This is a genomic window from Halomonas llamarensis (assembly GCF_023555005.1).
Lineage (GTDB): Bacteria > Pseudomonadota > Gammaproteobacteria > Pseudomonadales > Halomonadaceae > Vreelandella > Vreelandella llamarensis.
The window spans coordinates 1-56676 of sequence record NZ_JAMJPJ010000019.1; the positions used below are offsets into that span (position 1 = coordinate 1).

57 protein-coding genes (1 of these 57 only partly in view) are annotated in these 56676 nt (G+C 55.3%); 22 read left to right on the top strand and 35 right to left on the bottom strand.

All coding sequences use genetic code 11. From position 1 onward, the window contains the following. Window positions 1–28: 28 nt before the first annotated feature. The 3 genes from M8006_RS11630 to M8006_RS11640 are packed head-to-tail and all read right to left on the bottom strand — an operon-like array spanning window position 29 to window position 1988. Complete coding sequence (locus M8006_RS11630) at window positions 29–859, bottom strand: FUSC family protein (protein ID WP_250082356.1); 831 nt, start codon at window positions 857–859, stop codon at window positions 29–31. 3 nt (window positions 860–862) lie between these two features. Then, window positions 863–1735: an efflux RND transporter periplasmic adaptor subunit gene (locus tag M8006_RS11635; RefSeq protein WP_250082358.1), complete on the bottom strand. Its 873-nt coding sequence runs from the start codon at window positions 1733–1735 to the stop codon at window positions 863–865. 34 nt (window positions 1736–1769) lie between these two features. Then, window positions 1770–1988 carry a DUF1656 domain-containing protein gene (locus tag M8006_RS11640; protein WP_250082360.1) on the bottom strand — a complete coding sequence of 73 codons (219 nt, stop codon included), beginning with the start codon at window positions 1986–1988 and terminating at the stop codon, window positions 1770–1772. 482 nt (window positions 1989–2470) lie between these two features. Here M8006_RS11640 and M8006_RS11645 point away from each other — a divergent pair, with 482 nt between their 5' ends. From M8006_RS11645 to M8006_RS11665, 5 genes are all read left to right on the top strand, one after another. After that, window positions 2471–4813: a TonB-dependent receptor gene (locus M8006_RS11645; RefSeq protein WP_250082361.1), complete on the top strand. Its 2343-nt coding sequence runs from the start codon at window positions 2471–2473 to the stop codon at window positions 4811–4813. Window positions 4814–4839: 26 nt separating this feature from the next. Next, window positions 4840–5520 (top strand): Fe2+-dependent dioxygenase, encoded by a 681-nt coding sequence (locus M8006_RS11650; RefSeq protein ID WP_250082363.1) that lies wholly within the window; start codon window positions 4840–4842, stop codon window positions 5518–5520. Between the two features lie 319 nt (window positions 5521–5839). Continuing rightward, a complete protein-coding gene (locus tag M8006_RS11655; protein ID WP_250082365.1) occupies window positions 5840–6208 on the top strand; it encodes a hypothetical protein in 369 nt (122 codons plus the stop codon). 122 nt (window positions 6209–6330) lie between these two features. Then, window positions 6331–7797, top strand: a complete 1467-nt coding sequence (locus tag M8006_RS11660) for a dihydrolipoyl dehydrogenase (RefSeq protein WP_250082367.1) — start codon at window positions 6331–6333, stop codon at window positions 7795–7797. 147 nt (window positions 7798–7944) lie between these two features. Beyond that, window positions 7945–8319, top strand: a complete 375-nt coding sequence (locus tag M8006_RS11665; RefSeq protein ID WP_250082370.1) for a DUF6746 family protein — start codon at window positions 7945–7947, stop codon at window positions 8317–8319. A 130-nt stretch (window positions 8320–8449) separates the two neighbouring features. Here the strand turns inward: M8006_RS11665 and M8006_RS11670 are convergent, their stop codons facing one another. The 7 genes from M8006_RS11670 to M8006_RS11700 form a co-directional block, all read right to left on the bottom strand. Beyond that, window positions 8450–9106, bottom strand: coding sequence for a DUF3047 domain-containing protein (locus M8006_RS11670; protein ID WP_250082371.1), 657 nt, complete (start codon window positions 9104–9106; stop codon window positions 8450–8452). Window positions 9107–9116: 10 nt separating this feature from the next. Next, window positions 9117–9317: a zf-HC2 domain-containing protein gene (locus M8006_RS11675; RefSeq protein WP_250082373.1), complete on the bottom strand. Its 201-nt coding sequence runs from the start codon at window positions 9315–9317 to the stop codon at window positions 9117–9119. Between the two features lie 64 nt (window positions 9318–9381). Next, on the bottom strand, window positions 9382–9600 hold the full coding sequence (locus tag M8006_RS11680) for a hypothetical protein (protein ID WP_250082376.1): 219 nt from the start codon (window positions 9598–9600) through the stop codon (window positions 9382–9384). A 42-nt stretch (window positions 9601–9642) separates the two neighbouring features. Then, window positions 9643–10074: a DoxX family protein gene (locus tag M8006_RS11685; protein ID WP_250082378.1), complete on the bottom strand. Its 432-nt coding sequence runs from the start codon at window positions 10072–10074 to the stop codon at window positions 9643–9645. A 421-nt stretch (window positions 10075–10495) separates the two neighbouring features. Continuing rightward, window positions 10496–11065 (bottom strand): sigma-70 family RNA polymerase sigma factor, encoded by a 570-nt coding sequence (locus M8006_RS11690; RefSeq protein WP_250082380.1) that lies wholly within the window; start codon window positions 11063–11065, stop codon window positions 10496–10498. 57 nt (window positions 11066–11122) lie between these two features. Next, window positions 11123–11431, bottom strand: coding sequence for an EthD family reductase (locus M8006_RS11695; RefSeq protein WP_250082381.1), 309 nt, complete (start codon window positions 11429–11431; stop codon window positions 11123–11125). 57 nt (window positions 11432–11488) lie between these two features. Then, window positions 11489–12046 carry a carboxymuconolactone decarboxylase family protein gene (locus M8006_RS11700; protein ID WP_250082383.1) on the bottom strand — a complete coding sequence of 186 codons (558 nt, stop codon included), beginning with the start codon at window positions 12044–12046 and terminating at the stop codon, window positions 11489–11491. Between the two features lie 365 nt (window positions 12047–12411). On the opposite strand from M8006_RS11700, the gene M8006_RS11705 reads away from it, so the two are divergent. Next, window positions 12412–13392: a L,D-transpeptidase family protein gene (locus tag M8006_RS11705; protein ID WP_347709762.1), complete on the top strand. Its 981-nt coding sequence runs from the start codon at window positions 12412–12414 to the stop codon at window positions 13390–13392. A gap of 228 nt (window positions 13393–13620) precedes the next feature. Here the strand turns inward: M8006_RS11705 and M8006_RS11710 are convergent, their stop codons facing one another. From M8006_RS11710 to M8006_RS11765, 13 genes are all read right to left on the bottom strand, one after another. Continuing rightward, complete coding sequence (locus M8006_RS11710) at window positions 13621–13827, bottom strand: hypothetical protein (protein ID WP_250082386.1); 207 nt, start codon at window positions 13825–13827, stop codon at window positions 13621–13623. 164 nt (window positions 13828–13991) lie between these two features. Then, a complete protein-coding gene (gene merA, locus M8006_RS11715) occupies window positions 13992–15395 on the bottom strand; it encodes a mercury(II) reductase (RefSeq protein WP_250082387.1) in 1404 nt (467 codons plus the stop codon). Window positions 15396–15400: 5 nt separating this feature from the next. After that, the gene (gene merF / locus M8006_RS11720) at window positions 15401–15640 is read right to left on the bottom strand and encodes a mercury resistance system transport protein MerF (RefSeq protein WP_250082389.1); all 240 of its coding nucleotides are present in this window, start codon (window positions 15638–15640) and stop codon (window positions 15401–15403) included. 199 nt (window positions 15641–15839) lie between these two features. Beyond that, entirely contained in the window at window positions 15840–16598 is a 759-nt protein-coding gene (locus M8006_RS11725; RefSeq protein WP_250082391.1) for an alpha/beta hydrolase family protein, read from the bottom strand. Between the two features lie 87 nt (window positions 16599–16685). Beyond that, complete coding sequence (locus M8006_RS11730) at window positions 16686–17357, bottom strand: TVP38/TMEM64 family protein (RefSeq protein ID WP_250082393.1); 672 nt, start codon at window positions 17355–17357, stop codon at window positions 16686–16688. A 195-nt stretch (window positions 17358–17552) separates the two neighbouring features. Continuing rightward, complete coding sequence (locus tag M8006_RS18395) at window positions 17553–17741, bottom strand: rhodanese-like domain-containing protein (RefSeq protein WP_430886823.1); 189 nt, start codon at window positions 17739–17741, stop codon at window positions 17553–17555. After that, window positions 17710–17871 carry a rhodanese-like domain-containing protein gene (locus M8006_RS11735; protein WP_250082396.1) on the bottom strand — a complete coding sequence of 54 codons (162 nt, stop codon included), beginning with the start codon at window positions 17869–17871 and terminating at the stop codon, window positions 17710–17712. The genes M8006_RS18395 and M8006_RS11735 overlap by 32 nt, the downstream gene beginning before the upstream one ends. Window positions 17872–17885: 14 nt before the next feature. Then, the gene (locus M8006_RS11740) at window positions 17886–18335 is read right to left on the bottom strand and encodes a hypothetical protein (protein WP_250082397.1); all 450 of its coding nucleotides are present in this window, start codon (window positions 18333–18335) and stop codon (window positions 17886–17888) included. A 76-nt stretch (window positions 18336–18411) separates the two neighbouring features. Continuing rightward, entirely contained in the window at window positions 18412–18663 is a 252-nt protein-coding gene (locus tag M8006_RS11745) for a hypothetical protein (protein ID WP_284047030.1), read from the bottom strand. Between the two features lie 85 nt (window positions 18664–18748). Beyond that, on the bottom strand, window positions 18749–20461 hold the full coding sequence (locus M8006_RS11750) for an acetolactate synthase large subunit (protein ID WP_250082400.1): 1713 nt from the start codon (window positions 20459–20461) through the stop codon (window positions 18749–18751). Next, the gene (locus M8006_RS11755; protein ID WP_250082402.1) at window positions 20458–22131 is read right to left on the bottom strand and encodes an FMN-binding glutamate synthase family protein; all 1674 of its coding nucleotides are present in this window, start codon (window positions 22129–22131) and stop codon (window positions 20458–20460) included. Before M8006_RS11755 ends, M8006_RS11750 begins: the two co-directional genes overlap by 4 nt. A 295-nt stretch (window positions 22132–22426) precedes the next feature. Further along, window positions 22427–22642 (bottom strand): hypothetical protein, encoded by a 216-nt coding sequence (locus tag M8006_RS11760; protein ID WP_250082404.1) that lies wholly within the window; start codon window positions 22640–22642, stop codon window positions 22427–22429. Between the two features lie 253 nt (window positions 22643–22895). Then, window positions 22896–23657, bottom strand: coding sequence for a cupin domain-containing protein (locus M8006_RS11765; RefSeq protein WP_250082406.1), 762 nt, complete (start codon window positions 23655–23657; stop codon window positions 22896–22898). 68 nt (window positions 23658–23725) lie between these two features. On the opposite strand from M8006_RS11765, the gene M8006_RS11770 reads away from it, so the two are divergent. After that, window positions 23726–24028 carry an isochorismatase family protein gene (locus M8006_RS11770; protein ID WP_250082408.1) on the top strand — a complete coding sequence of 101 codons (303 nt, stop codon included), beginning with the start codon at window positions 23726–23728 and terminating at the stop codon, window positions 24026–24028. Window positions 24029–24302: 274 nt separating this feature from the next. On the opposite strand, the gene M8006_RS11775 is transcribed toward M8006_RS11770, so the two are convergent. The 3 genes from M8006_RS11775 to M8006_RS11785 form a co-directional block, all read right to left on the bottom strand. After that, a complete protein-coding gene (locus tag M8006_RS11775) occupies window positions 24303–24866 on the bottom strand; it encodes a DinB family protein (RefSeq protein ID WP_250082410.1) in 564 nt (187 codons plus the stop codon). An 81-nt stretch (window positions 24867–24947) separates the two neighbouring features. After that, on the bottom strand, window positions 24948–25199 hold the full coding sequence (locus tag M8006_RS11780; RefSeq protein WP_250082412.1) for a hypothetical protein: 252 nt from the start codon (window positions 25197–25199) through the stop codon (window positions 24948–24950). 57 nt (window positions 25200–25256) lie between these two features. Then, window positions 25257–27548, bottom strand: coding sequence for a PqqD family peptide modification chaperone (locus M8006_RS11785; protein WP_250082414.1), 2292 nt, complete (start codon window positions 27546–27548; stop codon window positions 25257–25259). 264 nt (window positions 27549–27812) lie between these two features. Here M8006_RS11785 and M8006_RS11790 point away from each other — a divergent pair, with 264 nt between their 5' ends. Together M8006_RS11790 and M8006_RS11795 are read left to right on the top strand one after the other, a co-directional pair. After that, entirely contained in the window at window positions 27813–28769 is a 957-nt protein-coding gene (locus M8006_RS11790; RefSeq protein WP_250082416.1) for a sulfurtransferase, read from the top strand. A 408-nt stretch (window positions 28770–29177) separates the two neighbouring features. After that, window positions 29178–29957: a ZIP family metal transporter gene (locus M8006_RS11795; protein WP_250082418.1), complete on the top strand. Its 780-nt coding sequence runs from the start codon at window positions 29178–29180 to the stop codon at window positions 29955–29957. 70 nt (window positions 29958–30027) lie between these two features. Here the strand turns inward: M8006_RS11795 and M8006_RS11800 are convergent, their stop codons facing one another. Continuing rightward, the gene (locus tag M8006_RS11800; RefSeq protein WP_250082420.1) at window positions 30028–31041 is read right to left on the bottom strand and encodes an isocitrate dehydrogenase; all 1014 of its coding nucleotides are present in this window, start codon (window positions 31039–31041) and stop codon (window positions 30028–30030) included. A 284-nt stretch (window positions 31042–31325) separates the two neighbouring features. On the opposite strand from M8006_RS11800, the gene M8006_RS11805 reads away from it, so the two are divergent. From M8006_RS11805 to M8006_RS11835, 7 genes are all read left to right on the top strand, one after another. Further along, window positions 31326–32750, top strand: a complete 1425-nt coding sequence (locus tag M8006_RS11805) for an NfeD family protein (RefSeq protein WP_250082421.1) — start codon at window positions 31326–31328, stop codon at window positions 32748–32750. Between the two features lie 74 nt (window positions 32751–32824). Beyond that, a complete protein-coding gene (locus M8006_RS11810; RefSeq protein WP_250082422.1) occupies window positions 32825–33625 on the top strand; it encodes a slipin family protein in 801 nt (266 codons plus the stop codon). Window positions 33626–33684: 59 nt separating this feature from the next. After that, window positions 33685–34551, top strand: a complete 867-nt coding sequence (locus M8006_RS11815) for a DMT family transporter (RefSeq protein WP_250082463.1) — start codon at window positions 33685–33687, stop codon at window positions 34549–34551. Between the two features lie 362 nt (window positions 34552–34913). Further along, window positions 34914–36404: a SulP family inorganic anion transporter gene (locus tag M8006_RS11820; protein WP_250082424.1), complete on the top strand. Its 1491-nt coding sequence runs from the start codon at window positions 34914–34916 to the stop codon at window positions 36402–36404. A 50-nt stretch (window positions 36405–36454) separates the two neighbouring features. Beyond that, window positions 36455–37315: a universal stress protein gene (locus M8006_RS11825; protein ID WP_250082426.1), complete on the top strand. Its 861-nt coding sequence runs from the start codon at window positions 36455–36457 to the stop codon at window positions 37313–37315. Between the two features lie 118 nt (window positions 37316–37433). Continuing rightward, a complete protein-coding gene (gene cfa, locus M8006_RS11830) occupies window positions 37434–38588 on the top strand; it encodes a cyclopropane fatty acyl phospholipid synthase (protein WP_250082465.1) in 1155 nt (384 codons plus the stop codon). A 43-nt stretch (window positions 38589–38631) separates the two neighbouring features. Then, on the top strand, window positions 38632–39588 hold the full coding sequence (locus M8006_RS11835; protein ID WP_347709761.1) for an arsenic resistance protein: 957 nt from the start codon (window positions 38632–38634) through the stop codon (window positions 39586–39588). 28 nt (window positions 39589–39616) lie between these two features. Here the strand turns inward: M8006_RS11835 and M8006_RS11840 are convergent, their stop codons facing one another. Continuing rightward, window positions 39617–41683, bottom strand: a complete 2067-nt coding sequence (locus tag M8006_RS11840; protein ID WP_250082428.1) for a HelD family protein — start codon at window positions 41681–41683, stop codon at window positions 39617–39619. Window positions 41684–41900: 217 nt separating this feature from the next. Here M8006_RS11840 and M8006_RS11845 point away from each other — a divergent pair, with 217 nt between their 5' ends. Then, a complete protein-coding gene (locus M8006_RS11845; protein ID WP_250082431.1) occupies window positions 41901–42581 on the top strand; it encodes a TVP38/TMEM64 family protein in 681 nt (226 codons plus the stop codon). A 66-nt stretch (window positions 42582–42647) separates the two neighbouring features. Here M8006_RS11845 and metK read toward each other — a convergent pair whose 3' ends face one another. After that, window positions 42648–43871, bottom strand: a complete 1224-nt coding sequence (gene metK, locus M8006_RS11850; protein ID WP_250082434.1) for a methionine adenosyltransferase — start codon at window positions 43869–43871, stop codon at window positions 42648–42650. Between the two features lie 47 nt (window positions 43872–43918). Further along, window positions 43919–45076: a cyclopropane fatty acyl phospholipid synthase gene (gene cfa / locus M8006_RS11855; RefSeq protein WP_250082435.1), complete on the bottom strand. Its 1158-nt coding sequence runs from the start codon at window positions 45074–45076 to the stop codon at window positions 43919–43921. 399 nt (window positions 45077–45475) lie between these two features. Here cfa (M8006_RS11855) and M8006_RS11860 point away from each other — a divergent pair, with 399 nt between their 5' ends. Further along, entirely contained in the window at window positions 45476–46333 is an 858-nt protein-coding gene (locus M8006_RS11860) for a universal stress protein (protein ID WP_250082436.1), read from the top strand. 22 nt (window positions 46334–46355) lie between these two features. On the opposite strand, the gene M8006_RS11865 is transcribed toward M8006_RS11860, so the two are convergent. Next, complete coding sequence (locus M8006_RS11865; protein WP_250082438.1) at window positions 46356–47543, bottom strand: MFS transporter; 1188 nt, start codon at window positions 47541–47543, stop codon at window positions 46356–46358. A gap of 106 nt (window positions 47544–47649) precedes the next feature. Between M8006_RS11865 and M8006_RS11870 the strand changes: the two genes are divergently transcribed. After that, on the top strand, window positions 47650–47991 hold the full coding sequence (locus tag M8006_RS11870; protein ID WP_250082441.1) for a TraR/DksA family transcriptional regulator: 342 nt from the start codon (window positions 47650–47652) through the stop codon (window positions 47989–47991). An 84-nt stretch (window positions 47992–48075) separates the two neighbouring features. Here M8006_RS11870 and M8006_RS11875 read toward each other — a convergent pair whose 3' ends face one another. Then, entirely contained in the window at window positions 48076–49248 is a 1173-nt protein-coding gene (locus tag M8006_RS11875; RefSeq protein ID WP_250082443.1) for a UbiH/UbiF/VisC/COQ6 family ubiquinone biosynthesis hydroxylase, read from the bottom strand. 171 nt (window positions 49249–49419) lie between these two features. Between M8006_RS11875 and M8006_RS11880 the strand changes: the two genes are divergently transcribed. Beyond that, window positions 49420–50289 (top strand): NAD-dependent protein deacetylase, encoded by an 870-nt coding sequence (locus tag M8006_RS11880; protein ID WP_250082445.1) that lies wholly within the window; start codon window positions 49420–49422, stop codon window positions 50287–50289. Here the strand turns inward: M8006_RS11880 and M8006_RS11885 are convergent. Beyond that, on the bottom strand, window positions 50286–50882 hold the full coding sequence (locus tag M8006_RS11885) for a DNA-3-methyladenine glycosylase (RefSeq protein ID WP_250082447.1): 597 nt from the start codon (window positions 50880–50882) through the stop codon (window positions 50286–50288). The genes M8006_RS11880 and M8006_RS11885 overlap by 4 nt on opposite strands. 84 nt (window positions 50883–50966) lie before the next feature. Here M8006_RS11885 and M8006_RS11890 point away from each other — a divergent pair, with 84 nt between their 5' ends. Further along, complete coding sequence (locus M8006_RS11890) at window positions 50967–52430, top strand: protein adenylyltransferase SelO (RefSeq protein ID WP_430886824.1); 1464 nt, start codon at window positions 50967–50969, stop codon at window positions 52428–52430. A 57-nt stretch (window positions 52431–52487) separates the two neighbouring features. Then, window positions 52488–53534 (top strand): DNA polymerase IV, encoded by a 1047-nt coding sequence (gene dinB / locus M8006_RS11895; RefSeq protein ID WP_250082450.1) that lies wholly within the window; start codon window positions 52488–52490, stop codon window positions 53532–53534. A gap of 80 nt (window positions 53535–53614) precedes the next feature. On the opposite strand, the gene M8006_RS11900 is transcribed toward dinB, so the two are convergent. Both M8006_RS11900 and M8006_RS11905 read right to left on the bottom strand, forming a co-directional pair. Continuing rightward, entirely contained in the window at window positions 53615–54142 is a 528-nt protein-coding gene (locus tag M8006_RS11900) for a hypothetical protein (protein ID WP_250082452.1), read from the bottom strand. 20 nt (window positions 54143–54162) lie between these two features. Then, on the bottom strand, window positions 54163–56676 hold the 3' portion of the coding sequence (locus M8006_RS11905) for an RHS repeat-associated core domain-containing protein (RefSeq protein WP_250082454.1). It continues 414 nt past the right edge of the window; only the last 2514 of its 2928 coding nucleotides appear in the window; the start codon falls outside the window, past its right edge; it ends in the stop codon at window positions 54163–54165.

Here is a 56676-nt window from a genome sequence, read left to right on the forward strand (position 1 = left end):
CGCTATGTGATGATTGATAGGCATCCACCTAGTAATGCCAAATCCATCGCGAAAACGGAAACTTAAGTACGTCATAAACGGTGCCAAATACGGCACAAGGAAGTGCCAAATCCATCGCGCGTTTACACGTGCGGCGGGTTAGTACGTGGGCTGCCCGTACTCGGCCGGGGCCAACCGGGCCTTCAAAGCGAGCCGCCTGGCTGTCGGTTTCCAGCAGGGTTAACGGCCCGAGACTACTGCGCAGGGCTTTTTGCATGGCTGGAATATCGTCGCTGGCTTCTAAGCGCAGGGCGGCATGCTCGAAGGCTTCGTTGATGACACTGTCGGCCTGAGTGGCAAGGTGGGCGCCTACATGGGATGGCCAGAGCAGCGAACTGACCAGCATGGCACAGACGGCGCCCAGCCCCAGTTCAGTAAGGCGTGCCACGGCGATATCAAAGATCCCGGCGGGCGCGCTGCCGCTGGAAATGACCACAATCAGCATAGCGGTGACGGATGCCATCAGGCAGCCGTAGGTATAGTTGTTACGCCACAGCGACCCCACGTAAGTGCATAGCATAATCCAGGCGGTCAGTATGCTAAGCGCGGGTACGCGGGCTTGTGCGAACAGCACCATAATGGCAATACCCGCCACGGCACCCATTAAGGTGCCGACAAGCTGGCAGATACCTTTCTCGACCACCATGCCGCTCATCGGGCGGATCTGCAGAAATGCCGCCGAGATCAGCGCCCAATAGGGGCGCTCCAAGTCGAACAAAAGCGCGATATAGAGGGCAAGCATCATCGCGAGGGTGGTCTTGATCGCAAACTTGACCGCCGTGGTATTGGGCGTCAGGTAGGTGCTAACAAACGGCGACATGGGTTACTCGGACTGTTCGGCAGGTTGGATGCGCACCGTTGCTGTCATACCGACGCTCAACAGGGTGTCATCAGGAACGTTTTCTAGTGCAATGCGTACGGGAATACGTTGCGCCAGGCGCACCCAGCTAAAGGTGGGTTTCACTTGAGGTAGTAACTGCTGGTTAAGGGTGGTGTTGCTATCGGCAATGCCTCGACCAATACCCGCCACCCGGCCCTCCAGGTGGGTGTCGCCGCTCATCAGAATCACATCCACCGGATCGCCCACGTTGATGGAGGTCATTTTGGTCTCTTCGAAGTAGCCCACCACGTAGAAGGAGTTGTCAGCGATCAGCGCCATCACCGGCGTACCGCGATTAGCGTAAGTGCCAGCGGTGAGATGTACGTTGAGGATATGCCCGCTGACCGGTGCGGTTATTTGGGTGCGCGCTAAATCAAGCTGGGCGCTGGCCAGCTCCGCCTGGGCCTGCTGTAAATCGGCTTCGGCAATGCGCGAGTTAATCTGGGCGATTTGCTGGTTTTCTGCGCTGATAGCATGGTTGTTGCTCAATTGATTTCGTCGGCCCTCTTCTGCACGGTTCAGCTCCAGGGTAGCTCTGCGGTGCTCGACCGTAGCCTTGGCGCTTTCGACCACAGCTTGGTAACGCGTGTCGTCGATTTCAAATAGCGTATCGCCTTGGGCAACATCGTCGGTGTCCGCCACTTCAAGCGTGCGCACCCAGCCAGAGACATCTGGGGCAACGGTGACGACTTCGGCATGGATGCGGGCGTCGCGCGTCCAGGGAGTATAAAGGTAGTACCGCCATAGCCATGCACCGGCGGCAATGGCAATCGCGACAATAACGAGGGTGAGTAAAATACGAAGCGAAGGGCGCATCAATGACTCTCTTAGAGGGTTCTCAAGGGCTTTCTCAAGGGCTTTCAAGTAAGACGGTAAAGATAAAGGTGGTGGCAGCCGTGAGGATCACAAACAGGGAGATGTCGAACCAGGCCTCGTACCAGAGGGCGTACTCGCCTACCACCCAGTGCAGCAGCGAGCGAAAGGCGAGTGTAGCAACAAAGCCCATTAGCGCGTAGATCAGTAAAGGGCTTAAATAGATGCCACCAACGGCGATTTCTTGAAGACCCATAACATCCTCAAATGACCTGGAAGTAACGAAAAGGGGAAGGTGGGGCGGAATATCTAACGACGAGTCAGATATTGAATTGCCACCTGCTAATAAGCTAACCACCAGTATAGAGAGAAAGTACTTCTTGTCCCATATCGCCAAGCGGCGTACATGGCCCACTCTTGCATGTCGGCACTACCCAGAAAAAGTGCAGTAGTACCAAGCCCAATAAGCGGGCTTAGAGAGTGGCATGGCAACCTGTACATGCGGCGTCCCGATGTTTTAAACGAGCTTGGTTAGGCAATTCTGCCGACATTTTAGTTAGCGTGTAAACAGTATGATTTTTATGCGAATGTTAATTCTTATGATTTACATCAATTGACTATCTATATAGAATCGCAAACAAAAGAACACCTCATTCGCATTTGTGAAACGCTAAGAGGTGCATTTGTTTTCGGGCGGCTCATAACGCTTTGATAAACCTTCCTCAAGGGAAAAACACAATGGCACTCTCCAAGAAAAAAGCGTTGGCAACCGCGCTTGAACCCCACGCCCCGACAACTAATACGCCATCGCTGGGTCGCACCGTCATGGCGGCGAGCGCCTGTATGCTAGCGGCTGCTAGCTTTAATGCCCAGGCGCAGTCTAACGATGCCCCCGCTGCAGAGTTAGATACCGTTACGGTAACGGGCTATCGCGGTACCTTTATGAATAGCGTGAAGTATCAGCGCAGCGTGCAAGAGACGCCGCGTATCGTGACGGTGTTAACCAATGATTTGTTGGAAGATCAGAACGTCACCGAGCTACGCGATGCGTTGCGTAACGTGTCAGGTATCAGCCTGCAAGCAGGTGAAGGTAATCCGCCCGGCGGCGATCAGCTGAAAATCCGTGGCTTTAACGCCCGTGATGACATCAACGTCAACGGCTCGCGTGATCTGGGTAACTACTTCCGTGATCCCTTCTATGTTGATCAAATCGAAGTGATTAAAGGTCCAAACTCGGCCTTCTCAGGGCGTGGCTCTGCCGGTGGTACGATTAACTTCGTGACCAAAAAACCGCTGTTGGAAGACCGCAATCGCGTTGAAACCTCAGTCGGTACGGATGCACTGTTCCGTGTTACCGGCGACTTCAATCGCCGTATTGATGACAACAGTGCGCTACGTCTCAATGTGATGAATCATACGCAAGACGTTCCTGGCCGTGATGAGACCAACCAGGAACGCCATGGTTTTTATGCGGCCTATGTATGGGGCCTGGAAAGCGACACTCAAGTAGAAGTCGACTTCCTGCACACGCGCCAGAATAACCTGGAAGATAAAGGCCTGCCGTTTGACCGGGCAGGTTTCAGTGGCGATACCGCTGAGCTGACCGAGAAAGGAGGAGAGCGGACGCCGGGTGGTCAGCGCGCGCCTGATGGCTATTACACCGGCAAGCTGCCGCCAGGGATCGACTTCAGCAACTTCTACGGCCATAAAGACGACTATCAGGACATCGACGTTGACCAGCTGGGCGTGGCGGTCGAGCACCGCTTTAGCGATCAGGTCGCGGTGCGCAACCAGTTCCGCGCTAGCCGGGTACACAACGATTCGATCACCTCATCGCCGCGGTTGATCATTCCAGAAGCGGCATGGGGCAGCGGTGATTTTTCTCAGGCGCAGGTACGTGGTGACTTGAAACCCCGTGACCAGGAAGACCTTTCGTTCTTCAACCAAACGGACGTGATTACGTCGTTTGAAACCGGCGGGCTGTCGCACGATCTGGTTGTGGGCGCTGAGCTTGGCTATGTGGATATCGAAAACGAGCGTCGTCCGGATGTAAAAGGCCCGGCGACGGACCTCTATAACCCGGCATCGCGGACGCGGCCCAGCGCGCCTTATGACGGCTCGCGCCACCGCTTGGAGTCCGAACAAGTCGGCTTGTATGCGTTGGATACCATCGCGCTGAATCCGAAGTGGGATCTGCACAGCGGGGTACGCTGGGATCACGTTAAATCGACGGCAACCGACTCTGGCTATGACGACCCCATCGGGGCAACATCGCGTACCGACAGCGAGTGGAGCGGTAACCTGGGGCTGGTCTTCAAGCCAACGCAAAATGGTTCTATTTACGCGTCAGTCGGCACCGCGTTTGACGTTACCGGCACCTTTGATCGTGGCTTAGTGCAGTTGGCCGGGGGCGGCAGTGCTGAGGGAGGCGGACGCGAAGACATTATCGATGAAGCCGCTTTCGATACCGACCCTGAAAAGACAATCGCCTACGAAGTGGGTACAAAATGGAACCTGGCCGATAATCTGCTTGTCAGTGCTGCGTTGTTCCGTACCGACAAAACCAACGCACGTACACCGGCTCAAGGCGGTGGCGATATGCTCGACGTGCTGGATGGCGAGCAGCGCGTGGAAGGCTTCGAGGTTGGGGCAATGGGTAGCTTGACGCCCGCTTGGAACCTTTATACCAGTTATACCTTTATGGACTCTGAAGTGCGCAGTTCCAACAACTCATGGGAAGAAGGCTCGCGTTTAGGCGGCACGCCAGAGCATACCTTTAACCTTTGGACCACCTACGATGTGCTGCCCGAGTGGACCGTTGGTGGTGGGATGGAATATGTCGATGACCAGGTCAATAATGTGGCTTCAAAGCCAGGTGGACGCCGTCGCCAGGTTGAGATTGATAGCTATACGGTCTTCCATGCGTCTACCACGTATCGCTTCACGCAAGATCTGCAGCTGCGCGTTAATGCCTTCAATCTGGCCGATGAAGAGTACATTTCACAAGTGGCCGAAGGCGGTGCTCAGGGCATTCCCGGTCCAGGGCGTCATGTGATTGCCAGCTTGCGCTACGACTTTTAAGCCTTAGCTTTGAAGCGAGTTACATTATGATTGTTAGTTTCGATAACGTTCTGACACCTGAAGAACTGGCGGCCATGCGCCGCCAGCTTCATGGCGCTGAGTGGGCCCGCGGCATTAGCGCTGGCCCTCAGGCCAAACAGGTGAAAAAGAACTTACAAATTCCCGAAAGCTCAGATGTGCTGCGTGATTTACGCATGCAGGTGATGCGCGCGCTAAATCGTACCCCCGAGATCATGAGTGCGGTAATGCCGTTTAAAATCATTCCGCCGAACTTCAACCGTTACACTATCGAAGATAGCCATTACGGTAAGCACATTGATAGCACCTTGCGCGCGCTGCCGGACGGTAGCTACCTGCGCACGGATGTGTCAGCGACGCTGTTTTTATCTGACCCCGAAGAGTACGAAGGCGGCGAACTGAAAATCATCGATACGTTTGGTGAGCAATCGGTAAAACTGTCCGCCGGTAGCTTGGTCGCGTATCCATCAGGGTCGCTGCATGAAGTGACGCCAGTGACGAAAGGTGAGCGGTTGGGCTGCTATATGTTCATGCAAAGTCTGATTCGCGACACAGAAAAGCGCCGCCTGCTTTATGAAATGGATAATTCGTTACGTCGTCTGAGGGCGGAGCAAGGCGAGGCGCATGAGGAATTGGTCGCTTTAACAGGCACCTACAATAACTTGGTGCGAATGTGGTCTGAGTGTTGATAGGTAAGAGTGTTGATAGATTGAGTTGATAGATTGAGTCGACTAGCTCGCTGCAAGGTCGTTTTCTGCCGGTGCCGATGTGCACCGGCCTTTTTGTGAGTAGGTGTCGGGTTTAGGTTTGCTGGGATAGTGGTCGAGCTGAACGAATCCTACGAGGCCCAGTTCGAACGTTGCTGGTTTAGCTTTCTGATGAGGGGCTCCGCGAAGGAGTAACAGTATAGGAGGTTGGATCTGTTTTTATTGCGCCTGTTGATTTATGGCGTCGGTAGAGGTAACTTAAATATGTGAATGAGAATCAGTTTTATCTATAGGTGAACCCATGACCGCTGAACAGCGACAACTGCGTCAAACGCTTATTTTTCTGCGTACCTCGTTTGAAGCCGTGCAGCACTCTATTGCCGGCCGCCTTGATGACCCACTGCCGTGTTGGCTCGATGCGAGCCTGCTTGCCATGTTGAGCCGCGAACTCAAACGCTGTTACCAAGAAGCCGCATTGGTAAACCCGCCTGTTGCCAAGCAAGTGCTCAGTGCTTCCCACCACAGTGATTTGCTACTTAAACAGTGCCCCGGCGTGCTAAGTAGTGCTGTGTGCCACCGCCAACTCGGGGCAGTATTGCTGCCGCTAGATGCGGCGATTTCTCTTCTTACCTACCCAGAAAAACGCCGCTGGCCGTGGCAAAGGCGCTGATCTAGCCGTGTGTAGGCGTTGGTTTCACGCGTGCATCACGCGGCATTTTGTCTATCTTGATGGAAGGTGATGCATCGATATGCCATCGTGAGATATCGATATTACTATCAAGGAGACACATCATGCAGCAGCGTCATACCGATGTCGCCGTGATTGGCGCTGGCAGCGCGGGGCTTAGCGCTTGGCACGCGGCAAAAAAACACACTGATGACGTGGTCTTGGTCGAAGCTGGCGAGTACGGCACTACCTGCGCACGCGTCGGGTGTATGCCCTCGAAGTTACTGATTGCCGCCGCAGAGGCCGCGCAGCGTGCGCGGAGCGCCAACACCTTCGGAGTGAATGTCAGCGGTATTGAGGTGGATGGAAAAGCGGTAATGGCGCGGGTTAAAGGCGAGCGTGACCGCTTTGTGGGTAACGTGCTCAAATCCATGAAGCGCATTCCTGAATCTCATCGTATTCGCGGGCATGCGCGTTTTATCCAGCCGCATACGTTGCAAATTGACGACCATACCCAGCTCACCGCCAACGCGATTATCATCGCCACCGGATCACGCCCGATTTGGCCAGGGATGCTTGAGCCCGCTGGCGATCGTTTGATTGTTAATGATGACGTGTTCGAGTGGGACACGCTGCCTGAGTCGATGGCAGTATTCGGTCCTGGCGCGATCGGCCTGGAGCTAGGTCAAGCACTTAGCCGACTGGGCGTGCGTACCCGCATGTTCGGTGTGGGCGGCGCGATTGGTCCACTGCAATCGGAAAAGGTGCGTCAAACGGCTGACGAGGTGTTCAGCCGGGAGTTCTACCTTGATGCTGACGCTGAGGTAAAGCACATTGAGCGCCAAGACGACGGCGTAGCGATTACCTTTATCGAGCGGGATAGTGGTCGCGAGCTGACCGAAACCTTTGATTACCTACTCGCCGCCACCGGGCGCCGCCCCAATATCGATAAGCTCGATATTGAAAACGCCGAGCTTGCCCTGAACGAGCGCGGCGTGCCCAATTTCAACCGTTTTACCCTTCAGTGCGCGAATGCCGACGACAGCGACAGCCATATTTTTATCACCGGTGATGCGAATCAGGCGGTACCGTTTTTGCATGAGGCGATTACCGAGGGGCAGATTGCCGCGCGCAACGCCGCTAATCTCGAGAACGTACAAATCGGACGGCGCCATGTGCCGCTATCGGTGGTGTTTACCGAACCGCAAATAGCCACAGTAGGGAATAGCCGACCGGCATTAGAAGCGCGTTACGGCGGCTGCGACTGCATCGCGGAGGGCGGCGCTTCGTTTGATGATCAAGGGCGTGCCACTGTGATGGGTGAAAACCACGGGTATATGGCACTTTTTTCTGAGCACGGCAGCGGGCAGTTTTTGGGCGCGGAGCTTTTAGGGCCGCAAGTCGAGCACATGGCACATTTATTGGCCTGGGCGTTGGAGCAGAAACTCACCGTCAGTGAAATGCTGACGATGCCGTTTTATCATCCTGTGTTGGAAGAGGGATTACGTACCGGGTTGCGTGACCTGAATGCTAACTTGAAACAAGGCCTTGTGATTACCGAACGCTGTATGGAGTGTGGGCCAGGGGATTAACGCGGGAATGATATAAGTCAGGTTTTGATACGGTTGCAAAAAATAATACTTCTTATTATGCTTTTAGGGTGATAGGTTTGAATAAGAATCGTTAGCAGTAAGTGCGGTTTATCGTCCAAATCTTCAACCATCAGCAAGGAGTCATTTATGAAACGTATTGCCCTGGTAATGTTAGCCGGTCTTTTAGGCAGCGGTATGGCCGTGGCGGATCAGCACGAGCGCGCTGACCACTTTGAAGGTAAAGAAGCTAAAACGCTGGAAGAAGCGGTGACGAATTTCTCTGAAGGTAATGCGCGTCTTGCCGAGCTGATTTCAGCTGATTCGATTTCCAATGAGCAAATGGGCGAAATTCACATGGTCACTTACACCATTGAGAATGCGCTGCAAAAAATTGACGCGGAAGTCGAAGCGATGGCGGTCTCGCTGGAGGAAGTTCACTTAGGATCTGAAACGCTGGATCAAGAGCGCGTTGCCACTAACGGCGCGGACTTCCTGGAGGCTGCGCAGACACTGGTTGAATAACTCACTCGTTATTTCTTGCAACTCAAGCGGCCCGGTCATTTGATCGGGCCGCTTGGGTTGGAGCAGCGATTGGGTTGGTGCCGCGTTAGCGTCACGCTGCAATTTTGTCGTCAACGTCAGTATTGAACGCCTAGGGACAGGCAGGGGGCTTTTCGCTTGCCGAAAAACCTAGCTGGCTGAACCAGGCCGTGGCATTATTGCCTGAGTTGTCGCCGTCGCTCATCAAGGCAACGCCGTCGATGGTCGTGACCGATTCATCAAACAAGGTGGTAAAATCGGCGCGGACATCGCGCACTTCGGCGACCCATTCGCCCACGCTGGATGAGCCTCCTTGCAGTGCCATCAATTCGGCGCGGTCGGTAAACGCGTTGGTCCAGGTGTTACCAGCGTCTTGCGTCGACGACCAGACATAGTTGACGGATTGTACTTGCCAGGGCAGCAGCCCCGTTTTGCGTGCCACATAGACACGAGCAGGGTAATCGTCGCCTGCCTTGGTGGTTTCGTCGAGTCCTGGATAAGTAGCATTAACCTGCCAGCACCAGTGCAAGTAGGGTGTTTCATCGAGATTGATTTCGCGTTCCAGGTAGCGTGCCGACGCCTGGCCTCGCGACTGGGCCTGGAGTACGTTGGCGCCGTCTTTTGCGACAATCTCGTAGTGGGTCTCACCGTCAAAACTGCGAGTTGGCCAAGTCATGATCTGGTTGGGGGTCAGCAAGATATCTGCCATTGCCGCGCTGCTTATCACCAGCGAACCGACGATAACCGCAACGCCTTGCAGTGGGCGCATAGCGTTTCTCCTAGTCATCGGATGTCGATGGCGTCTTTAATGCGGCAGGGTGGTGTTCACCAATAGCGTGGAGCAGATCAAACTGACGTGCGCAGGCACGGCAGGCTCCACACATGGAAAGGTGAAAACGTAGCGCTGTTCTTTCCCGGAAGGTAAGCGCTCTGTCTTGGTTGAGTGACATCAAGCGCGTGGCTTCGCGGCACATCAGCATAGGGAACTCCTCAGCTAGCAAAGCTAGTATGATATAAATGCGCAGGTTAAGGTGAGTTTGCCATCTATGAAGCGGCTTCAGCTTCAGCTTCGGCTTCTCCTTCGCCCTCGGCTTCTCCTTCGCCCTCGGCTTCAGCCATCATGTAATAGCCTGTTTCAGTGGTGACGTCAGAGTAGATGGCATGCAGTGCTGAACCACCGGCGACCAGGGCTATAACGGGGACGGCATAGGCGACCCCTTTAGTTAGGCTATCCAGTAATGTTTTTCGTTTGTCGTCTGACATAAAGCCTCCTACACAAAGGTATCGGTTTATTAAGTTAAGTGGTTAAGCTTTATTGCCTTTGGCTAGCAAATAGATTGCCATCATCGCCAGCATCATCTGGAACATCATGCCGCCCATAGGGTGTGACGCGGTGGACATAAAGTGCCACTGCCCCCAGTGCACCATGAAAATAGCACCAAGCAATATAGGAACCATGCCAAGAGCCCCCAGGCGAGTAATGGCATCGCCAAAACGACTGGCCATCAGCCCACCAAGAATGATGAGCAAACCGGTGCCAATCTCGCCCAAGGCGACAAGAGCACCAAGAGCGACGGGTAAATTCATCATGGCAGAAAACTCGGCGACACCTGAGCCCATGAATTTGTCGATTCCCATGTAAATAAAGACACTGGCAAGGCCCAGCCGCAATAACCAATGGGCATGACGTTCTACAGGAAACGCATTGGCAGGCGGTGTAGTCGTGTCGTTTTGCATAAGGGTGTCTCCCTGGATGAATGTTCTATTGGGTTTAGCAGTCGCTTAAAAGATACCTTTATTGATCTCAGTTATGCGCTGGCCAATCGCTATTCTTATAGGGTTCGTGGTCGTAACACGAAAAACTTTACAGTTGAATTTGGATTTATAAGGGAGGAATGCAGTCTCTCTGAGGATTACCGCTCTTGTATGCGTCAAACATTTGGTGGGTAGGTTTCTAGGTGATTAGCTTGGGTAACAAACAGCAATATCGTCACGTGGCCAACGGTGTGCTGAGCGGCAAAGTCGGCGCCTTCACAGTTATCGGGACGACCAGAAATGCCGGCGCAATAAGCGTATTTTGACGAGTTGTATTAGCGTTTTAGCAGGGTAGAGCAGCGGATTGTTGTTCCGTGCAGGTGTTTTGCTGCTATTTTTCACATTACATTAACCAACCTTTTTCAACACAGTCGCGTAACTTTAACCGCGCGCGGTGAAGGATGACCCAACAGTTGGTCTCTGTTATGTCCAGCGTCTGGCATATTTCCTGTGTTGAAAGCTCCATGAATTCACGCATCGTGAAGATGCGGGCCGTGTTTTCCGGTAATGCGATGAGGCAGGCATCCAGCACTTTCCAAAATGCAGCGTTTTCGAGCACCTGATCGGGGTCTCCCCAGGGCTTTGGTCGATTCGCCGCCTGCCAGCGTCCGTTGTCTTGAAATAAGCTTTCTAGCGAGTCTTCGTCGCTCTGGTCATCACTTTGCCATGCGACATAGCGACGTTGCTGGCGGAATCTTTCCAGAAGCTTATTTTTTAATATGCCAAATACCCACGTTTCAAAGGCGGAACGTCCGGCAAAGGAGTCGTGTTTTTCCAACGCGGTAACCAGCGTGTCCTGAACGGTATCTTCGGCAGCCGTGTTATCCCGCAGCTGTAGGCGGGCGAAAGCGATAAGCTTTGGTCGCAGCAACGCAATATGTTCATCGGAAGAGCGCGTGGTGGTGGTGGTCACGATAGTCCTCAATAGCAACGTCTGATGATAAGGAGCGGCTTATATTTACATTGTAGACTAGGCTGGCGTATCAACGACTTCGTTTACCTGCAAAACAGGGTCTACGTTGGTGAAGTTGGCGATATCGGCAAGTAACTGATCGCCCACTTCAGCAAAGGCAGACTCAAAGCGCTGTGCAGATTCAAATCCCAAGTGAGCCACAAGGTGATAGGGTGCCTGAGGGTCTATGCGACGGTGTACTCGAAGATAACGCAGCCCGTGTTCGCCAAGTAGCGAATTCACTAGCGGCGAGTGTTTTTCAATGTAATACGCATCATCAAAAGAGAGTGTGTCGGTATTCGGGTAAGCAACCATAACGTCGATCATATATGTCTCCAGGTAAAATGAAAAGTGGCCGCTTGAGCGGCCACATGTGCAAAAGGATTATGACGCCGGGGCTTCCCAAGCGAGCGGCTTCAGTTCTTCGTTAAGTGGTGTACCAGCAACGTGGTTGGTGTAGTTGGAAAGTGTTTTAAGAGCGCAGGCAATGACTAGCTCAAGTACCTGCTGTTGCGTGAAGCCTGCTTCAAGGAAGGCATCCAGCTCGGTTTGCTCAGCCCAGCCGCGCTGTTCGTTCAAGTGGCGAGCAAAACGCGTGACGGCCGCTAGTTTGGCATCGTTAGGCGTCTTGCGATCACGCAGGTCCTTAACGGTCTCGTCGTCGGCACCGGCTTGTTTAATGCCGCCGGTATGCGCTGCCACGCAAAAGGCGCAGTGATTGTCGGCACTAATCGCAAGCAAGGCAGCTTGTTGCTCTACGGGGCTCAGGCTGGTTTTGGCATAAATGCCATCCAGTGTCATGTAGGCTTCTAGCAGGGTGGGTGCTTCCGCCATTTTGGCAAAAATATTAGGCAGAAAGCCCATCTTCTTTTCAGCAGCCTGAAGGTTCGCTTGTGCAGCTTCCGGTGCGCTTTCAGCGGTGTGTAGCGGAAAATCAGCCATTTTAACCTCTTTCTTATTTAGAAAAGTAAAATGCAATAATTTGCACTGTAGCTCCATGATTATGGAATAAACGGTTCAGAAATGACAACAGTGAAAAACAAAAATCCTGCTGTTAACCGGGGTGCTATGCGTTCAAGAATTTGTCGGTGAAATAAACTGTAAAGATTTTGGCTGAATAACCACTAACGTACAGCGGCACACATGACCAATTAGCGGGACGTTGCGCGATTGATTGCACGTGATGCCCCAAGGTTACCTCCATCTAGAAATGACGAGTGAAGAAGCCCATGAGTCGAGATCTAATGTCAGTAGATCGTCAACATGCTCGCAAGCGAACGTATGCCGCGTTGATGATGGGGGCGTTGATGCTTCCCGGAATGGCAAGTGCACAGCCGGACCCAAAGGCGAACGGTTATTATGCATTGCCAGTGCAGGGCGATTTTGTCGGCCAAGACTACGACGTCATCGCCAATAAAGACGATACGCTGCTTGATATTGCCCGAGTACATAATGTTGGTTATGAAGAGATTCAGGCAGCCAATCCTGATGTTAGCCTTTGGGTGCCTGGTGAAGGAACGTCAGTCACGATTCCACGACGCCATATCTTGCCGGATGTCGAGCGCAAGGGGATTGTGATTAACATCGCCGAGTTGAGGCTCTATTATTATCCAGAGGCGGAAGAAGGGCAGCCGCCGCAAGTTGCGACCTACCCCATCGGCATTGGGCGTGAGGGGTACGATACGCCGCTGGGCATTACCCGAACTACCATGCGCCTTGAGCAACCGGCCTGGTATCCGCCCAGTTCCATGCGCAAGGAGGCAGCTGAACGAGGCGATCCACCGCCCGAGGTGGTTCCGCCTGGCCCTGATAACCCGCTGGGCGAATATGCCATTTTACTTGATATACCTGGCTACCTGATTCACGGCACAAACCAGCCTGACGGTATCGGTATGCGGGCCAGCCGTGGCTGTATACGCATGTATCCTGAGGATATTGAATCCGTCTTTGATGAAGTGCCCACCAATACGCAAGTCAATATCATTGATCACCCTATCAAAGTGGGGGAAGACGAACAGGGAAACACCTACCTTCAGGTATTCAAGAGTGTTGAGGGTGTTGAGTCGGGCATTGAGCAGTTGGAAGATATGTTGATAACCAAAGGGGTCATCGAAGAGGAGGGATCAGACATTCTGGACAGGGTGCGGCTGCTGCAGCTTCTTGCCGAACCTGACGACCAGATAACCTCTTTATCGTTATTCTATCAAGATGCGGTAGAGGAGCCTGATGAAACAGAAGCCATGACGGTTTATAGCATGTTGGATGAACCGTTATCTGAAAGTTGCTAGGCGGGTTCTAGCGTCGGGATTTGATCGTCCCATTGAGTAAAGACTCAATGGGACGTAATTCAGCAGGCGAATTACGTAACTTGTCGGTTGCATTGTTGGCAATTCGAGCGAATACGCTGTCCAATTCATTTACCGGTCGCGTTAATTCCTTATCGAAATATAAAGAGCCTCTGCGAAGGCGCAGAGGCTCGAAATATCACATCATTGAGCTAGATGGTATTAGATGTTCTATTCGTCGAGTATCATCTGGATCATCTCCTCAAGCTCTTCAACTTTTTCTTCGAGGGCTTTAGTTTTACCTTCTTCTTCAGCAGTCTGGACGTAGTTTTCGTTAATCTCGGCCATATGCTCTTCAATGACCGCAGAGTCCATGGCCAAGGCAGAGCCAGCCATAAGGGTTGCAAATAGTCCAGTGGTGATTGCTTTCATATTCATGGTTAAACCTCGTTGTATCTGACAGTGGGATTGTAGGTATAACACAAGATTGCTTGCTGTCCAATCTTAGTTATATGTGGTGGGTGACGCAAGAAACTTACAAATATTGTTTAATATTCAAGCAGTGACTGTGTGCCCACAGATTAGGGCACAGAGAAACTTTTTTACGCCGCACAGCAGGATAACTGCTTCACATCCTTGAGGAAGGTCTGGGCACAGAGCTTGAGGCCTTCCACCATGGTCAGATAGGGAAACAGCTCGTTACCCACTTCCTGCACGGTCATCCTGGCCCTGATCGCCATCACGGCGGTCTGGATCAGTTCACCCGCCTCGGCCGTCACCGCCTGCACGCCCAGTAACCGACCCGAATCGCGGTCGGCCACCATCTTGATAAAGCCATGGGTGTCGAAGTTGACTAGCGCCCGGGGTACGTTCTCCAGGTCGAGGACGCGGGTATCAATGCTGAGGCCTTGCTTGAGCGCCTCGGCTTCGGTCAGGCCCACGGTTGCGACCTGGGGATTGGTAAACATCACGCCCGGCATGGCGCTGAGGTCCAAAGTGGCTTCGCCGCCGGTCATGTTGATGGCGGCCCGACTGCCGCCTGCAGCGGCGACATACACAAACTTTGGCTGATCGGTACAGTCGCCGGCGGCGTAGATGCCCGGCACTGTCGTTTGCAGGTGTTTATCCACCAGAACCGCGCCCCGGGCGGTTTCGACGCCGATGTCATTAAGATTCAGCGCCTCGGTGTTGGGCGTGCGCCCGGTGGCTACCAATAGCTGGTCGGCCCGCAGGGTTCCGGTATTGGTCTCCAGCACGAATTCATTATCGGTGTAGTCTACCCGGCTCGCCTGGGTCTGATTGAGCACCTCGATGCCTTCGCGGCGAAACGCGGCTTCCACCGCCTCGCCAATCGCCGGATCTTCGCTCGATAGCAGTTGGCTGCGGGCCAGCACCGTGACCTGGCTGCCCAGCCGGGCAAAGCCCTGGGCCAGCTCCAATGCCACAAATCCGGCCCCGATCACCAGCATCCGTTCAGGCAGGGTCTCCAGTGTCAGCGCGCTGGTAGAGGTCAGATAAGGGGTATCCGCCAGCCCTGGTATGGGCGGCTGCGCCGGGCGGGCGCCGGTGCCGATAAAGGCGCGATTGAAGTGAATCGTCTGCTCACCGCCTTCCGTCAGGGTGACCGTCAGGTGCTGGGCATCGGCAAACCTGGCCTCCCCCTGCAGGAGAGTGACGTTTGGATGATCGCGCAGAATTCCCTCGTACTTGGCATCCCGCAGCTCGTCGACACGGGCCTGTTGTTGCCGAAGCAGCGCCGCCCGATCCACCTCGGGCGCCTGGGCGCTCAGGCCGTCATCGAAGGGGCTCTCCTTGCGCAGATGGGCAATGTGCGCGGCGCGAATAAGTATCTTCGAGGGCACACAGCCGATATTTACACAGGTGCCACCGATGGTGCTGCGCTCGATCAGGGTGATTCGGGCACCGCGCTCCGCGGTTTTCAGGGCGGCGGCCATGGCCGCGCCCCCGCTGCCAATCACTGCAATGTGCCGGTTGTCGTCACTCATAAACGTTACTCCTTGGTCGATGGGCTAGCGCAGCAGGCGTCGTGTTTCTTCTTGCGCCAGACGGCATAGCAGGTCAGGACGATGAAGAAGGCCAGAGCAGGCAGCAGCACATAATCCAGGTAGCTGGTCAGCGCTGCCAAGCCTACTGCTGCAAGCAAAACCACTAATATCGGTGTAAAGCAGCAAAGCGCGACTAGCATGGTGCCGATCATGCTCACCCGCAGGAGGGTTTTGGGATTTTTCATATTCACTCCGTGTCAGTGTTCGGGTACATAGGTTAACCTTTCTTCCGTACCTGACTACGGAGTCCACGGCAATGGCCACAGCAACCATGTCCACAACAACCATGACCACCTGCACCCTCGCTACAGGGTAAATCTGCCATCGTGGACAAGAACGCGGCGATATGACCGGGAAACAACAACCCTCGGCAACTCAACCAACTCACAAATAGCGGCTCGACCAGGCCGCCAGCATTTCTGCCACATAGTCAGCATCTATTGCCTTGGAAAGCAGATGGTCGGCGCTATCCAGCGAGATAAAACTTTTCGGGTGTCTAGCGGCCTGGAAGATGGTGGCCGCTTCATTTATATCCACGATCTGATCCACCGGGGAATGGAAAATAACCAGTGCCTTGCCCAGATTGCCGATATGATCCGGAGTATTCCACTGCTCCAAATCCGCCAGCATCTGCTGCTTGACCTGGAAATTCCGCCCGGCAAGGGTTACCTCGGCCTCGCCCGCCTCCTGGATCTCGCTGGCCTTGTCATCAAACAGGTGCCGCACGTGATGGGCAGTAGCTGGTGCGCTGATGGTAGCCACCGCCTCAACCGATGCCATGCGATGGGCCACGGCCAGCACGGCGGCCCCACCAAGACTGTGACCGATCAGGATACGGGGTGCCTGGTAATGCTCCGAAAGAAATTCACCGGCGGCAACAAGATCGTCCAGGTTGGACGAAAAACTGGTATTGGCGAAGTCCCCGTCGCTGTTACCCAGCCCGGTAAAATCGAAACGCAGTACGCCAATGCCGTGTTTGGCGAGGGCCCGCGCGATTCGGGACGCGGCGGCAATGTCCTTGCCGCAGGTGAAGCAATGGGCGAACAGGGCCATGGCCCTGGGCTTGCCCTGTTCGGGAAGCTCCAGCAACCCGGCCAGGTTCTGCCCCTGTGCATTCGGGAACTCTACTTTGGATCGTATCATGGCATTTTCCTTTATATATTTTCAGAGCGGGGGCTACCAAGGCACGATGCCCGCTTTTTCGGGACGCCGGATGTAAAATCTTTGTTGTTATTGGTGAAGGTGCAGCCAGCGAGCCAGCCTCGATTGCGGGTGACGCTTTACCGACCAGGGCAACCACACCATGACTGCCAGGATAGCCAGCCCCGCGACGACTGCCAGCACCGGGTTCAGTGTGAAGGTGTTTCCCAGCCCCGCAAACACGACGGTCATGGGCAGCATGCCGATGAATGTGGCAAGGGCAAAGCGCCAGGCGTGGATTGCGGTGACGCCGGCGGCATAACTGATCAGGGCGAAGGAGAAAACCGGTATCAGCCTGGTCAGCAGTATCATTACCGTCAAAAACCGTTGGGAGCCATCCCTCGCCAGCAAAGAGTTGTCCGGGAAACGTTTGCAGGCCATCTCGCGCCCGAGGCACCGGGCAATCCAGAATGCCGCCATGGCGCCGATCAGTGCGCCGATGGCTGCCACCGCCGTACCTCCAATAACGCCAAAGGCCAGACCTGCCGTTGCGCTTATGGGTAGCGTGGGAATTGGGCCCACCACGACAGCGATCACCATCAGCAACATCAGTAGTAGTGGCCCGGTAGCACCCTGGCTGGACAGCCACGCGGATAGCGCCTGCGGCGACAGGTTCCCCGGCATTCCCAGCGTCTGCAATAGCCACCAGGCGCCTGCCAGGGCGATGGTCACTACCAGCAAGATGGTGATTTTCAGTGCCATTCAACCTCTCTTTTGCCGCCGGAAACAATGAGCAATCGCAACGGTGTGGGCTGTGATTTTTGCCGACAACCGGGTCGAGAAGTGGGAGATTGATCCGGCTTGATAACACTGATGGCCAGGCCTGTCAGGGTGTCGGTCAGATAGATCGAGGATTGCTGGCGTTCTATCCAGTCGCGCACGGGTCGCGTCGCCTTCTCAGTGTTCCAGAGACAAACCTTCGGTCTGCCACGCCCTTTTCCCGCCGCTATAATGGTAGACCTCGGTATAGCCGAGACTGGCCAGGCGTTCGGCGGCTCGGCCTGCGCGTTTGCAGTGCTCGCTGGCGCAATACACGACGAGAATCGCCTGCTTGTCAGGTAGCCGGCGCTTCGTCAAGTATGTCATCAGAGACGATGTTGATGGCACCCGGCAAGCGCCCCCTGGCGAAGGTATCGGTCGACAGAGTATCCACCAGGGTAAAATCCTGGCCACGGGTCTGCCAGTCGCGGAGAGTCGTGGTATCAAACGTTGGCATCGTAAACTCCAGTTTTAGGTGTGGGAAGGCTTGGCGAAGGAACGGTCAAATCCCCACAGCAGCAGGCCGAATAGCAGGTGCGGCACCGCGGACGCCACGATTAACTTGGGACCGATTGCCAGACCGGCGAATCCCCAGCCCACCACGGGGAAGAACACTGCCAGGATCACCGCCCAAAGCGCGGCAGCCAGGGCCAACGCGGTCAGCAGGGTCTTGCGCGGGAAATAGTGCACAAATACCACCGACCAGAAGGTTGTGTAGGCTGTATGGAAAAGTAGGCCGACCGGCATCGGCAGGGTCCGCCCCAACAGGGTCTCGGCGAAGGCCAGAGACGGTGGTTTTGGGAAAGGCGATACGCCGGTTTTTGTCAAAACCACCATGACAATGGCGGTGAGCACCGACACGGCGATGCCGATGCCAATGGCTTTTAGCCAGGAAGATTTACTATGGGCTGTCTGATTCATATCGAGCTCTTTTTTACAAGGTTTATGAGTGAATGTCTTATGAGCGAATGTCGCCGAATGGGCAACGATTTACCGGTCAATAAACGTGGATGGCCAAGCTCCACTCAGGTCTTGGCAATTTTTCAATCTGCATATCGGCAATGGTGTATGGCATGCCGTCAGTCCGGAATGTGGTGTGTTGATTGATTATCACTGCCGAGGCATCAATTCCTACCAGCGAATCCTTGAGCGGCTTGCCGCCCTCAAGAGCAGTCTGTGAAGCCAGTTGCTTGCGTCGATCCGACATCAATTCGATCAGCTTTTCCAGAATTGCCACACGCTGGTGCAATGGCAGCTAGGCAGATTTGTCGCGATAGACTGCTTGCAGAGTGTGCTCAATGACATCGTCATCGGCGAGCTTACTTCAAGCTTATTCATGTGCCTGTTTCCTTCTTTTTTGAGTCAACCATGGCTCGACTCTGTGCTTTAATATCTTGGTGCAGAATTTGCTCGTTCTCGCTGTAATCCACCGGGACATCGATAAGGTGGACACCCGGCTCGGCCAGGCAATGTTGCAGTATCCGTTCAAAGTCGTCCGCGCTCTCGGGCCGATGCCCCTGGGCGCCGTAACTTCCGGCGTAGCGCACAAAATCCGGGTTGCCAAAATCCAGGCCAAAATCCTCAAAACCGAGATTACTCTGTTTCCACTTGATCATGCCGTAGCCGTTATCGCGCAGTACCAGCACCGTCAGATCCAGCTTCAGGCGCACGGCGGTCTCCAGCTCCTGGGAGTTCATCATAAAGCCGCCATCGCCACAGACCGCCACCACGTTGCGCTCCGGGCAGACCATTTTGGCCGCCATGGCCGAGGGCAGTCCCGCGCCCATGCTGGCCAGAGCATTGTCGAGCAGCACCGTATTGGGTTGATACGCCCGGTAGTTGCGGGCAAACCAGATCTTGTAGACGCCGTTATCCAGCGCCACGATGCCGTCGTCGGGCATAAGCTGGCGCAGGCTGTGCACCAGGCGTTGGGGGTAGATGGGGAAGCGGTCATCTTCCGCGCCTGCCAGCAGTTGTTGATCCAATCGGTCCTTGACCTGCATAAACCAGCTGAAATCCCAGTGCGGCTGGGGTTCAAGCCTTTGGGTCAGGCGCTCAACGCTGTTGGCGATATCGCCGATGACACCCTGCTGGGGGTAGTAGACCGCATCCACCGCCGCGGTCACGTAATTAACATGAATCACTTGGGCGTCACGGGCTTGGGCCACGGCTTCCAGGGGGCCTTCCTCCGGGGCCTCATTGCCCATGATGAACGGCGGTTTTTCCACCACGTCATGCCCGACATTGATAATCAGATCGGCCGCCTCTATGGCCCGGTGCAAAAAATCGTCGCTCGACAGCGCGGCGGTACCCAGAAACAGAGGGTGGCGCTCGTCCACCACGCCCTTGCCCATCTGGGTACTGAAAAAAGGCATGCCGGTTTTTTTCACCAGTTGCTCCAGCGCGATGCAGCTGTGATGGCGGTTGGCCCCGGCCCCCAACAATAACAACGGGCGGCGCGCCGACTGGATCATCGCCAGAGCCCGGTCGATGGCGTGCTCCGTGGCCTGGGGAATATCAAAGTCGCTTTTTCTGATCACCTGGGCGTCGGTGTCCTCCCGCGCTGTGTCTTCCGGCAGTTCCAGGTGAGTGGCACCGGGGCGCTCCAGTTGGGCACGCCGGAAAGCTTCGCGTACCCGCGCCGGAATGTTGTGGGCACTGGAAATCTGCCGGGTGTATTTGGTGAGAGGGGTCATCATATCCACCACGTCGATAATCTGAAACTCACCTTGCTTGTTCGTCTTAATGGGTTTTTGCCCGGTAATCATCAGCATGGGCATGGCGCCCAACTGGGCGTAGGCGGCCGCCGTCACCAGGTTGGTGGCGCCTGGTCCCAGGGTGGCCAGGCAGACGCCGACCCGGCCGGTGAGGCGACCGTAGGTGGCGGCCATAAAGCCGGCGCCCTGCTCGTGACGGGTTAGTATCAACCGAATGGAGGAGCCCCTGAGGGCGTTTAAAAAATCCAGGTTCTCCTCGCCCGGCACGCCAAAAATATACGCCACCCCTTCGCTCTCCAGTGCTTGGACGAATAGCTCGGACGCCTTCATGACGTGTGTGCTCCCATGGATTGGTCTTCGGTTTTGAGGTCTGCAGAGTGCGACTCACTGCTTTCGACCTGAGTAACCTCTTGGTTGGGTTGAAAAGAGTCAGGGCTGGCCTCCTCCAGATAAGCGCGGTAGCGCTCGGGCGCCTGCTCCGGGCTCAGCAGCGAGCTGGCTGGCACATAGGGAAATATCTGGTCGTAACGACGTATCTCAAATTGACTCACGCGGCGGTGCAGGTGCGTGCGGTTGAGCAGACGTGTGTGCTTGAGCCCGGTTGAACCCAGCAGGTCGGCCGTGGCCGTTAGGGTTTTTTCGTGAAACTGAGCCACTCTGGCGGCTTTGTCAGTGACCACCAGCCCTTTGTAGAGCTTGGGGTTCTGGGTGGCCACGCCGGTGGGGCAGTGGTCGCTGTGGCAGGTCAGCGACTGCACGCAGCCCAGGGCCAACATCATGCCGCGAGCGCTGTTGCACAGATCGGCACCCAACGCCAGGTGCTTGAGCAGGTGAAACCCGGTAAAAATCTTGCCCGAGGCGATCAACTTGACGTTCTCGCGCAGGCCAAAGCCGATCAGGCAGTTCTCCACAAATGCCAAGGCTTCGCGCAGGGGCATGCCCACTGAGTTGGTGTACTCAAGCGGTGCTGCACCGGTGCCGCCCTCGCCGCCGTCCACGGTAATGAAATCCGGCGTTATGCCAGTGGCCACCATGGCTTTACAGATGGCGATAAATTCGCTTTCGCGCCCCAGCGCCAGCTTGAAACCGATGGGCTTGCCGCCCGAGAGTTCGCGCAACTGAGCAACAAACTCCACGAGCCCCCGGGGGCTGTTGAAGGCCCGGTGGGTGGGGGGCGAGTCCACTTGTATGCCGACGGGCACTTCGCGGATGCGGGCAATTTCCTCGGTGTTCTTGTGCGCGGGTAGGATACCGCCGTGGCCAGGTTTTGCGCCCTGGGACAATTTGATCTCGATCATTTTGACGGTATCGAGCTGGGCCTTTTCCTTGAACTTGTCTGCATCGAAGTTGCCCTCGCGGGTCCGACAGCCAAAGTAGCCGGTGCCGATCTGCCAGACCAGGTCGCCACCTTCATCCAGGTGATGTGAGCTGATGCCGCCTTCACCGGTGTTGTGGTAAAAGTGGCCTATTTTGGCGCCCCGGTTAAGCGCAAGTATGGCGTTGCGGCTCAAAGCGCCAAAGCTCATGGCGGAGATATTCAGGATGCTCGCACTGTAGGGCTTACGGCAGTCGGGCCCGCCGATGGTCACGCGCAGCTCGTCCACTTGCTCACCCGTCAGTGCTGAGAGCGAATGGCCGATCCACTCGTAGCCGGAACGGTTAACGTCTACCCGGGTGCCATAGGGAACGGCATCGGATGCGCCTTTGGCCCGTTGATAAACCACCGTGCGAAACATGCGGTTGATGGGCGTACCGTCGGTGTCCGACTCGGCAAAGTACTGGCGAAAGAAGGGCCTGAGGGCCTCCATGACCCAGCGACCTCGCCCAATCAGAGGGAAATTGCGCCAAAGACTGTGTCGCTTTTGCATGGCATCGTAAAGCCCCACCCCAAACAGCGGCAGGGCCACAATCATCACCCAGAGGGCCGGTGGCCAGAAGTAGCACAGCAGGAAAAAAGCGGCGAAAAAAAGTGCGGATAAGGCGAGATAGGTCTTGAGCATGCTGGCCTCTTTTGCAGTGGGGCGGAAGCTTTTGTGCCAGGGGGGATCGTTTTTTTATTTCGATCATTATCCATGCACAGCATGGCAGCTATTTGACGTTCTTGTTGTAGGGCGCTTATCGGCTCTTCGTCACATCATCTCAATGACTCAGGAAGAGAAAGCAATAAATGTATGTAGTGTTTAAAAACCAACACTATGGCGGCGTTTGCCTGTCGTGTTAGTTTCTTATCGAAGTATAACGAGCCCCGGCGAAGGCGCAGAGGCTCGATGTATCACATCAGTGAGCTAGATGGCATTAGGTATCCTGATCGTCGAGGAACATCTGGATCATCGCCTCAAGCTCTGCAACTTTCTTTTCGAGGGCTTTAGTTTTACCTTCTTCTTCGGCAATCTCGATGTATTTTTCGTTAATCTCGGCCATATGCTGTTCAATAGCTTCAGAGTCCATGGCCAAAGCAGAACCCGCCATCAGGGTTGCAAATAAGCCAGTGGTTATCATTTTCATATTCATGGTGACACCTCGTTGTATCATGCAGTGGAGGTTGTAGATCTGACACCAGATTGAGGTGCTGCTCAATCTCAGTTATTTGTGTAGGGTCGCGCAAGAAACTTACACCCGGCTAGGGTCTTTTGGCGTTAATTCGCAGATTAGTCTTGTCATAGATACGTTGTTGAAGAAGGGTAGGTTTCAGCTTCTGGCATGCTCCTCTCTAGCCTAACCATTTTCAGCGTTACACAACGATGAATAAAAGCGCAGAGGGTGATCAATTGCCATGGCCAGTAAAGCTGAGTTTTTTGCGATATGTGTCAGGATCATCGCCAAAATTGGTCTTAAAAGCGGTGCTGAATTGACTACGTCTAAGATAACCGCAGCGCTCGGCGAGCTGATCAATGTTCAATCGTTGATTTCTGGATTGTGTCATGGCCTCAATGGCATTGTGCAGTTCCGGTGCTTCCAATGTTAATAGCCATGGGTGTTCCGGTGCATTTGCATGGAGCTCGCGCAGCAGTAAAATGAAACATTGTTTCATTAGTGCTTCCAGCATTGCGGTCGCACCAAGCGTTGACAATGCTAGCTCTTGAAATAATTGGTGAAAAAGGTGTTGGATATCAGCATTCGAGTTTTCAAAGTAAAGGGGGGTGTGCAAGCGGTCAAAGGGTGAGCCACCGGTCAGTGAGTCGACTTCCAACAAGCCGCATAAAATGAGAACGCCTGGCAGTGTTGTATCGGTATGAGAGCGTATCCCATGTGGCGAATGCGCAGGTGTGCAGTGATTAATGCCAAACGGTTCGCCTGCAACCTCGTCAATAGTAAGGGAATAGTCGGGTGGACATATAACTAAGCTGCCAGTGTTAAGCAGCGTTCGGTGATGATTTTGGTCTATCATACTGCCCTTTCCGCGCAATATGTAATGAAGCGATACTGTACCTAGCGAGGGTGTCTGCAGTGGCCAGCCGCGTCGTATATCGCATACGGCAAATGAAGTGACATTGATCAACATGTCTTTGAGGGTGTTTTCAAGCATAACAATCACCAATGATCCGAACGATATAGCACGCTTCTAGGATTTTTGTCGCGGCGTTTGCGCCTAGGATGGTAGAAAATATTTGCCGTTTATTTGAGGCCGCTAAACAGCGGGGGATAGCGGTAGCGGTATCGCCTCATTTTTACTATCCGCATGACCACCAGTGGACGTTTGGCGGTCCGCTAGAAAAAATGATGCATGGCATTGGCATGTCAGCAAATTTATGCGTCGAATCGCACTTGCGAGAGCTATTAGAACAGGGATTTGAAGTCGTCGTTGTACGCGACGCGACTGCCGCAGCAAAACTACCGGAAGGTGATGGCTATTTAGCAGACTTAACTAATTTTAGGTTTATTGCTAATACGCTTTGAAGTACCGACGAGACTGTTGCTAAATTAAAGGGGTAAAGTCCGGTAAAACACTGACGTTACCCGGTTCAGTAGCTTTTCCTTTCCAGGAAGTTGAGAAATCAACTTTCTGGAAAACATCAGATAATTACCCTGCTATAAATAAATTTTTGCCATCATGCGATAACTTACTTTTCTTGTTTTACGTTACAACGTAAAGGGCTTATTCAATGGCCTATGGTAGATGAAATAATAGGGTTATAAACGAATGTTACAATATAGAGTTAGCAGGCATTGACTAGGTGTCTGCACAGCTTTTTAATATCGCTTTTGCTTGCTTTTGCTGCTCCCAGTAACGCAGCGTCGATGGGTGAACGCCAAAATTGTCGGGTAACGCAATATCTAACTGCTCGCAGAGCAGGCCGAGCAGTGCCATATGGTGAATGCTATGGCTGGTTAAAAACGCTAGTTCCCGGCCTAGACTGGTGGGCAAAGCGGCTTGGCTGCTGGCGCTATTAACCTCAAGCGGATAGCTGAGCGTTAGGGTCGTATCATGATTCATAGACGATAACGCCTTTAGCCTCGCTTGCAGTTCTCTAACGCGCTCGCCTGCAAAGTCGGGCTGGCTTTCCAAGGCAGCTTCGCGCTTTCGCTGTTCATAATCAAACGATTCCGCTGAGGTTTGGCAGGCATTCAGCAGCGTTTGGTAGTGCTCAAGGACATGGCGGACATGCTTGCCTAATGACTGAGTGGCCTTACCCCCTAGCGGGCGTTGGTAGTCCTTTGTCGGCACACGACTTAGCAGCTGAGCCAGCTGAGCCAGGGTTTGCACGTTTTCGTCGATCAGGGGGGCCGTCGACATAGTTGTTATCCTCCAGATGGTGCGTGCCGGTGCGTACACCGGCACATGCATGGTGATTTACTGTGGTGTGAACGCCGTTTGTTAACCGGCTTCGGCGCTTCCTTCGCCTTCTGCTTCTCCCTCACCTTCACCTTCGGCTTCACCTTCACCCTCAGCACCGCCTTCGGCCAGCATCATGGGTGCTTCCTGCATTGAGGTGAACCCTTCGGTGGGCTCGTCGGCTTGGGCCTGAAAGGCCAAGCCACCAGCCACTAGGGCCAGAGCCGGCGCGGTGTAGCCGAATTGACGGCTAAGGCGGCTAAGTAAACGACGTTTTGCTTCGTGTTGAGACATGGTGTTTCTCCTTATGGTATTGCAAGCAAATGCGCCAAATGGCGCGACTTCCTGCCGCTAAACGGCGGCCTGGGAAGAGGGTAAAAGCGGTGTCTTGTTAAGCCATAGGGTAATGGCCTCAATTTCCGTGCTGGCAAGCACAGTACTGCGTGTTTCTTGGCTAAAATACTGTAGGGCAGTTAATGCCGCGGGGCTTAAACCGGACTGTTCTTCTATTGCAAGAGGCAGCAGTGCACCTAATAGTTCTAGAGATGAGGGTGTCTGAGTATTGGCGGCGTTTAGCTCGTCAAGCCATAAGAGCCCGACACAATCGCTGTGTTCCTGAAACAAGAACGCTGAGTCGGCTTCCTCAAGGGGTAAATTAAGCGGCTCTAACAGGGTGGGAGCGCTCAACGACAGGCGTGCTCCGCGTGTCAGGGCGAGACCGTTCTGTTTGGCGACAGACTCAAGTGTGGCCAACGCCTGTGCCGACGCACCCTCGGCAGGCAGCATGCAGGCGATATGTCCCTCTTGACGACTCAGCAGGACAACATCCAGCACCAGGTGCTGGTCACGAGCGGTACGAGTTAAGCAAAACTGCGTAATAGCTGGCACGATCTCGTTTAGGTTCAGGTGCGAGCGAATGATCCGGTTATCGCTGGACAAGCAAAAGCCGTTGGCACTTTCCAGTATGTGCAGTGACTCGTTAGGTGCTTGCTTGGTGGTTTCCAGTAGCGGCTCTAGCGAGGCTGCAATTTGCTTCGCTACAGGGCCTTGAGGAGCGCTGATCGACCAGTAGCGTTGGTCAAAGAAGAGTGAGCTGCGCCAAGTCTGAGCTGGCTCACGCGTCTGAGTTGAGGCGATAGACGTTGATGCTTCGCCATCGCTGGGGGCTAGTAGGCCGTGTTGCCACCATAGAGAAAGTGTCATCCATAGGTCGTTTTCCAGCGAACGAGTCTCTACTTGCCCATTGCTTGCGACATGCAGGTGTTCAAGAATCGTTTCAGGCGGCTCACCTTCGCTTGCCAGCAGCCATATCAGCGCGGCGCTATCGTTCAGCTGAAAATACTTGCCACTAGTGTGATGATAAAGTGCTAGGCGCTCGCCTTCGATAATCTCGCTGACGTCATGGGCTTTAAAACTCAGTGTCTGAGCATACTGGTCATCGGCTAAGCGATAATCCGCCAAGCTGGGCAGTCCGATAAATGGCAGGTAGCGGCTAACGTCCGGGGCGGGATACAACGGTACAAACCCTCCGGCATGCTCACGCTCGGCCGCCAGTGTTGATGCATCGAAAGTGTCCGTTTCGCTTGGCGGTTGATCCAGCCCGATCAGGGCAATCATATCTCTTACAAGATCGCCTTTGACGACTTCCTCAATCACGCCGCCGTGCTCGGGCTTGGCGCACGTTCCCAGCGAGGGACTTAGGTTGCATTCCAAAATCCATGGTTTGAGTTGGTCATCGACCAGGCAGTCCAGGCCGATTAACTCGTAGCAGCCGCGCGGATCTGCCTCGTCTTGCTGGGAGCGCTCGCGCATTGCGTCTACCCCGGAAAGTGCGGTTAGCGTGGCTAAGTCATGCAGTTGGCTAAACAGCGCCTGATCGTCATGCCCTTGTTCACGTAGCCACTCGCGGTAGCGGTCAAGGTCGATAAATTCGACTGGAACCTCGGCATCCAGATTGAGTGCGTTGATGTCTGGGTTGGTCAGCTGGCTGAAAGGGTTGTCGATATCGTCAGGGCTCCACGGGGCCGAGGCCAGCTTGGCAAAACCTTGGTCGTAGAGGTATATCCGCAGAGGATCGATACTGGCAATCAGCATATAAAGCCGTAACACGTACTTGTGGCCGCGAATAGTATGCGGATTGGCCACGTACTCCTGCACTAGCCAATTGGAGGTCAGTGACGCGGTCGTCGGGTCGCGCAGTACCTGCACTCCCTTACCCTTGGATGCATTGGTCGGCTTCAAAATCCAACGCTTTTCAGGATGCGCCGCAGCGTCTTCAATCAGCGCTGGATAGTCGTGGGGCATCTCATAGGCGCGCGGGAAAAAATTCATTCGCTGGGTGTTGGCGTGCCCGTCACCGTAGTGGCGCCGTGTTCGCTCCCGCAGCGCACTCAGGCCTGCGTGCAGACGGCTTTTGACGGTAAGCGCGGCGTTGCCCGGAATGTGGTTCATTACGCGACTGGGAGACGCTTCCTTGAACGCTGCCTTGGGCGGCATGCCGGTTACCCAGGCTGCCTGCCACTGCTGTTCATCGCCTTCTTGCCAACCATGGGTCTCAAGCGTTTGGCGAAAAAAACGATCCTGTTCGGCATGGCGTTTGCCGCTTAACCAGAAACGTGGCGATGTGGGGGGGTAAGCGCTCATCCTGGGCTCCTTGACGGGTCATTACTAAGTGAGTGGCGACACAATGCGATTGCTTACAGGCAATTTGTACGGAATTTCCCCGGTGTATCTTTAATATAGTACCGATGCTTTCACTGAGGGGATGGTTTTAACGATACCCTTATGCCAAAAAAGCATTTTAAGTGTGGTTTTGTATAGCTCATTATTCTAGTAATGTACCAACCGTTCCATCGCTTTTCGCCATTTCATTAAAAGATGGCGTTCAACGGCACTTCTGGAGGTTTTATGGCACGCTTACTCATTGGCTTGATTGGCACGTTTGGACTTTTCACCCACGCATTGGCGCATCAAATGACACCGCTGGTAGACGCTCAGTGGCTAAATGACCACCTTGATCAGGAAGAGCTGGTGGTGCTGGATGTGCGCTCCTCGATTGATAACGGCGGCGATGCGGATAGTTTCACCGGCGCGCATATTCCCGGTAGCCGCTATTCGAGCTACACCGATGACGGCTGGCGTGAAACCCGGGACAGCGTCGCAGGTTTGATGCCGGCGGTGAGCGAGCTAGAAGCGCTGATTGGCGGTCTAGGCATCGATAACGAAAGCAACGTGGTGATTGTCCCTGCGGGTACCGGTGCAACCGACTTTGGCAGTGCGGCACGTGTCTATTGGACACTTAAGGTGTTGGGCCACGATGAGGTTGCCATCCTTAACGGCGGTTTTTCCGGCTGGCAACAGCAAGGCTTCGACGTGGTAAGTGGTGATAATGGCGGTTATGAAACGACAGAGTTTGATGCCACGCTGCGCGAAGAGCTGGTCGCTTCAACTGAAGATGTCGAAGCCGCGCGTGATAGCCAGGCACAACTGGTCGATGCTCGTCCTGCTGATTATTTTGCCGGTGAGACTCAATCATCTGCAGCGCGGGTCGCGGGCACTATTCCTGGTGCGCAGAGCCTGCCTCATCAGTCACATTTAAACGACCAAAATGGCGCTTACTATCTGGATGTTGAAGGCTTGCAGTCGCGCATCAATAGCGCTGAGCTGGACAGCAGCGAGCGGACGATTGCCTTTTGTAACACAGGCCACTGGGCCGCTACCGATTGGTTCGTGTTAAGCGAAGTCGCCAACTTCGATAATATCTCAATGTATGACGGTTCGATGGCTGCTTGGACCATCAGCGACTCCCGCCCGGTGCAGCTAGCTCGGGAAGGCATCAAGCAGGTGAAGGCGTTATTGAATTAAGTAAGTGCGAAGTAAAGTCAGGACAAAAAATAAGGGCAAAAAAGTAAGCAAATAAACACTAGGTATAAGCATGGCATAAGGATATGTCTTTATTTCTAGGGTGGGTTGCGTAGGCCTGCGCGCGCGCCCTAGAATGCGCTTATGACGTTTGGATGCCCCCGCTCTTATAGCCCTAACCCCATCTTAACGGCTACTATGCCGCCCACCTGTTATACCGACAACTTGGCGGTGGCACACGTCATTGTGCCATTTTCTTGCGACGATAGGGCACGCTCGCCGCTCGTCTTACCCGCTATTTGACAAGTTGAGTGTGACGCTATTTCTTCTTTTTTGTGCACGGGTTGCGCCTGGCGGTTCTGTTACAAACCTATTTAGCCACTTTTCTTAACCATAAGGCCAACAATGCACATGGAAAATACGCTTTTATTAGGTTTTTTGGGTAGCCTTGTCGCCGGCTCGCTAACCGCCGTCGGCGCGCTGCCAGTCCTTTTGGGCAAAACGCCTGATCGCGCGTTTCGCGATCAGGCGCTAGGCTTTGCCGCCGGTGTGATGCTGGCGGCGTCGTTTTTCTCGCTGATTATCCCGGCGTTGGACGCTGCCGAAATATTCTATGCGGGCGGCCCGGTACCCGCCGCTATCGTCTGTGCGGCTATTTTGCTGGGTATGGGCGCGATAGCCCTGCTTAACGAGCGCTTGCCCCACGAGCATTTTCAGCAAGGGCGAGAAGGGCCTGAAGCCGCTTCACTGAGGCGTGTATGGCTATTTGTATTTGCCATCGCTATTCATAACCTGCCTGAGGGCATGGCAGTGGGCGTCGGCTTTGGCGCCAACGGCCTGGAGGGCGGCATGCCGCTGGCGATAGGCATTGGCCTGCAAAATATGCCGGAAGGGTTGGCCGTTGCCATTGCGCTGATGGGAGAAGGGTATTCCCGAGTGCGTTCGTGGTCGATTGCCGCGCTGACCGGGTTAATCGAGCCCATTGGTGGGCTGTTCGGAGCTGGAGTTATGTCTGTTTCGCAGGGGTTGTTACCGTGGGGTATGGCCTTTGCCGCAGGCGCCATGCTCTATGTTATCAGCCACGAGATTATTCCCGAATCGCACCGTAGCGGACATCAGAAAAAGGCAACGTTTGGCCTGGCGATTGGTCTGGTGATTATGCTGTTTCTTGATGTGTGGCTGGGAGCGTAACCATTCGCCAATCGTTAGCGTACCGGTTTCGCTCACCGGCCGTACTCAAGGCCGGTGAGCGGGAATGGCCTTACCGGCCGACGTAGTCGACCAGTGCTTCAGCAAACGTATCGGTGGTGCCGGTGCCGCCCATGTCAGGGGTGACCATATCGCGGCGGTTTTCCAGCACGTCACGAATCCCCTTGCGGATGGCGGTGGCTTTATCGTCCATGTTCAGGTGGTCGAGCATTTGCGCAGCGGCTAATAGCAGCGCACAGGGATTGGCGATCTTTTTGCCTTCGATATCCGGCGCGGAGCCGTGCACGGCCTCGAAGATCGCCGCTTTCTCGCCAATGTTGGCACCCGGTGCCAGGCCAAGCCCGCCGACCAGACCCGCACACAGGTCAGACATGATGTCGCCAAACAGATTGGTAGTGACCACCACATCGAACTGGTGCGGGTTCATGACCAGCTGCATGCAGGCGTTATCGACGATCATCTCCTGGAATTCAATGTCGGGATATTCTTCGGCGATTTCCCGGGCAACATCCAGGAAAAGCCCTGAGCTGGTCTTGATGATGTTAGCTTTATGCACCGCCGTGACTTTCTTGCGGCCATTGTTTTTGGCCAATTCGAAGGCATAACGCACGATGCGCTCGGAGCCTTCGCGAGTCACTTTGATTACCGAAATCCCGGTGTTGCCGTCGTCAATCAACTCTTGGCCGTCAGAGAGGTATGCGCCCTCAGTGTTTTCGCGCACGGTGATCATGTCAATGTCGTCGTAGCGTGATTGAGTGCCGGGAAAGCTGATGGCAGGGCGGACATTGGCATAAAGGTCAAAATGGCGGCGAAGCTGCACGTTGATCGAGGAGAAGCCTTTGCCAATCGGCGTGGTAAGCGGGCCTTTTAGCGTGATACCCAGTTTCTCAATAGTGTCGAGCGATTCCTGCGGAATCAGCGTGCCGTGCTTTTCCAGCGCCGTCAGGCCAGCATCGATAAAGTGGTAATCCAAACCGCAGTCTAGCGCGTCAAGAACGCGCAAGGTGGCATCCATAATTTCGGGACCGATGCCATCGCCTTTAATGACCGCAATAGACTGGCTCATGTCGTACTCCTCTTGATAATGGCGGGAAATCGGCGGGGTGGTGCCGATTCAACGTGGACTGACGGGTATCGTCTTGTGCGTGGCAATGGTACGCCAACGTAGGACAAAACGTCACCCTGAAAAGGCCGTAGAAAAGCGCGCTTGCGGGTTGTTCAAGCGTTATCCATGCTTTGTACATTGAGTAAACGGTCCTCAGGTGAAAGCACGTTGAGTAAAAAAACCGGAACCTGCTAGCCTGAAGAGATACCTCATCGTGATGCCGCCATGCTTTTGAAGGAGCACCCATGCACACGCGACGCTGGGTAACATACGCGAAGCTCATTACACTATTTTGTTTCCTGGTGGGCGCGCTGATGCTCACCTGGCAAGCTGCGGCACAAAATAGCGAATCCACTAACGTGGCTGCTAGCGACAAAAGTGCGCTGGTGCTGACCACTGAGGGCGCTATCGGCCCTGCCACCAAAGATTACGTTGAGCGTGGCTTGCGCACGGCGCGCGAGCAAGGCAGCGAAGTGATGATCGTCGCCCTCGACACGCCCGGCGGGTTAGTCGACACCACCCGCGATATGATCCGCGAGATGCTCAACGCCGATATTCCTGTCGCGATGTACGTATCGCCGAGCGGCGCGCGGGCGGCGAGCGCGGGCACCTATTTGCTTTATGGCAGCCACGTCGCGGCGATGGCGCCGGCGACCCATCTAGGCTCCGCTACGCCGGTACAGATGGGCGGCGGCGGGTTACCTGGCACGGGTGAGGGCGGCGATACCGAGCCGACTGAAGACAGTGAAAGTAAAGAGAGCGAAAACGGTGCCGATACGCAGCAAAGCGACGGCAGCAGCGCCATGGAACGCAAGGTATTGGAAGACGCCGTGAGCTTTATTCGCAGCCTGGCCGAGCGCCACGGCCGCAATGCGGATTGGGCCGAAGACGCGGTGCGCAATGCGGTTAACCTTACGGCCTCAGGTGCGCTGGAAAACAATGTCATCGATATTGTCGCCAGTGACATTGACGGTTTGCTTACCCACATGGACGGCATGACGGTGGTAATGGAGCGTGGCGAGCGCACACTGAACACGACCGATTTGCGCATTGAGCGCTTCGACCCTGACTGGCGCACCGAAGTGCTTTCGCTAATTACCAACCCCAATGTTGCCTATTTTTTGATGATCATCGGCTTTTACGGGCTAATTTTTGAACTCTCCAGCCCGGGTAGCTTGTTTCCCGGCACCATCGGGGTAATTTCACTGCTGCTGGCGCTCTTTGCGTTTCAGGTGCTGCCGATTAACTACGCGGGGTTGGCGTTGATTTTGGTGGGGCTGGCGCTGATGGTTGGCGAGGCGTTAATGCCTAGCTTCGGTGTGTTAGGTGTGGGCGGTATAGCGGCTTTTGTGTTGGGGTCGGTGATGCTAATGGATGCCGAGTATCTGGCGATTTCGCTGCCTATGATTGGCGGCGTGGCGCTGGTGTCGGGCGGGCTAATACTGTGGACCCTCACGCGCTTTATGACCCTGCGGCGGCGCCCGGCGCACACCGGCGCCGAGCAGCTGGAAGGTGCTTACGCCAAGGTGCTGGAAGATTTTGACGATGAGGGCCATGTGCGCCTACACGGCGAGCGCTGGAATGCGACCACTAATGCCCCGGTTAAAAAAGGCGACGAGGTAAAGGTTTTGCGCCTAGAAGGTTTAACGCTTTATGTGACGCCCCCTTAGCAGTGAAGCTTTAGGGTTTTTTGACTTTCAATTGATGCTTAACGTTTAAACGTAGTGTTGAAAAGAGGTGCCCGATGATTCTTTCGTATCTTGTTCCCGTCGTTTTGGTGGTGATGCTGATCGCCGCCTCGATTCGCATCCTGCCCGAGTACAAACGCGGGGTGGTGTTCTTTCTGGGCCGCTTCCAGACGGTAAAAGGACCGGGTCTTGTGATCGTGATTCCCGCTATTCAAAAAATGCAGGTAATTGATCTGCGCGTCATCACTATGGACGTGCCCGAGCAGGACGTGATCTCTCAGGATAACGTCACGGTCAAGGTCAACGCGGTGCTCTATTTCCGCGTTGTCGATCCGGAAAAAGCCATCATCCAAGTGGAGAACTTTACGCAGGCCACCAGCCAGCTGGCGCAAACCACGCTGCGCTCGGTGCTAGGTAAGCATGACCTGGACGAAATGCTCTCCGAGCGTGACAAGCTTAACGATGATATTCAGGAAATCATCGACGCGCAGACGGAGGCGTGGGGCATCAAAGTCGCCAATGTCGAAATCAAGCACGTGGATCTGGATGAAAGCATGATCCGCGCGATTGCTCGCCAGGCGGAAGCCGAGCGCGAACGTCGTGCCAAGGTGATTCACGCCGAAGGTGAGCTTCAAGCCTCGAAGAAACTGGTCGAGGCGGCCAACGTGATGGACGAAAACTCCGCCGCGCTGCAGCTGCGCTACTTGCAGACCATGAGCGATATGAGTAATAAAAACGCGTCTACCATCGTGTTCCCGCTACCCATGGACATTATGGAAGCCTTTAAGGACATGAAAGCCAAACACACGGCGCCAAGCGACACACGTAAAAACGATACGGGTAAAAACGACGCGTGAGCCAAACGTTACGAAACTCCGGCGCCGAACCTTTATCGCACCGCCAGCAAGGGCTTTTAATGACCGCTGGCGGTGCGCTGATTATCTCCCCCGATGCGCTGCTGATTAAGCTTATCGGTCTGCCGGATTTGGATATTTTGCTTTGGCGCGGCCTGCTCACCGCATTGGGTTTTATGCTGATTGTGGTATTGCGCCAGGGCCTTGGCTTTATGAACGCCTACCGACGCTGCGGCTGGACCGGTATTGGCGTTGCCGTGTTGTTTAGCTTCTCCACGTTTGGTTTTGTACTCGGCAATCAGTACACCAAAGGCGGCAACGTGTTGATGATTTTGGCCAGTGCGCCGCTGATTGCCGCTGCGCTCTCGCGGGTTTTCCTCTACGAACGCCAGCCACGACGCACCTGGGTGGCGATTTTTCTTTGCCTGTTGGGCACATCGTTGATCGTGCTGGATGACGCTGGCGCAGGCTCCTGGGTGGGTAACGCCTTTGCGCTGCTCGCCGCCACGGCCTTGGCGGCTAACTTTACCCTTTGCCGCACTCGCACCGGCGTGGATATGAGCCCGATGCTTACGCTTTCAGGGCTGATAGTGGCCACAGTGGCATTTGTCGTCAGTGGCTTTGGCGCGCGTTTAATCGTGCCGTCTCTGGCGAGCGGCGTATGGCTAGTGGTGTTGTGTTTAGGGCTATTGCCGCTCGGGTTTACCTTGATTCAGCGCGGCCCGCTTTATCTGCCGGCGGCCGACGTGGGGCTTTTAATGCTCTCTGAAGTGGTGGTGGGCACGCTCTGGGTATGGTGGATACTCGGCGAGCAGCCTGGGCCCATTGGGCTTTTGGGCGGGGCAATCGTTATCGGCACCCTGCTGGTGAAAGGGCTTTATGAGCGCCGTATCGAGATGCGGCAGCGCAGCAGGGTGCAGGCCGGCTGATTTGCTGCTAGAATCCGTCGCCTTCGTTGCGTAGCTTTAGGCGCGTTGTCTTTGAAACAGCATTAAAAACGCACAGGCGTCATTCACTGTCATGTCGATCTTTTTCACGACATCTACCATCTTCTCAGGGCTGATGACTCCGCCCTAGGTTTTCTTGCTTATACCGCTTATGACCGCCCGGCGTTCACTACGTTGTCATGGCGGCACGGCACTCTTGTGTAGGCCACATAAACATGGGGTGCACAGCCAGCGTCATCTCCGCACCCGCGGATCTCCTTTTCTAATGTTTTCGTGCGATTCTGGCACGTCCTTGGGCGCTGTCATTGAGTCGTTTGTTTTTACTCCCAACCCTGGACCCTCGAATGTACGAAAAATTCAAACTCTCCTGGCTCTCTAACTTAAAAGGCGACACCCTAGCGGGGATCGTCGTCGCGCTAGCGCTGATTCCTGAGGCTATTGCGTTCTCTATCATCGCGGGAGTTGACCCCAAAGTCGGCCTCTACGCCTCGTTTGCCATCTGTGTGATTGTTGCCTTTACGGGTGGCCGCTCGGGCATGATTTCTGGTGCGACGGGTGCCATGGCGCTGTTGATGATCACCCTGGTCAAAGATCATGGCCTTGAGTACCTGCTGGCGGCAACCCTTTTAACCGGGGTGCTGCAAATTCTCGCGGGGTACCTGCGGCTCGCGGAGTTGATGCGCTTTGTGTCCCGCTCGGTGGTGACGGGGTTTGTCAACGCCTTGGCGATCCTGATTTTCATGTCGCAACTGCCCGAGCTAACTGACGTGACATGGCATGTTTACGCCATGACGCTCGCGGGCCTTGTGATTATTTACGGTTTCCCCTACCTGCCGGTAATTGGTAAGTCGATTCCGTCGCCGTTGATTTGTATCGTCGTGCTGACAGTGGTTTACATGATGACCGGGATGGAAATTCGTAGCGTTGGTGATATGGGGCAACTGCCTGATAGCCTACCGGTCTTCCTGTGGCCGGAAGTACCGCTGAACCTGGAAACCTTAATGATCATCCTGCCGTATTCACTAATGTTGACGGTGGTAGGGCTTTTAGAGTCGATGATGACCGCGACCATCATTGATGATTTGACCGACACTAAAAGCGATAAGAGTCGTGAGTGTAAAGGTCAGGGCATTGCCAACATTGGCTCGGGCTTGATTGGCGGTATGGCGGGCTGCGCGATGATCGGTCAGTCGGTGATTAACATTAAGTCCGGCGGTCGCCGTCGTACCTCATCGCTTATTGCGGGTATTGCGCTGTTGCTGATGGTTGTGTTCCTTGCCGATTGGGTCTCGCAAATCCCCATGGCGGCGCTGGTTGCGGTGATGATCATGGTGGCAATCGGTACCTTTAGCTGGGAATCGATTCGCGATCTGAGAAAGCATCCGATGAGCACCAATATGGTGATGGTCGCGACCGTATTAGTCACCGTGGGTACGCATAACCTGGCGATTGGCGTGTTTGTTGGCGTGTTGTTGGCGGCAATGAACTTCGCCAACAAGGTCGGCAAGATTCTCTACATTGGTTCAAAAGAAGTCGAGCCGGGCGTTGAGCGTGAATATGAGATTGTCGGCCAGGTGTTCTTTGCCTCTTCCGAGACTTTCATCGGCGCCTTCGATTTCAAAGAGAGCATCGATAAAGTCACCATCAACCTCTCTCGCGCGCACTTCTGGGATATTACTGCTGTTCAAGCGCTAGACCGGGTGGTGATCAAGTTCCGCCGTGAAGGTACTGAAGTCGAAATGGTTGGCCTAAACGAAGCCAGTGCGACTATCGTTGACCGCTTCGCGGTACATGACGACCCTGAAGCCGTGGAAAAACTGATGGGCGGTCACTAGTCGTTGCTAAGACCCGGTCGTTGCCAATCGACCCAGACAAGGAGAGTAAGATGACAGAACACGTAATGGCCGCTATTGACGGCTCGCAGTTTTCCGAAAATGTGTGCGACTACGCCGCATGGGCAAGTATTGCGATGGATGCGCCGCTGACGTTTGTGCACGTGGTGGATAACCACTCAGAAGTGCCTGAGGAAGCCAACCTTTCGGGCAATTTGCGCCTTGGTGCGCGCGAAAAGCTGATGAAAGAGCTCTCAGACCTTGACGAGCAGCGTGCCAAAATCAACCGTGAGCAAGGCAAGCTGATGCTGGAGGCGGCCAAGCAGCGCGCGATTGATGACGGTGTGGCGGACCCAGCCACGCGCCAGCGTAATGGCACGCTGGTGGAAAGCTTGGCAGAGCTTGAGAAAGAAATACGCTTGCTGGTGGTGGGCAAGCGTGGCGAAACCGCCGATCAGGCGTCTGGCCACTTAGGCTCTAACTTGGAGCGTGTGGTGCGCGAAATGCACCGCCCGATTCTGATGGTGCCAAGCGCGGCGTACAACGTGCCGGAAAAGGTAATGATGGCCTTTGACGGCAGCAAAACCGCGCGCAAAGGTGTAGAAATGCTCGCCAAAAGCCCGCTATTTAAAGGGGTTGTTTGCCACGTGGTGATTATCGGCGCGGATACTGGCGAAAACCGCTCGCAACTGGAGTGGGCGCTAACCACCCTGCGTGACGCCGGGCACGAAGCCGAAGGTGCCATTCGCGCCGGTGAAGTAGAAGCTACGCTGCATGCCTACGAAAAAGAGAACGGCATCGATATGATGGTGATGGGGGCCTATGGGCACTCGCGCATTCGCCATCTGCTGGTGGGCAGCACCACCACCGAGATGCTGCGCAAGAGTCATATTCCTGTATTGATTTTGCGCTAACCCCTAAAGCCGGCCCGCCTTGCGAGAGCCGGCTTTTTCATAGTGCGCTCAATACCGACTAAAATTATTCAAAAGAGTGTGGCTTTTTCTCCAACATAACGAGGAAACCGTCTTGAATATGACACCGCTGAAAAAAAACGACGCAAGCTTTGATCCGTCGATATCTTCCCACCAATACGTGGCGGATCTTCTTGCGCAGGCGAACATTGAGATAAATGGCGAGCGGCCGTGGGATATGCAGCTCAACGCCTCTGGCGTGATTGAAAATGCCCTGTCGCGCGGTAACCTAGGGCTGGGCGAGAGCTATATGAACGGCGACTGGGATGCTGAGTCGCTGGATCAGTTTTTCTATCATTTAATGCGTGCCCAGCTGCATCTGCGCGTGAAACCCACGCAGTTGATGTACCACTCGCTGAAAGCGAAGTTTTTTAACCGCCAAAGCGCCAAACGTGCCTGGGAAGTGGGGGAAAAACACTACGACCTGGGTAACGAGTTTTACGCCGCCATGCTCGACCAGCGCATGACGTATACCTGCGGTTACTGGAAAAACGCCGCCAATCTCGATGAGGCGCAAGAGGCTAAGCTCGACCTGATTTGTCGCAAGCTGAAACTGAAACCCGGCATGCGCGTGCTTGATATCGGCTGCGGCTGGGGCAGTTTCATGGCCTACGCTGCTGAGCATTACGGCGTGGAGTGCGTGGGCTTAACTATCTCCAAAGAACAGGCGGACTTCGGCAAGCGGGTGATGAAAAAAGGGTTGCCGGTGGAGTTTCGTTTGCAAGATTACCGCGATGAGACGGAAGTCTTTGACTGCATCGTAAGCGTTGGGATGTTTGAGCACGTCGGGCGCAAAAATTATCGTGAGTACATGGATGTCGCAAACCGTTGCCTCAAAGAGGACGGGCTTTTTTTGCTCCATACCATTGGCAAAAATGTTACCGCTACGCCCCCCGATCCTTGGATTGATAAATATATTTTTCCTAATGGAGAATTGCCGTCGCTAAGACAGGTCACGGATGCCGCCGAATCGCTGTTTGTGGTCGAGGACGTGCACAACTTCGGCGCCGATTATGATAAAACGCTCATGGCGTGGCACGATAACGTTGAAGCGAATTGGCTCGATTTTCGTGAGCAATTTGACGACGTGTTTTACCGCATGTGGCGCTATTACCTGCTTAGCTGCGCTGGCGCATTCCGTGCCCGCCAAATTCAGCTTTGGCAGTTTGTGCTGAGCAAAAAAGGCGTGGTAGGTGGTTATTCACGTGTGAGTTGAGTTGAGGAGATCTCCTTTTTATTAACGGCGAGGTAGACGATTCGTGATACGAGATACGCTGGAAAAGTATCAGGTGTGGCTCTACCTCGTGGCAATTGCGGCCGGTATTGTCGCAGGCACTCGCTGGGATGCCATGCACACCTGGGAGGTGGCATTGTGGCCGCTACTCGGCGTGCTGCTTTACGCTACTTTTACCCAAGTGCCTCTTTTGCATATCTCGCAGGCGTTTCGCGATAGGCGGTTTATGGCCGCGCTTGTGGTAGGTAACTTTGTGTTCATGCCGCTGGTGGTGTGGGCGCTGGTGACGCTTTTTGCGTTAGAGAACGCATTGCGGCTGGGCGTGTTGCTAGTGCTGCTAGTGCCCTGCACCGATTGGTTTATCAGCTTTACCCATCTTGGCCGGGGAGACAGTGCCGGCGCGATTGCGGCGACACCGGTGCTACTTTTGCTGCAAATCGTGCTGTTACCGCTTTATGTCGCGCTCATCATGGGCAAGCAGTTGGTAGGAGCTAATGTGTGGGCGCAATTGTTGCCTGCTTTTATTGGCCTCATTCTTACGCCGCTACTGCTGGCGTGGCTCACGGAAAAAACCGCCATGCGACACGTTGCTATCCAACATGTGGTAACGGTGATGGGCTGGCTGCCGGTCCCGTTGTTGGCGGCCGTGGTGTTTTTGATTGCCGCCTCGCAAGTTCAGTTGGTTATCGATACGCGCGAAACCCTGTGGCGGGTGGCGATTATCTTTGTGCTGTATCTGCTCGCAGCCCCCTTGGTCGGCAAGCTCCTGAGTTTGCTCTTTCGCACGCCCGTTACGTCAAGCCGAACGCTAGTGTTTAGCCTAGGGACACGTAACTCGTTTGTGGTGCTGCCCTTAGCGATCGCGCTGCCCGACATCTGGGCAGCGGCGGTGGTGGTGATTGTGCTGCAGTCGCTGATTGAACTGCTGGGGATGGTGGCTTACTTAACGTGGGTACCGCGGCTTATGAAAACGCCGCGATGAATTTTTGACGTCATAAGCAAGTGAGACGCTATGGGGCCAAAAATGCTGACGGCTTATCTGTATGAGTGAGCGTTAAGCGGTGCATGGCGCGGGTACAGGCCACGTAGAGCAGGTTTCGCTCCATGTCGGTTGCGTAATTCTTTTCGCTCGCGTCCGGGACGATCACCCGGTCAAATTCCAGCCCTTTGGCCATGTGCGCGGTACAGACGACAATCCCCTGGCCAAACGCCGCACTATGCTCGCTTAATAGCTGCAAGCGTTTGAATTCGCCATCCAAGGCGTCAAACACCTTACGCGCCTGTTTTTGGGTTTTGCACACAATGCCGAGGGTGTTGTGGGCAGATTGCGAAAATGCGCGAGCAAAATCGGCAATCGCAGCGAGCTCGTCTTTACGGCTACGGTAGCGCTCGACACTGGGCGGCTCGCCGTGGCGTTCAATCGCTTCAAGATCAGGATTATAAGCAATTTGCTGGGCGAAGTGGGCAATCTCGATGCTCGAACGGTAGCTTTTGTTTAGCGTGACGCACAATGCTTGGCGCAGCACTTGGCGGATTTCCTCGGCCTTTGAGGCGCTATACGGGTTCACCGACTGATACGCATCGCCCAGGATGGTCTTCTTGCACGAAAACAGCCGCCCAATCACGGCGTATTGCACCGGCGTGTAGTCTTGCATTTCATCGATGAGCAGATGTTTGACGTTACGCCACGACGATTGCACGCCTTCCAGGCGCATTTTGAGATAAATCAGCGGGAACACATCGGCGTATTCTAGCCGACCGCGCGAGGCGGTTTTGAACATTTCTGGCTGTCCAATCCAGTCATAAAAACCTTTATATGTCTCGCGCAGTGTGGTTTGTTGAAGCATCTTTTTGATCGCGGCTTTAAGTTCTTTGCGCTCTTCACGTTCCAAATCGTAGTTATACTGATTGCCAATTTTTCGCTCGATCTCCCAGCTGACCTGCTTTAAGCGCTCGTTGGTAGGTAAGTGGCGGTGCTTGCGGAAGACCTCTTCTAAAAGCCAGGCGGGGATCAGTCGCCGCGCAATCCAAATATCCTCGGCGGCAAAGCGGTTCGCCTCGATGTGCTCGGTGTAGCGGTCAAGCTGGGCTAAGAAATCGGGTGAGGCTTTAAAGCGCAGGCGCGCTTTCGCGGCGTCGTCGTTTTTCTCCAGCAGGGCCGTGGTTTGCTCGAAAAAGGTTTCGAAGTGGTATTGGCTGTCGAGCAGTTCATCGGCCAAATCTTCCATGCCGATTTCGTTGACTGTCTCTTCGCCGAGCTCCGGCAGCACGTTGGAAATGTAATCAGCGAACACGCGGTTGGGGGAGATGATCAGGATATCTTCCGAACTCAGCGTGTCTTTAAAGCGGTAGAGCAAATAGGCGATGCGGTGTAGTGCAATCGAGGTTTTACCCGAGCCAGCCACGCCTTGGATGATCAGTACGTTGGCCTCATCGTTACGAATGATCGCGTTTTGGTCACGCTGAATGGTCGCCACGATGTTCTTCATGCCCTCGTCGGAGGCGCGGCTGAGCTCGTCTTGCAGTACTTCATCCACCACGTGAACGGCGCTATCGATCATTAGCTCAATGGCACCGCCTTTTATGCGAAACTGGCGTTTGAGGGAGATTTCCCCGGCGACGCTGCCTTCGGGGCTTTCGTACATGGCGGGGCCGGTTTCGTAGTCGTAAAACAGCGAGGCGATGGGCGCGCGCCAGTCATATACGCGGTTTTGCCCGGCCATATCATCACGGAAGTGGTGCACGCCGATGTAAATCGGCTCTTGCTGACCGTGGCGGGTAAAATCGAAGCGGCCGAAATAGGGCGAGTCTTTGAGCTTTTCCAGGCGCTTGCGCTGTGTCAGCGCGTTGTCACCCGTCATGACCGCCTGCTGGATGGATTCGCGAGCCGAGATTTTTTCGATGTGATCCATCTCGTCGCGGCTTTCCCACAGGTACTCTTTTTGCGCCTGAATATCATCCGAGTAGGCGGTGAGGCGGTCATCAAGCTGGGTAATATTGTCACTGATGCGCTGCAAAACATCATCAAGATGGCGCTGCTCCGCATCGCGTTGGGGTTGGTCGTTGGAGGCTGTCATTGCACCTGTTAGCAAGTTGAATCAAGCAAAAACGTTAGGCTAGCGGAAATATTAACGGGCTGATGATATCAGAGTTGAGCCAATGCGGCACCGAGTGGCAATAACGCACAGCCACCCGCTGGCGCATACCCATGAAGGCTAATGCGTTGGGCCCTGTATTGGGTCTGTTAGCCGCATGGTGTAAGCTCATCTGCTTTCAATCTCGGCAGGAATCGCTATGCCTCGGACCCTTATCACTGCGCTTAGCGTGTTGGCCGCGTTAGTTCTTTTAGGTGGGCTTTGGCAGTGGTTGGCAATGCAGGATGTGCTCACGGTAGAGCGTCTCCAGCAATGGGTCGCGACCTCTCCCGCCTGGCGTGATAGCCCGTGGATATTTCTTGCAGTAATGGCAGGATATGCCGCCACCCTTTTAGTGATGTTCCCGCTCAGTGTCATGGTGGCACTGACTGGCTTGGTGTTCGGCCCGGTGTGGGGATTTGTCTATGCCACATTGGGGACTCTGACCTCTTCCGTTGTGTCTTATTGGGTCGGCCGTAAGCTAGGGCGCGAGGCGTTAATGGCGTATGGCGGGCGGCACTTGCACGGGATGTCGCGCTATTTGGCCCATCGCGGTGTGCGTACCATGACCATTATTAATCTCTTGCCGCTGGCACCTTTTACCTTAACCAATATGTTGGCGGGGGCTTTCCATCTGCGTTTTCGCGATTACATGGTGGGGTCGACACTGGGTATTGTGCCGGGGCTGGCAGCCGTCACCTTGTTAGGCAGCCAGCTTGGGGCGTTAGTCACCGCCAGTGATCGCCAAGACTTAGTGGTGGCGATATTGGGCTTGGCGGCGGGGGTGTTATTGCTCTTTGCCCTGCGCCGCTATACCCAACGTCGCCGTACCAAACGCTAAGTCATGCTGTGGATATCCTGTGAGTTGTGTGTGTAAAGGTATTGGCAATGCGCTGAGGCATCGCCGTTATTTTCCCGCCGCTTCGCGCAATGTGTCCGCCTTGTCGGTCCTTTCCCAGGGGAAGGCGGTAAAGGTCTCGACCTGTTCTTCGCCTTTATCATTGACCCAGTGGTAGCGGTGCTCAAAGGGCTCGCGGCCAAAGTGGCCGTAGGCCGCCGTGAGCTGGTACATCGGGTGCAGCAGGTCGAGCATTTTAGTGATGGCAAACGGGCGCAGGTCGAAGTGCTCGCGCACCAGTTTGACGATCTGGGCGTCTTCGATTTTGCCCGTGCCGAAGGTGTCGATGGATACCGAGGTCGGCTCGGCCACGCCGATGGCATACGACACCTGAATTTCACACTTGTCGGCAAGCCCGGCAGCGACGATGTTTTTCGCCACGTAGCGGCCTGCATACGCGGCGCTGCGGTCGACCTTGGACGGGTCTTTGCCCGAGAACGCCCCGCCGCCATGGCGGGCCATGCCACCGTAGGTATCGACGATGATTTTGCGCCCGGTCAAGCCGCAATCGCCCACCGGGCCGCCGATCACGAACTTGCCGGTCGGGTTGATGTGGTACTGCGTTTTATCGTCTAGCCACTCCGCCGGAATCACCTGGTCGATGATTTCATGCTTGACCATCGCGCGTAGCTCTTGCTGATCGATCTCGGGGTTGTGCTGGGTGGAAAGCACGATAGCGTCTACACCGCAGGGCTGGCCGTTGGCATCGTAGCGGAAAGTCACCTGGCTTTTGGCATCCGGGCGTAACCATGGCAGCAGGCCGTGCTTACGCAGCTCCGCCTGGCGCTCGACCAAGCGGTGCGAGTAGTGGATCGGCGCTGGCATCATTGAGGCGGTTTCGTTGGTGGCATAGCCAAACATCAAGCCCTGGTCGCCCGCGCCCTGGTCTTCTGGTTTGCTGCGGTCAACGCCTTGGGCGATATCGACACTCTGTTTGCCGATCAGGTTCACCACGCCGCAAGTGCCACCATCAAAGCCCACGTCGGAAGACGTATAGCCGATATCGATAATCACCTCGCGCACTAAGGTTTCGAGATCCACCCAGGCGTTGGTGCTGATTTCACCGGCGATAATCGCGACCCCGGTTTTGACCATGGTTTCACAGGCGACACGCGCTTGTTTATCGCGAGCGATAATGGCATCCAACACCGCATCGGAAATTTGATCGGCGATTTTATCGGGGTGGCCTTCGGAAACGGACTCGGAGGTAAAAAGAGAAAAGGTATTTTGCATTCGATGGTCCAGGTATTAGGGGTTAATGAGACGTCATAAACGTCGGGTTAGCTCACGCGCTCGTAGCCGCCGACGACGCCTTTTTTGCTCAGCACGAACTGCCATAGCTGAATATCCCGTGCCCGGAAGGCACCGGCACAGCTCAGCAAGTAGTAGCGCCACATGCGGTAAAAACGCTCGCTGAACTGTTCTTTGAAATACGGCCAGTTGGCTTCGAAATTGGCGTGCCACGCCATGAGCGTTTTGTCGTAGTCGGCACCAAAATTGTGCACGTCTTCGACGATAAACAGCGGTTCGGCGGCATCGGCAACCTGACCTAAGGCCGGGAGCTCACCATTGGGGAAAATGTACTTATCGATCCACGGGTCGGGCGAGGTGCCACGGACATTTTTACCAATAGTGTGAAGCAGAAACAGACCGTCTTCTTTTAGGCAGCGGTTCGCGACGTCCATGAATTCGCGGTAGTTTTTACGCCCCACGTGCTCGAACATGCCGATACTCACGATGCGGTCAAACTGCTCGGTTTCATCACGGTAATCTTGCAAGCGAAACTCAACGGGCAGGCCGCTTTTTATTAGGCGTTTGCCATACTCTGCTTGTTCGCGGGAAATCGTTAACCCCACGCATTCCACACCGTAATGCTCGGCAGCGTAGGCCATGAAGCTGCCCCAGCCGCAGCCGATATCGAGCACGCGCATGCCGGGTTTAAGGGCTAACTTGCGACAAATTAGGTCGAGTTTGGCCTCTTGCGCCTCGTCGAGATTGGTGGCGTTTTTCCAGTAGCCGCAGGTGTAGGTCATGCGCTGATCGAGCATGGCGGCATAAAACTCGTTACCTAAATCGTAATGGACTTCCCCTACTTGAAAGGCACGCTTAGCCGTTTGCAGATTCAGTAAGCGGGTACGAAGGTGGTGAAAAACGAGCTTTTGCGGATTGATTTGATCGGGCAGGCGGGCGCGCAACAAGTGATAAAAGAAATTATCGAGCTCGTCAGCATCCCAGGCGTTATCCATGTAGCTTTCGCCTAGGCCTAAATTGCCGCGTGCTAACGCGTCATCAATAACACCATGAGCGTTTAGACGCAGATCCCAGGGGCGATCCCCATTGAGTCGAATGTCCGCTTTTTCCAAAAGCTCGGCAACAAAACGATGCGATGATGAGGTTTCATCAAAAAAAGCCGTATGGCTGAAAGTTTGGGTGTTCAACGTTGGTATCCCTATGCGGGCTCGTAAAAAGGTAGGTGGCTATCTCCTGGTTGATAAAAAGCGAATGTTTCGGTATTTAAGGCGGAGGAAATGTCATATCAACCCCCAGTCGTCGTTGGTGGATGAAGCGAACATGATCAGAAAACATCGTTACAGCGAACGGGTCATTAAGCCGATAGGCTTGAGCAAAAGAAGAAGTAGGGAGCGCTAGGGCGGGGTCATCAACACAGTTATCGTCACCTCAGTTAGCATGCGTCACATTATCGCAGGCGCATATTAACAAAATCTATGTGGCATTGCAGGGCAAGATGTCGCAAGGGGTGTCACCGCTATGAGACTTCGTGTAAAAACAATACGACAACAAAAAAATTCTATGCACCCGCTTAAGAGAGGCATGCAATGACCGATCAGGTGTTGGCCGCTATTGATAGCTCACCGTTTTCAGAAGGCGTATGCGATTACGCTGCCTGGGCCGCGGAGGCGCTTAACGCGCCGCTAGACTTTGTTCATGTGATCGATAACCATCCGCAAACCTCAGAACCCGACCTTACCGGCAACTTGGGTCTGGGCACCCGTGAACACCTGTTGGAGCGCCTTTCTGATATCGAAGAAAAGCGTGCTAAAGTCGCTCGCGAGCAAGGGCGTTTAATGCTGGAGGCGGCTAGAGAGCGTGCCATCAACGCAGGCGTAACGGCCCCCACCACACGCCAGCGCAACGGCACCTTGGTGGACACTCTGGTGGAGCTCGAAGACGATGTGCGCTTGCTTGTGGTGGGCAAACGTGGCGAAACGGCCCACCAGGCCAGTGGCCATTTGGGCTCTAATCTTGAGCGGGTGGTGCGCGAAATGCACCGCCCGATTTTGTTGGTGCCGCGAGGTGAGTTTAACGCCCCCGAAAACGTCATGATGGCGTTTGATGGCAGCAAAACCGCGCGTAAAGGCGTGGAAATGCTCGCCAAAAGCCCGTTGTTCAACGGTGCCGCCTGCCACGTGGTGATCGTCGGCGCGGATACCGCAGAGAATCGCTCCCAGCTTGAGTGGGCGCTTATCACACTGCGCGACGCCGGGCACGAAGCCGAAGGCGCGATTCGCGCTGGCGAAGTGGAAGCCACGCTGCGTGTTTACAAGCAGGAAAACGCCATCGACATGCTCATCATGGGGGCCTACGGCCATTCTCGCATTCGTCATTTGCTCGTCGGCAGCACCACCACCGCGATGCTGCGTAACGCCCATTTGCCGGTACTGATTTTGCGTTAAGTACCAGACGGAAAAGCGCGGCTTAGTCACTGACTTTCGCTATTCTCAACACCGGCTGTGCCAGCAGCCAGCCGGCGATGATGAAAGCGAACATTCCAGCGAGAATTATCTCAAACGTGACGCCAGCGCCAAGCAATACGCCAAGCACCGCCGGGGCGATGCCGGTGGAAAATACCATTGAGGCGCTGAGCGCAGAGCGTACCCGGCCTAAGTGCTCAGCTCCCCATAGCTTGATCAAAAGCCCGGAGGCGACCAGCTCTTGCGCGCCCATGGCCAAACCGCCGCCAACCATCAGCGCCCATACGCTGATATGCCCGCCCACCAATAGCGCGATCACCATGGCCAGCGCGTAGGGCAAAAGATAGAGGCGGGCGAGCCGCACCGGGCCAAGTTTATCGACCCAGCGCCCGCCGAGAAGCGCACCGGGCAGTTTGGCAAACCCCATGCCGGTTAAGGCCAGTGCGTACACGGTCAGCGAGCTATCCAACGCGTCGGTCAATTGCGCTTGGTAGATAAAAAGCCCCGTCATGGTGATGGGCAGTGACATTAAAAGAGGCAGCAACTGCCAGAAGTGGCGCTCGCGGAACGGATGCGGCCCTGTCGTGTCGCGCTGGGTGGGCTTGGCGCCGGGGGCATTTGGCCACGGCGCTTTCATCAAAAGCCACGCCCAGGGCAGGATGATGGTCAGCGCGAAGAGCCACCAAAACTGCTGCCAGGTAAGCCATACCAGCGTGACGGCAACCAGTGGCGGCAGGGCTGCCTCGCCAAGCGGAATCCCCAGGCTCACCAACCCCATCGCGCGACCGCGAAGGCGGGTGAATTCTCGCGCGGCGAGCGTATTGCCTAAATGGGTGAGCATCCCTTGGCCGCACAGGCGCACCAGCCCCAACCCGAGAATCCCAAGCCACCACCAGGGTGAAAGCGTGAGCAGGGCAATACCCAACGCGAGTAGCAGCAACACGGTAATGGCAAAACGGCGAGGCGAAATCCAATCAATTTTCGGGCCGAAGTGCAGCATAAGAAAACCGGCCGCCAGTGTGACCACCGCGTAGCCGGTGCCAAACTGGCCGACACTCAAGCCTAGGTGCTCCGAGATGGGCGCCTGAAACAGGCCGATAAAAAAGCTTTGCCCCAGGCTTGAACTGAACATCGCTAAAAAGGCGATGCCTAGTAAAGGGCGGTGTTCACGCAGCAGCGTGCGATATCCCATGGCAATATCCCATAACAGGTTCTTAAAAACGGCGCTCAACAAGTGAGATAAAAGTCGCTAGTGTAGCAGGCAGACACCCTTATTAGACGACAAAGAGGAGATGGGCATGAATCATCCCGAGCTGGATGCCGATGCGGTCAGAGAAAAAATATTGCGGCTGCGCGAAGAGCTGAAAGCAGAAAGCGAAGACAGTGAGTCTTCCCGCGATACGGTGGTGCTGGATCAAACCTCGGTGGGGCGACTCTCAAGAATGGACGCGCTGCAGGGCCAAGCGATGGCGAAAGCCGAAGAGGAGCGCCGCCAGTTGAAGCTCAAGCGTATCGTCGGCGCGCTACAGCGTCTCGATAACGAAGAGTTTGGCGAGTGCATCGAATGCGGCGAATGGATCGGTGCTAAACGCCTGAACTGGGACCCGCTGGTACTCAAGTGTATTGATTGCGCTGAGTAGTTAAGGGTAAATGTTACCCGCTAACTCAGCGCGCCCGCGCCGAGCGCGCGAATGTTAGCATCCGTATACAACGCGTCGCCGGTATTAGCGCATTTTAAATGGATTCAGCCCGTTGGCTTGTTGCATCATCATGCGCTTGGCCAGTGGGAAGTGTTCGGCGAGTTGCAGGCTGGCGTCGCCCAGGCGGCGCAGCGGCGCGCTACCGGTGAAGAGGTGATGAAACCCGTCAGTCGCGGTTATCATGGCCTGGTTGGCGAGACGGCGTTGAATTTCAAAACGGTGCAGCCCCTTGGCATCGCCTACATCGCGCTGTGCGAGGAGTATGTCGGCAAGCGCGTCGGCATCGTGCAGGCCGATATTCAGCCCCTGGCCTGCCAGTGGGTGTACCACGTGAGCGGCGTCGCCAATCAGGGCGAGCCGTTTGGCGATGTAGCGCTTGGCATGCTGGCGCTTGATCGGGAAACTGGCGTGACCGGTCACGCGAATCAGGTTGCCCAAGCGCTTAGGGAATGCCGCTTCGATGGCGGCTTTTAGACCGTCGTCGGTGAGCATTTCCCGGTCACGGATGGCCGCGTCGCTGTCGTACCACACCAGCGAGGCGTGATGGCCCGGTAGCGGTAACATTGAGACAGGCCCGGTGGGCGTAAAGCATTGCCAGCTGACGTCCTGCTGGGGCAGTTCGGTTGCTACGTTGGTGATCAGTGCGCGCTGGTGATAGTCGTAGGTGGTGATATCGATACCGGCAAGCTCGCGCAGCGTTGAGCGCGCGCCGTCAGCGCCGACGACAAGATCCGCGTTAAGGGTTTTGCCGTTATCCAGCTCGACTAAACGGGAATTACTGCTGGTGAGTGTCGAAATCGGCGCGCACTGGGTGTAGCACGTGACGCCGGGGAGGGTTTTTAAACGCTCCCAAAGCGCGTATTGCAGGGCGCGGTTCTCGATAAATACGCCAAAGCGCTCAAGCCCGCTGTCTTCTGCGGAAAACAGGCTGTGGCCCTTGCCGCCTTGATTCCACACTTCAATATGGCGAAACGCGCAGGATCGCGCCTCGGGTAGCGCCGTGCCGCTGGCTTCGATAAACGCCAGCGAGCGCGCGTTGAGCGAGGATATCCGCAAGTCAAAGTCGCCGCTGGGTGCTGTGGGCGCATCGCCGCGCTCGATCAAGCCGACGTTTAACCCGGCGTAGCCAAGGCGTGCCGCCAGCGCCGCGCCCACCATCCCGCCGCCGACAATGACAATTTCGTGATCGCGTTGCATGCTGCTCTCTCCTACAGAAAACTTAAGGTCAACGCAGGGGATAGCGCTGACGGATACACGGTCTATCTAAGCTGTATTCCTCAATATGTATTTTTAAATAGTATCGTTGAGATGTACAAGGCTTGCCTAGGGGTGAGCCTTCCACGGTAAAGAAACAGTGGGAAAACATTGATGCAGGTAAAAAAAGTGGTCGACACGGCAGCACTGCCGCACGTGGCGCAGGCGGGCGATGCGCTGGCGGCGTATATCGCCCGCCATCCGAAGCTCTGGGTGATTACCGGCGCCGGTGTCAGCACCGATAGCGGCATACCCGACTACCGCGATGCGGCGGGCCAGTGGAAGCGCTCGCCGCCGGTGCAGCACGGCGATTTCATGGCCTCCCATAATGTACGAAAGCGTTACTGGGCGCGGGCGTTGGTGGGCTTTAAGGCGCTGAGCGAAGCACAGGTGAGCGGTGCGCACCGGGCGTTGGCCGCGCTTGAAGCCATGGGCTACGTTGAGCTCTTGGTCACCCAGAACGTTGACCGCCTGCACCAACGCGCGGGGTCGCGGCGGGTGATCGACCTGCACGGCCGCGCTGATTTGGTTAAGTGCATGGGCTGCGGCTACCAGTTGATGCGCCACGCCATGCACGCTGAGATGGCGCGAATGAACCCGATGTTCGCGGCCTTGGATGCCGAGCACGCCCCAGATGGTGATGCCGATCTCGACGTCGACTTCAGCGCTTTTAAGGTGTTGGATTGCCCGCGCTGTGGCGGCATCTTAAAACCCGATGTGGTCTATTACGGCGATGTGGTGCCGCCTGCGCGCCGCACGGCCGCTGAAGCGGGGTTATCGCGCGCTCAAGGGGTGTTGTGCGTGGGCACCTCGTTAATGGTGTTTTCCGGCTACCGCTTTTGCCGCGCCGCGCATGAGGCCGGGCTGCCACTGGCATCGCTTTCGCTTGGCGTGACCCGCGCCGATGCGCTGTTAACGCATCAGTGGCGCGCGCCGCTCACGCCGGTACTCGAACGCGCCGTTCACGTGCTGTCGCGCGGTTAGCGCGCCCGAGAGACCCAAGTATTATCGGCAATCCATAATCGCCACGGGGCATCACGGTCGTGGAGCTTGGCGTAATCAATGCCCACGCGTGGGCCGGTGGCAACGGTGTGGGGTGTTTCCCCTTGGGTGATCCACAAGGCTTCCGTTTGCGTCATATCATGCCCGTAGAGCGCTTTATCGATCCCTAACGCGTTTGTCAGTTTGCCGGGGCCATTACTTAAATTACGGCCTTTCACGTGGCGCTGGGCGCGCATCGCCGCTTCGCCTGCCACCGGTTCGACGGCACGAATCAGTACCGCACAGGGATTGCCCTCGGGTTGGGTTACCACGTTGAGCAGCCAATGTATTCCGTAGACAAGGTACACGTAGGCATGCCCCGGCGGACCAAACATGGCCTCGGTTCTCGGCGTTTTCCGTCGATGCGCATGGCAAGCCGAATCCTCAGACCCCCGGTATGCCTCTGTTTCAACAATTTTCGCCACGAGCATATCGTCTTCTACGCGGCGCACCAGGTGGCAACCCAGCAGGTCTCGGGCAACGTCGAGGGTATCGCGGTGATAAAAAGCGCGGGGGAGCGCCGGTGTCGAAAGCATGTTATCGCCCTATGCGTGCGTAAAATTACTTGAGTAAAATGGTAGGATATTAAACATTCTGACTACGTAATGATGGAGCTTATTGTGCTGACATTCGAGGCGTCGTATACGCGCTTACCGGAAATGCTGTGGTCAACATGCCAGCCCACGCCGGTCAAAACGCCTAAATTAATCGCGTTTAACACCGAGCTTGCCGTACGCCTCGGCGGCGACGAGCCGCCGGATGAGGCCACGCTTGCTGGCTGGTTTAGCGGCAATCAGCCGCCGCCGGGGGCAGAGCCGGTGGCGCTTGCTTACGCTGGGCATCAGTTCGGGAATTTTGTCCCGCAGCTTGGCGACGGCCGTGCCGTGCTGCTCGGTGAGGTAGTCGACCCGCAAGGGCAGCGCGTCGATGTGCAGCTCAAAGGCAGCGGGCGCACGCCTTACTCCCGTGGCGGTGATGGTCGTGCGCCGCTCGGCCCGGTGCTGCGCGAATATTTGGTCAGCGAGGCGATGGCGGCCATGGGTGTGCCTACCACGCGTGCCATGGCGGCGGTGACCACCGGCGAGCGCGTCGTGCGTCAGCTCGCCGAGCCGGGGGCGGTACTGACCCGCGTGGCGGCAAGCCATATCCGCGTGGGCACCTTTCAGTTTGCTGCTTTACACCAAGATCACGCTGCGCTTAAGGCGCTGGCGGATCACGTCATTGAACGCCACTATCCTGAGGTTGCCGGTGCTAAATCGCCCTATCTGGCGCTGTTTGAGGCGGTGTTAAAGCGCCAGGCGCGCTTAGTGGCCAAATGGATGGGCGTTGGGTTTATTCACGGCGTGATGAATACCGACAACATGAGCATCGCCGGGGAAACTCTCGATTATGGGCCCTGCGCTTTTATGGAGCAGTTCGACTCGCAGAAGGCTTATAGCTCGGTGGATACGGGTAAACGTTACGCGTTCTCTAACCAGCCGGTGATCGCCCAGTGGAATTTAGCCCGCTTTGCCGAGTGCCTACTGCCGTTGCTTGACGGCGATCAAGAAACCCGCGTTGAACAAGCGACCGCCTCGCTACGCCGCTTTAATGACACCTTTGACCTCGCTTGGGCACGCATTAGCGCCGATAAACTTGGGCTTGCTGAGGAAAGCGAACAGGCAGCGCAGATGATGGCGGCGCTAGAGGCGCAAATGCAGCAAGGCCGTATGGACATGACCGCCACCTTTGATGCCTTGACGCAACTGGCTCGCCAACCGGATGACGAGAGGCGTCAGGCGCTGCTGGTGCTCACTACGACCCCTGAAGCGCTGGCCCCCTGGATTGACGAATGGCAGCACCAGCAGCAGGCCAGCCAGAGTGAGGAGCGCTGGCAGGCAATGCGCCACGCTAACCCGGTCATCATTCCCCGTAACCACCGCGTTCAAGAAGTGATTGATGCCGCCTACGACGGCGACTTTGCGCCATTTCATAAGCTGCTTGGCGCAGTGGTACAGCCCTTTGAGGCATCCACTGAAGCGCGCCGTCTGGCCGCGCCCGCGTCAGACAGTGAACAGGTGCTGAGAACCTTTTGCGGCACGTGATCACGCGAGACCCTGTGGTATGCTGTGCTTTTTTACAGGGTTTGGCGAGGGAAACCTGTGCGCAAAATTATCCATTGCGACTGTGACTGCTTCTACGCAGCGGTAGAGATGCGTGACAACCCGGCGCTTAGCGACGTGCCTATTGCGATTGGCGGCAGTGTGGAGCGCCGTGGGGTCGTCGCAACGTGTAATTATCCGGCCCGCGAATTTGGTATTCACTCCGCCATGCCCATGGCGCAAGCGCTGAAACGCTGCCCGCATCTCATTGTGATCCGTGGCGATATGGCCAAATACAAGGGGGTCGCGCGCCAGGTGTTTGCGATTTATCGTGATGTGACCGAGCTGATTGAGCCGCTCTCGCTGGATGAAGCCTTCCTGGACGTTACCAATGTCACCCTGTGTAATGGCAGCGCCACCCGCATGGCTGAAGCGATTCGCCAGCGGGTCAAGCAGGAAGTCGGTATTACCGTGTCGGCGGGGGTTGCACCTAATAAGTTTCTCGCCAAAATTGCCAGCGACTGGCGCAAGCCTGACGGCTTGTTTGTGATCACGCCGAACGATATTGATCGCTTTGTTCAGCAACTATCGGTCAAGAAAATTCACGGCGTCGGCCCGCGTACCGCTGAAAAACTGGCAGGGCTGGGTATTTATACGGGCGCAGATTTGCGCGCTCGTCCGCTCACCGAGCTGGTCGAACAGTTTGGCCGCTTTGGGCAGCGACTGTTCGAGCTTAGCCACGGTCGCGACGAGCGGCCAGTCAAAACCCACCGTGAGCGTAAATCCGTCAGTACTGAACAGACCTACCCCCACGATCTCCCCACGCTGCAAGCCTGCCGCGAGGCCTTGCCCACTCTCATTGCGGACCTTGAACAGCGCTATGCACGGTTAGACCCTTCGCCCGGCGTGCGTGGCGTCATGGTCAAAGTCAAATTTAACGACTTTACCCAAACCACCGTGGAGCATGCCGACCCTGCGCCCGATCTTGCACAGTTTGAAACGCTGCTTAACGTCGGTTGGGCAAGAGGCGCAAGGCCCGTGCGGCTACTAGGCGTTGGCTACCGCCTGGCAGAAGACACCACCGCGCAACAACTGACGCTGTTTTGATTTAGGCGATATCGCCAACCGGACAACTAGGCTGACAGAGGGGGTGAGGTGCCAACTATTAGTGGCCAAGATCATAACCTTTATGTTGGCCAAGCGATGTAATGTTTTTCAATTCGACGCTCAATAACAAGCTGTTTTTTCTTCTCTTGGCCATCTATAGAATATGCTACTTCCATAGTTATATTTTGAGATTTTTTAAAAAGATTAAAAAAATCTCCACCTACTTCTACCAAAATCTCATCTGTTAGTAGCCTTCCGTCCCTGCTTCTTTCTTTAAAAATTATTTGTTTATTAATAAAGTAATCTTTTTGCCACTCATTACCTATTAGCGTTGCATGAATGATTTTTATGGGAGTGCTTTGCGAAGCTGTTGCATAAAGCCCTAGCCAGACGTAATAATCTTCATAAGTGGCTTGTTTTACAGAAACAACAAAAAGCACCCCATTGTCTTTAAACTCATCAAGAGCTGGTGCGTCAAAGTTCATATTTTCATAAAAAGCATCAGAAGGATGATGATAAAATCGAGCAATCTCAGCAGCTTCACATCCGGAAATCAGCGGTGAAAAAATTGCAATAATGCTGGAGATACAGCGCTTTTTTAGATTCATTTTGAAGTTCCGATCATATATTAATGTTGACCGCGCACATTGCCGCCAGGAAAGTAAGGTAAGACATCTAATATACCATGCCCAGCGCCTTTGATAGCCCAATCCCCCCAAGCTCCGAAATCAGTCCATTCTTCGGGAGTCTTTGTGGGATTTACGTAGTTATATGTTCCCATATAACGAGGGTCAGTAATTAAGTTATGAGTATCACCATCAAAAACTGCCTCTCTTCCATCAGGGTGGATGAATTTAAGCTCAGGCTTTCCTATGCCATTATCGTGGAAAATCGATTGGGATTTAGGCAAAAGTATCCAATCTGAGTTCCGAGAGCTTGCTGATTCAAAAGAAGGTAAATCCGCGTTTTTGCAATGTCTGCCTTCAAAGTGCCAATCTGTTAAATTTCGCCAATTTTTTGCGATAAAACCTTCATCAGCGGAGCCCTCTAGATTGCATTCACCGACCAACCCCAACGGATCCACCATCCCCGTCGGATTGGTGACATAACCATACAAATTCGTACCACCGTTAAGGCCAATCGGATCCTGACTAATATACCGCCCCTGTTGCGGGTCATAGTAGCGGTGGCGGTTGTAGTAAAGGCCCGATTCTTCGTCGTGCCATTGCCCCTGGAACCGGATTGGTTGGGTGAGGTGGCGTACGGCACGTTGGTTTTTGACCGCCGCCCAATCGTCGGGGTCGGCGAGCCAGCGGGGTTGGCCGTTGGGGGTGACCAGTTGCATGGGGGTGCCGAGAGCGTCGGTGATGTAGGCGCTGAGCACTTGGCCCTGTTGGGTATCGTCGATGCGCAGCATGGGCACAAAACTCCCCGGCTCGTAAACCACGGTAGTGCGCTGGTTGTCCGTTTCTTCCCGTACGATGCGGTCACCGTCCCAGCCGTAGTGGGTGGTGGCGGTGGTGCCGTTGGGGTGGCGTACGGTCTTGCTGATGCGCCTTCCTAGCCCATCGTAGCGGTAGGTGGCTTCGCGGGTGTAGCCTAGCTCACTGGCGTGAGTAAGCTGTACTAAGCGGTTCGCACCGTCGTAGCCCAGGGTTAAGCGTTCGCCGTTAAGTTGTTGGCGTTCGATCAGGTTACCGGCGCCATCGTAGCGGTAACGCGCCCCGTTGAGTTGAGTGAGGCGGTTATCCGTCAGTCCTTGCTGCTTGTCGACACCTTGCTCTAAGCGATTACCCGCCGCGTCCACCGAGTAGCGGTGGGCATGATCGCCGTGCTGGCTGCCGATCAAGCGCCCGGCGGCATCAAAACGGTAGGCGATGACTTTTTCCGCTGAATCACCTTCCAGGCTACGGAAACTCATCCGGCCCAGGGCGTCGTATTGATAGCTTTGCTGGCTGGTAGTGTCCGGGCTGCGCAGGGTGAGGTGATCTAACTGACCGAGATTGGTGTACCCGCGCTCCAGCACCAGTGGCTGGTTGTGTGCATTGGCGCGGGTGCTCAGGCGGCGCTGGGTCTCCCGGTGCAGGGCATCGGGTTCCAGGGCAATCTCAAGATCCAGGCCGGGGGCACTCATACCGTGCAGGTGGCCGCTGCCGTAGGTGTGCCAGTTGAGCGCCGGTAGTTCACCGAACTGGCTGGCCTGGGGCGCGCCGGTAGCCGTCAGGCTATGCTGGTGTTGCCAGCTCCAACCACTCTTTCCTGCATGTTGCTGCTGTTCGCCGATTAAGCGCTGGGCGTGGTCGTAGCTAAAGGTCACCTCGCCATGATCGTTGGTGACGCTGAGTAGCTGGCCCGTGTTGCCCAAAACAGTATTGCCCCACTGGTACTGCTCCGTGCTGGCCGGGGCGTGTTCCGTAGCGGGCAGGTGTCGGGCGGTGAGGCGAGCGGCTTCGTCATAGTCGTACCGGGTCACTAGCGGCTGGCCGTCGGGGCCGGGGCGATTGGCTTCGATGCGTTCGATCAGTCGCCCGGCGTCATCGTAGCGGTACTGCTGCTCGCGGCCATCGGGGCCGGTCTCGCTGGCGAGGCGATCCATGTCGTCGTAAGCAAAGCGATACACGGCGCCGTTGCCCAGCGTGAGTTCGCTGAGACGGCCAATGTCATCGTACGTGGTAAACTGTTGGCTGCCGTCGGCCTCGATGCGCTGCACCGGGCGGCCGTGGTCGTCATAGAAGACCTGCTGCCGAAACCCTTGCGGGCCTTCCAGTTCTACCAGCCGCCCAAGAGAGTCCACATGGTGGTGCCAGTAGAGTCCGTCAGGAAGCTGGGTGGCGATGCGTCGGCCCATCTTGTCGTGCTGGGTGCGGGTGGTCTCGTTCAGGGCGTTGGTGACGCTGGCCAGATGGCCGTGGCGATCAAACGCGTACTCGGTACGCTGCTGAGAACAGTCGATCTGGGCGGTGATCTGGCCCAGGGCGTTGTACTCGCGCTGGTGGGTAGCGCCACCTGCATCGGTCATGGTCGTGGGGCGGTCAGGCAAGTCAGTATTGTCATAGGCAAAAGCGGTAGTGCCTTCCGGCCCGGTGACCGCCAGCGGATGGCCGAGGTCGTTACGTGTGATCTGCCAGCGCTGATTCTCGGG

Excerpts from the sequence above, each read along its gene's own strand:
- M8006_RS11630 (WP_250082356.1), bottom strand. The coding sequence starts at position 859 with ATGTCGCCGTTTGTTAGCACCTACCTGACGCCCAATACCACGGCGGTC.
- M8006_RS11635 (WP_250082358.1), bottom strand. The coding sequence starts at position 1,735 with ATGCGCCCTTCGCTTCGTATTTTACTCACCCTCGTTATTGTCGCGATT.
- M8006_RS11640 (WP_250082360.1), bottom strand. The coding sequence starts at position 1,988 with ATGGGTCTTCAAGAAATCGCCGTTGGTGGCATCTATTTAAGCCCTTTA.
- M8006_RS11645 (WP_250082361.1), top strand. The coding sequence starts at position 2,471 with ATGGCACTCTCCAAGAAAAAAGCGTTGGCAACCGCGCTTGAACCCCAC.
- M8006_RS11650 (WP_250082363.1), top strand. The coding sequence starts at position 4,840 with ATGATTGTTAGTTTCGATAACGTTCTGACACCTGAAGAACTGGCGGCC.
- M8006_RS11655 (WP_250082365.1), top strand. The coding sequence starts at position 5,840 with ATGACCGCTGAACAGCGACAACTGCGTCAAACGCTTATTTTTCTGCGT.
- M8006_RS11660 (WP_250082367.1), top strand. The coding sequence starts at position 6,331 with ATGCAGCAGCGTCATACCGATGTCGCCGTGATTGGCGCTGGCAGCGCG.
- M8006_RS11665 (WP_250082370.1), top strand. The coding sequence starts at position 7,945 with ATGAAACGTATTGCCCTGGTAATGTTAGCCGGTCTTTTAGGCAGCGGT.
- M8006_RS11670 (WP_250082371.1), bottom strand. The coding sequence starts at position 9,106 with ATGCGCCCACTGCAAGGCGTTGCGGTTATCGTCGGTTCGCTGGTGATA.
- M8006_RS11675 (WP_250082373.1), bottom strand. The coding sequence starts at position 9,317 with ATGCTGATGTGCCGCGAAGCCACGCGCTTGATGTCACTCAACCAAGAC.
- M8006_RS11680 (WP_250082376.1), bottom strand. The coding sequence starts at position 9,600 with ATGTCAGACGACAAACGAAAAACATTACTGGATAGCCTAACTAAAGGG.
- M8006_RS11685 (WP_250082378.1), bottom strand. The coding sequence starts at position 10,074 with ATGCAAAACGACACGACTACACCGCCTGCCAATGCGTTTCCTGTAGAA.
- M8006_RS11695 (WP_250082381.1), bottom strand. The coding sequence starts at position 11,431 with ATGATCGACGTTATGGTTGCTTACCCGAATACCGACACACTCTCTTTT.
- M8006_RS11700 (WP_250082383.1), bottom strand. The coding sequence starts at position 12,046 with ATGGCTGATTTTCCGCTACACACCGCTGAAAGCGCACCGGAAGCTGCA.
- M8006_RS11705 (WP_347709762.1), top strand. The coding sequence starts at position 12,412 with ATGCTTCCCGGAATGGCAAGTGCACAGCCGGACCCAAAGGCGAACGGT.
- M8006_RS11710 (WP_250082386.1), bottom strand. The coding sequence starts at position 13,827 with ATGAATATGAAAGCAATCACCACTGGACTATTTGCAACCCTTATGGCT.
- merA (WP_250082387.1), bottom strand. The coding sequence starts at position 15,395 with ATGAGTGACGACAACCGGCACATTGCAGTGATTGGCAGCGGGGGCGCG.
- merF (WP_250082389.1), bottom strand. The coding sequence starts at position 15,640 with ATGAAAAATCCCAAAACCCTCCTGCGGGTGAGCATGATCGGCACCATG.
- M8006_RS11725 (WP_250082391.1), bottom strand. The coding sequence starts at position 16,598 with ATGATACGATCCAAAGTAGAGTTCCCGAATGCACAGGGGCAGAACCTG.
- M8006_RS11730 (WP_250082393.1), bottom strand. The coding sequence starts at position 17,357 with ATGGCACTGAAAATCACCATCTTGCTGGTAGTGACCATCGCCCTGGCA.
- M8006_RS18395 (WP_430886823.1), bottom strand. The coding sequence starts at position 17,741 with ATGACATACTTGACGAAGCGCCGGCTACCTGACAAGCAGGCGATTCTC.
- M8006_RS11735 (WP_250082396.1), bottom strand. The coding sequence starts at position 17,871 with ATGCCAACGTTTGATACCACGACTCTCCGCGACTGGCAGACCCGTGGC.
- M8006_RS11740 (WP_250082397.1), bottom strand. The coding sequence starts at position 18,335 with ATGAATCAGACAGCCCATAGTAAATCTTCCTGGCTAAAAGCCATTGGC.
- M8006_RS11750 (WP_250082400.1), bottom strand. The coding sequence starts at position 20,461 with ATGAAGGCGTCCGAGCTATTCGTCCAAGCACTGGAGAGCGAAGGGGTG.
- M8006_RS11755 (WP_250082402.1), bottom strand. The coding sequence starts at position 22,131 with ATGCTCAAGACCTATCTCGCCTTATCCGCACTTTTTTTCGCCGCTTTT.
- M8006_RS11760 (WP_250082404.1), bottom strand. The coding sequence starts at position 22,642 with ATGAATATGAAAATGATAACCACTGGCTTATTTGCAACCCTGATGGCG.
- M8006_RS11765 (WP_250082406.1), bottom strand. The coding sequence starts at position 23,657 with ATGCTTGAAAACACCCTCAAAGACATGTTGATCAATGTCACTTCATTT.
- M8006_RS11770 (WP_250082408.1), top strand. The coding sequence starts at position 23,726 with ATGGTAGAAAATATTTGCCGTTTATTTGAGGCCGCTAAACAGCGGGGG.
- M8006_RS11775 (WP_250082410.1), bottom strand. The coding sequence starts at position 24,866 with ATGTCGACGGCCCCCCTGATCGACGAAAACGTGCAAACCCTGGCTCAG.
- M8006_RS11780 (WP_250082412.1), bottom strand. The coding sequence starts at position 25,199 with ATGTCTCAACACGAAGCAAAACGTCGTTTACTTAGCCGCCTTAGCCGT.
- M8006_RS11785 (WP_250082414.1), bottom strand. The coding sequence starts at position 27,548 with ATGAGCGCTTACCCCCCCACATCGCCACGTTTCTGGTTAAGCGGCAAA.
- M8006_RS11790 (WP_250082416.1), top strand. The coding sequence starts at position 27,813 with ATGGCACGCTTACTCATTGGCTTGATTGGCACGTTTGGACTTTTCACC.
- M8006_RS11795 (WP_250082418.1), top strand. The coding sequence starts at position 29,178 with ATGGAAAATACGCTTTTATTAGGTTTTTTGGGTAGCCTTGTCGCCGGC.
- M8006_RS11800 (WP_250082420.1), bottom strand. The coding sequence starts at position 31,041 with ATGAGCCAGTCTATTGCGGTCATTAAAGGCGATGGCATCGGTCCCGAA.
- M8006_RS11805 (WP_250082421.1), top strand. The coding sequence starts at position 31,326 with ATGCACACGCGACGCTGGGTAACATACGCGAAGCTCATTACACTATTT.
- M8006_RS11810 (WP_250082422.1), top strand. The coding sequence starts at position 32,825 with ATGATTCTTTCGTATCTTGTTCCCGTCGTTTTGGTGGTGATGCTGATC.
- M8006_RS11815 (WP_250082463.1), top strand. The coding sequence starts at position 33,685 with ATGACCGCTGGCGGTGCGCTGATTATCTCCCCCGATGCGCTGCTGATT.
- M8006_RS11820 (WP_250082424.1), top strand. The coding sequence starts at position 34,914 with ATGTACGAAAAATTCAAACTCTCCTGGCTCTCTAACTTAAAAGGCGAC.
- M8006_RS11825 (WP_250082426.1), top strand. The coding sequence starts at position 36,455 with ATGACAGAACACGTAATGGCCGCTATTGACGGCTCGCAGTTTTCCGAA.
- cfa (WP_250082465.1), top strand. The coding sequence starts at position 37,434 with ATGACACCGCTGAAAAAAAACGACGCAAGCTTTGATCCGTCGATATCT.
- M8006_RS11840 (WP_250082428.1), bottom strand. The coding sequence starts at position 41,683 with ATGACAGCCTCCAACGACCAACCCCAACGCGATGCGGAGCAGCGCCAT.
- M8006_RS11845 (WP_250082431.1), top strand. The coding sequence starts at position 41,901 with ATGCCTCGGACCCTTATCACTGCGCTTAGCGTGTTGGCCGCGTTAGTT.
- metK (WP_250082434.1), bottom strand. The coding sequence starts at position 43,871 with ATGCAAAATACCTTTTCTCTTTTTACCTCCGAGTCCGTTTCCGAAGGC.
- M8006_RS11860 (WP_250082436.1), top strand. The coding sequence starts at position 45,476 with ATGACCGATCAGGTGTTGGCCGCTATTGATAGCTCACCGTTTTCAGAA.
- M8006_RS11865 (WP_250082438.1), bottom strand. The coding sequence starts at position 47,543 with ATGGGATATCGCACGCTGCTGCGTGAACACCGCCCTTTACTAGGCATC.
- M8006_RS11870 (WP_250082441.1), top strand. The coding sequence starts at position 47,650 with ATGAATCATCCCGAGCTGGATGCCGATGCGGTCAGAGAAAAAATATTG.
- M8006_RS11875 (WP_250082443.1), bottom strand. The coding sequence starts at position 49,248 with ATGCAACGCGATCACGAAATTGTCATTGTCGGCGGCGGGATGGTGGGC.
- M8006_RS11880 (WP_250082445.1), top strand. The coding sequence starts at position 49,420 with ATGCAGGTAAAAAAAGTGGTCGACACGGCAGCACTGCCGCACGTGGCG.
- M8006_RS11885 (WP_250082447.1), bottom strand. The coding sequence starts at position 50,882 with ATGCTTTCGACACCGGCGCTCCCCCGCGCTTTTTATCACCGCGATACC.
- M8006_RS11900 (WP_250082452.1), bottom strand. The coding sequence starts at position 54,142 with ATGAATCTAAAAAAGCGCTGTATCTCCAGCATTATTGCAATTTTTTCA.